The 55,698-nt window shown below is 73.9% G+C and carries 52 protein-coding genes (2 of these 52 running past the window's edge); 34 read left to right on the top strand and 18 right to left on the bottom strand.

Features of this window, described 5'->3' with window-relative positions:
* From ACGFMP_RS26615 to ACGFMP_RS26605, 3 genes are all read left to right on the top strand, one after another.
* Positions 1–841, top strand: the 3' portion of a protein-coding gene (locus tag ACGFMP_RS26615; protein WP_393675516.1) for a ricin-type beta-trefoil lectin domain protein. Its footprint begins 281 nt before the window's first position; 841 of the gene's 1,122 nt are visible here — the last part of the coding sequence; its start codon lies off the left edge, out of view; its stop codon occupies positions 839–841.
* Between the two features lie 306 nt (positions 842–1,147).
* The gene (locus ACGFMP_RS26610; RefSeq protein ID WP_393675515.1) at positions 1,148–1,651 is read left to right on the top strand and encodes a hypothetical protein; all 504 of its coding nucleotides are present in this window, start codon (positions 1,148–1,150) and stop codon (positions 1,649–1,651) included.
* A 338-nt stretch (positions 1,652–1,989) separates the two neighbouring features.
* Positions 1,990–4,695: a tetratricopeptide repeat protein gene (locus tag ACGFMP_RS26605; protein WP_393675514.1), complete on the top strand. Its 2,706-nt coding sequence runs from the start codon at positions 1,990–1,992 to the stop codon at positions 4,693–4,695.
* Between the two features lie 99 nt (positions 4,696–4,794).
* On the opposite strand, the gene ACGFMP_RS26600 is transcribed toward ACGFMP_RS26605, so the two are convergent.
* Positions 4,795–5,373: a TetR family transcriptional regulator gene (locus ACGFMP_RS26600; RefSeq protein ID WP_393675513.1), complete on the bottom strand. Its 579-nt coding sequence runs from the start codon at positions 5,371–5,373 to the stop codon at positions 4,795–4,797.
* 113 nt (positions 5,374–5,486) lie between these two features.
* Between ACGFMP_RS26600 and ACGFMP_RS26595 the strand changes: the two genes are divergently transcribed.
* The 3 genes from ACGFMP_RS26595 (at position 5,487) to ACGFMP_RS26585 (ending at position 8,193) form a co-directional block, all read left to right on the top strand.
* A complete protein-coding gene (locus ACGFMP_RS26595) occupies positions 5,487–6,365 on the top strand; it encodes an SDR family NAD(P)-dependent oxidoreductase (RefSeq protein WP_393675512.1) in 879 nt (292 codons plus the stop codon).
* A gap of 164 nt (positions 6,366–6,529) precedes the next feature.
* Positions 6,530–7,405 (top strand): RimK family alpha-L-glutamate ligase, encoded by an 876-nt coding sequence (locus ACGFMP_RS26590; protein WP_393675511.1) that lies wholly within the window; start codon positions 6,530–6,532, stop codon positions 7,403–7,405.
* A complete protein-coding gene (locus tag ACGFMP_RS26585; protein WP_393675510.1) occupies positions 7,402–8,193 on the top strand; it encodes a RimK family alpha-L-glutamate ligase in 792 nt (263 codons plus the stop codon). Before ACGFMP_RS26590 ends, ACGFMP_RS26585 begins: the two co-directional genes overlap by 4 nt.
* Before the next feature lie 41 nt (positions 8,194–8,234).
* Here the strand turns inward: ACGFMP_RS26585 and ACGFMP_RS26580 are convergent, their stop codons facing one another.
* The gene (locus tag ACGFMP_RS26580; protein WP_393675509.1) at positions 8,235–10,664 is read right to left on the bottom strand and encodes an SCO7613 C-terminal domain-containing membrane protein; all 2,430 of its coding nucleotides are present in this window, start codon (positions 10,662–10,664) and stop codon (positions 8,235–8,237) included.
* Positions 10,665–10,973: 309 nt separating this feature from the next.
* Here ACGFMP_RS26580 and ACGFMP_RS26575 point away from each other — a divergent pair, with 309 nt between their 5' ends.
* The gene (locus ACGFMP_RS26575; protein ID WP_393675508.1) at positions 10,974–11,426 is read left to right on the top strand and encodes an SPW repeat protein; all 453 of its coding nucleotides are present in this window, start codon (positions 10,974–10,976) and stop codon (positions 11,424–11,426) included.
* A gap of 100 nt (positions 11,427–11,526) precedes the next feature.
* On the opposite strand, the gene ACGFMP_RS26570 is transcribed toward ACGFMP_RS26575, so the two are convergent.
* The gene (locus ACGFMP_RS26570) at positions 11,527–11,793 is read right to left on the bottom strand and encodes a DUF6295 family protein (RefSeq protein WP_393675507.1); all 267 of its coding nucleotides are present in this window, start codon (positions 11,791–11,793) and stop codon (positions 11,527–11,529) included.
* 3 nt (positions 11,794–11,796) lie between these two features.
* Positions 11,797–12,564, bottom strand: a complete 768-nt coding sequence (locus ACGFMP_RS26565; RefSeq protein ID WP_393675506.1) for a dienelactone hydrolase family protein — start codon at positions 12,562–12,564, stop codon at positions 11,797–11,799.
* Positions 12,565–12,613: 49 nt separating this feature from the next.
* Here ACGFMP_RS26565 and ACGFMP_RS26560 point away from each other — a divergent pair, with 49 nt between their 5' ends.
* The 6 genes from ACGFMP_RS26560 (at position 12,614) to ACGFMP_RS26535 (ending at position 18,119) form a co-directional block, all read left to right on the top strand.
* Entirely contained in the window at positions 12,614–13,096 is a 483-nt protein-coding gene (locus ACGFMP_RS26560) for a MarR family winged helix-turn-helix transcriptional regulator (RefSeq protein ID WP_393675505.1), read from the top strand.
* The gene (locus ACGFMP_RS26555) at positions 13,089–14,813 is read left to right on the top strand and encodes an MFS transporter (RefSeq protein ID WP_393675504.1); all 1,725 of its coding nucleotides are present in this window, start codon (positions 13,089–13,091) and stop codon (positions 14,811–14,813) included. The genes ACGFMP_RS26560 and ACGFMP_RS26555 overlap by 8 nt, the downstream gene beginning before the upstream one ends.
* 118 nt (positions 14,814–14,931) lie before the next feature.
* Positions 14,932–15,441: a SigE family RNA polymerase sigma factor gene (locus tag ACGFMP_RS26550; protein ID WP_393675503.1), complete on the top strand. Its 510-nt coding sequence runs from the start codon at positions 14,932–14,934 to the stop codon at positions 15,439–15,441.
* Positions 15,442–15,511: 70 nt separating this feature from the next.
* Positions 15,512–16,387 (top strand): hypothetical protein, encoded by an 876-nt coding sequence (locus ACGFMP_RS26545; protein WP_393675502.1) that lies wholly within the window; start codon positions 15,512–15,514, stop codon positions 16,385–16,387.
* Positions 16,388–16,552: 165 nt separating this feature from the next.
* Positions 16,553–16,837: a Sec-independent protein translocase subunit TatA gene (gene tatA / locus ACGFMP_RS26540; RefSeq protein ID WP_393675501.1), complete on the top strand. Its 285-nt coding sequence runs from the start codon at positions 16,553–16,555 to the stop codon at positions 16,835–16,837.
* Between the two features lie 151 nt (positions 16,838–16,988).
* The gene (locus ACGFMP_RS26535; RefSeq protein ID WP_393675600.1) at positions 16,989–18,119 is read left to right on the top strand and encodes a PucR family transcriptional regulator; all 1,131 of its coding nucleotides are present in this window, start codon (positions 16,989–16,991) and stop codon (positions 18,117–18,119) included.
* Between the two features lie 22 nt (positions 18,120–18,141).
* Here the strand turns inward: ACGFMP_RS26535 and ACGFMP_RS26530 are convergent, their stop codons facing one another.
* Positions 18,142–18,663, bottom strand: a complete 522-nt coding sequence (locus tag ACGFMP_RS26530; RefSeq protein ID WP_393675500.1) for a MarR family winged helix-turn-helix transcriptional regulator — start codon at positions 18,661–18,663, stop codon at positions 18,142–18,144.
* Between the two features lie 104 nt (positions 18,664–18,767).
* Between ACGFMP_RS26530 and ACGFMP_RS26525 the strand changes: the two genes are divergently transcribed.
* The 5 genes from ACGFMP_RS26525 (at position 18,768) to ACGFMP_RS26505 (ending at position 28,078) form a co-directional block, all read left to right on the top strand.
* Positions 18,768–19,319: a YceI family protein gene (locus ACGFMP_RS26525; RefSeq protein WP_393675499.1), complete on the top strand. Its 552-nt coding sequence runs from the start codon at positions 18,768–18,770 to the stop codon at positions 19,317–19,319.
* 236 nt (positions 19,320–19,555) lie between these two features.
* Positions 19,556–20,266 (top strand): hypothetical protein, encoded by a 711-nt coding sequence (locus ACGFMP_RS26520; RefSeq protein WP_393675498.1) that lies wholly within the window; start codon positions 19,556–19,558, stop codon positions 20,264–20,266.
* A 9-nt stretch (positions 20,267–20,275) separates the two neighbouring features.
* The gene (locus ACGFMP_RS26515; RefSeq protein ID WP_393675497.1) at positions 20,276–22,318 is read left to right on the top strand and encodes an SPFH domain-containing protein; all 2,043 of its coding nucleotides are present in this window, start codon (positions 20,276–20,278) and stop codon (positions 22,316–22,318) included.
* Between the two features lie 14 nt (positions 22,319–22,332).
* Positions 22,333–27,069, top strand: a complete 4,737-nt coding sequence (locus ACGFMP_RS26510; RefSeq protein ID WP_393675496.1) for a DNA repair ATPase — start codon at positions 22,333–22,335, stop codon at positions 27,067–27,069.
* 133 nt (positions 27,070–27,202) lie between these two features.
* Positions 27,203–28,078, top strand: a complete 876-nt coding sequence (locus tag ACGFMP_RS26505) for a hypothetical protein (RefSeq protein WP_393675495.1) — start codon at positions 27,203–27,205, stop codon at positions 28,076–28,078.
* Here ACGFMP_RS26505 and ACGFMP_RS26500 read toward each other — a convergent pair.
* Together ACGFMP_RS26500 and ACGFMP_RS26495 are read right to left on the bottom strand one after the other, a co-directional pair.
* A complete protein-coding gene (locus ACGFMP_RS26500; RefSeq protein ID WP_393675494.1) occupies positions 28,059–28,694 on the bottom strand; it encodes a phosphatase PAP2 family protein in 636 nt (211 codons plus the stop codon). The genes ACGFMP_RS26505 and ACGFMP_RS26500 overlap by 20 nt on opposite strands.
* Positions 28,691–29,356, bottom strand: coding sequence for a DedA family protein (locus ACGFMP_RS26495; protein WP_393675493.1), 666 nt, complete (start codon positions 29,354–29,356; stop codon positions 28,691–28,693). Before ACGFMP_RS26495 ends, ACGFMP_RS26500 begins: the two co-directional genes overlap by 4 nt.
* A gap of 113 nt (positions 29,357–29,469) precedes the next feature.
* Here ACGFMP_RS26495 and ACGFMP_RS26490 point away from each other — a divergent pair, with 113 nt between their 5' ends.
* From ACGFMP_RS26490 to ACGFMP_RS26465, 6 genes are all read left to right on the top strand, one after another.
* Positions 29,470–29,931, top strand: coding sequence for a BlaI/MecI/CopY family transcriptional regulator (locus ACGFMP_RS26490; protein WP_393675492.1), 462 nt, complete (start codon positions 29,470–29,472; stop codon positions 29,929–29,931).
* Between the two features lie 130 nt (positions 29,932–30,061).
* Positions 30,062–30,979 carry a M56 family metallopeptidase gene (locus tag ACGFMP_RS26485; protein WP_393675491.1) on the top strand — a complete coding sequence of 306 codons (918 nt, stop codon included), beginning with the start codon at positions 30,062–30,064 and terminating at the stop codon, positions 30,977–30,979.
* A 116-nt stretch (positions 30,980–31,095) separates the two neighbouring features.
* The gene (locus ACGFMP_RS26480; RefSeq protein ID WP_393675599.1) at positions 31,096–31,503 is read left to right on the top strand and encodes a YciI family protein; all 408 of its coding nucleotides are present in this window, start codon (positions 31,096–31,098) and stop codon (positions 31,501–31,503) included.
* A 68-nt stretch (positions 31,504–31,571) separates the two neighbouring features.
* Positions 31,572–32,717, top strand: a complete 1,146-nt coding sequence (locus ACGFMP_RS26475; protein ID WP_393675598.1) for an RNA polymerase sigma factor — start codon at positions 31,572–31,574, stop codon at positions 32,715–32,717.
* A gap of 185 nt (positions 32,718–32,902) precedes the next feature.
* Complete coding sequence (locus tag ACGFMP_RS26470) at positions 32,903–33,916, top strand: DUF2786 domain-containing protein (RefSeq protein ID WP_393675490.1); 1,014 nt, start codon at positions 32,903–32,905, stop codon at positions 33,914–33,916.
* Between the two features lie 158 nt (positions 33,917–34,074).
* A complete protein-coding gene (locus ACGFMP_RS26465; protein ID WP_393675489.1) occupies positions 34,075–34,338 on the top strand; it encodes a hypothetical protein in 264 nt (87 codons plus the stop codon).
* A 46-nt stretch (positions 34,339–34,384) separates the two neighbouring features.
* On the opposite strand, the gene ACGFMP_RS26460 is transcribed toward ACGFMP_RS26465, so the two are convergent.
* Positions 34,385–34,807: an ATP-binding protein gene (locus ACGFMP_RS26460; protein WP_393675488.1), complete on the bottom strand. Its 423-nt coding sequence runs from the start codon at positions 34,805–34,807 to the stop codon at positions 34,385–34,387.
* A 224-nt stretch (positions 34,808–35,031) separates the two neighbouring features.
* Between ACGFMP_RS26460 and ACGFMP_RS26455 the strand changes: the two genes are divergently transcribed.
* The 4 genes from ACGFMP_RS26455 to ACGFMP_RS26440 all read left to right on the top strand — a co-directional run bounded on the left by ACGFMP_RS26455 (position 35,032) and on the right by ACGFMP_RS26440 (position 37,588).
* Positions 35,032–35,871, top strand: a complete 840-nt coding sequence (locus ACGFMP_RS26455; protein ID WP_393675487.1) for a helix-turn-helix domain-containing protein — start codon at positions 35,032–35,034, stop codon at positions 35,869–35,871.
* Positions 35,847–36,065: a DUF397 domain-containing protein gene (locus ACGFMP_RS26450; protein ID WP_393675486.1), complete on the top strand. Its 219-nt coding sequence runs from the start codon at positions 35,847–35,849 to the stop codon at positions 36,063–36,065. Before ACGFMP_RS26455 ends, ACGFMP_RS26450 begins: the two co-directional genes overlap by 25 nt.
* A 99-nt stretch (positions 36,066–36,164) precedes the next feature.
* The gene (locus ACGFMP_RS26445; protein WP_393675485.1) at positions 36,165–36,368 is read left to right on the top strand and encodes a hypothetical protein; all 204 of its coding nucleotides are present in this window, start codon (positions 36,165–36,167) and stop codon (positions 36,366–36,368) included.
* Positions 36,369–36,526: 158 nt separating this feature from the next.
* Complete coding sequence (locus ACGFMP_RS26440; RefSeq protein ID WP_393675484.1) at positions 36,527–37,588, top strand: DUF3533 domain-containing protein; 1,062 nt, start codon at positions 36,527–36,529, stop codon at positions 37,586–37,588.
* 22 nt (positions 37,589–37,610) lie between these two features.
* Here the strand turns inward: ACGFMP_RS26440 and ACGFMP_RS26435 are convergent, their stop codons facing one another.
* From ACGFMP_RS26435 to ACGFMP_RS26420, 4 genes are all read right to left on the bottom strand, one after another.
* A complete protein-coding gene (locus ACGFMP_RS26435; RefSeq protein ID WP_393675483.1) occupies positions 37,611–38,879 on the bottom strand; it encodes an APC family permease in 1,269 nt (422 codons plus the stop codon).
* 141 nt (positions 38,880–39,020) lie between these two features.
* A complete protein-coding gene (locus tag ACGFMP_RS26430) occupies positions 39,021–40,067 on the bottom strand; it encodes a rod shape-determining protein (protein ID WP_393675482.1) in 1,047 nt (348 codons plus the stop codon).
* Complete coding sequence (locus ACGFMP_RS26425) at positions 40,064–40,534, bottom strand: hypothetical protein (RefSeq protein WP_393675481.1); 471 nt, start codon at positions 40,532–40,534, stop codon at positions 40,064–40,066. The genes ACGFMP_RS26430 and ACGFMP_RS26425 overlap by 4 nt, the downstream gene beginning before the upstream one ends.
* Before the next feature lie 286 nt (positions 40,535–40,820).
* Positions 40,821–41,036 (bottom strand): dodecin, encoded by a 216-nt coding sequence (locus ACGFMP_RS26420; protein WP_393675480.1) that lies wholly within the window; start codon positions 41,034–41,036, stop codon positions 40,821–40,823.
* 98 nt (positions 41,037–41,134) lie between these two features.
* On the opposite strand from ACGFMP_RS26420, the gene ACGFMP_RS26415 reads away from it, so the two are divergent.
* A complete protein-coding gene (locus ACGFMP_RS26415; RefSeq protein WP_393675479.1) occupies positions 41,135–42,223 on the top strand; it encodes a PP2C family protein-serine/threonine phosphatase in 1,089 nt (362 codons plus the stop codon).
* 14 nt (positions 42,224–42,237) lie between these two features.
* On the opposite strand, the gene ACGFMP_RS26410 is transcribed toward ACGFMP_RS26415, so the two are convergent.
* The 5 genes from ACGFMP_RS26410 to ACGFMP_RS26390 form a co-directional block, all read right to left on the bottom strand.
* Positions 42,238–43,638, bottom strand: coding sequence for a glutamate decarboxylase (locus ACGFMP_RS26410; protein WP_393675478.1), 1,401 nt, complete (start codon positions 43,636–43,638; stop codon positions 42,238–42,240).
* A gap of 66 nt (positions 43,639–43,704) precedes the next feature.
* Complete coding sequence (locus ACGFMP_RS26405; protein WP_393675477.1) at positions 43,705–45,963, bottom strand: polysaccharide pyruvyl transferase family protein; 2,259 nt, start codon at positions 45,961–45,963, stop codon at positions 43,705–43,707.
* Positions 45,960–47,240, bottom strand: coding sequence for a hypothetical protein (locus ACGFMP_RS26400; RefSeq protein ID WP_393675476.1), 1,281 nt, complete (start codon positions 47,238–47,240; stop codon positions 45,960–45,962). The genes ACGFMP_RS26405 and ACGFMP_RS26400 overlap by 4 nt, the downstream gene beginning before the upstream one ends.
* Positions 47,241–47,579: 339 nt before the next feature.
* Positions 47,580–47,945 carry a YbjQ family protein gene (locus tag ACGFMP_RS26395; protein WP_393675475.1) on the bottom strand — a complete coding sequence of 122 codons (366 nt, stop codon included), beginning with the start codon at positions 47,943–47,945 and terminating at the stop codon, positions 47,580–47,582.
* Between the two features lie 42 nt (positions 47,946–47,987).
* Complete coding sequence (locus ACGFMP_RS26390) at positions 47,988–49,382, bottom strand: ABC transporter ATP-binding protein (protein ID WP_393675474.1); 1,395 nt, start codon at positions 49,380–49,382, stop codon at positions 47,988–47,990.
* A gap of 161 nt (positions 49,383–49,543) precedes the next feature.
* Here ACGFMP_RS26390 and ACGFMP_RS26385 point away from each other — a divergent pair, with 161 nt between their 5' ends.
* Positions 49,544–50,275, top strand: a complete 732-nt coding sequence (locus tag ACGFMP_RS26385) for a DedA family protein (RefSeq protein ID WP_393675597.1) — start codon at positions 49,544–49,546, stop codon at positions 50,273–50,275.
* Between the two features lie 9 nt (positions 50,276–50,284).
* Positions 50,285–51,823: a threonine/serine exporter ThrE family protein gene (locus ACGFMP_RS26380; RefSeq protein WP_393675473.1), complete on the top strand. Its 1,539-nt coding sequence runs from the start codon at positions 50,285–50,287 to the stop codon at positions 51,821–51,823.
* 66 nt (positions 51,824–51,889) lie between these two features.
* Here ACGFMP_RS26380 and dacB read toward each other — a convergent pair whose 3' ends face one another.
* Positions 51,890–53,242, bottom strand: a complete 1,353-nt coding sequence (dacB, locus tag ACGFMP_RS26375) for a D-alanyl-D-alanine carboxypeptidase/D-alanyl-D-alanine-endopeptidase (protein WP_393675472.1) — start codon at positions 53,240–53,242, stop codon at positions 51,890–51,892.
* A 114-nt stretch (positions 53,243–53,356) separates the two neighbouring features.
* On the opposite strand from dacB, the gene ACGFMP_RS26370 reads away from it, so the two are divergent.
* The 3 genes from ACGFMP_RS26370 to tilS form a co-directional block, all read left to right on the top strand.
* Positions 53,357–53,851, top strand: coding sequence for an inorganic diphosphatase (locus ACGFMP_RS26370; protein ID WP_033173553.1), 495 nt, complete (start codon positions 53,357–53,359; stop codon positions 53,849–53,851).
* 114 nt (positions 53,852–53,965) lie between these two features.
* Complete coding sequence (locus ACGFMP_RS26365; RefSeq protein WP_393675471.1) at positions 53,966–55,177, top strand: zinc-dependent metalloprotease; 1,212 nt, start codon at positions 53,966–53,968, stop codon at positions 55,175–55,177.
* A 252-nt stretch (positions 55,178–55,429) separates the two neighbouring features.
* A protein-coding gene (gene tilS / locus ACGFMP_RS26360; RefSeq protein WP_393675470.1) for a tRNA lysidine(34) synthetase TilS crosses the window boundary here: on the top strand, positions 55,430–55,698 show its 5' portion. It continues 727 nt past the right edge of the window; 269 of the gene's 996 nt are visible here — the first part of the coding sequence; it begins with the start codon at positions 55,430–55,432; its stop codon lies beyond the right edge, outside the window.

The following is a 55,698-nucleotide window of genomic DNA, read 5'->3' as shown; positions in this document are numbered from 1 at the left end:
CTCCGGCTGGCGCATCGACCAGATCGCCGGCATCACCGACGCCACCATCGCCCGCTACCGGCCCAACGTGATCACCCTGGAGATCGGCACCAACGACCTCAACCAGAACTACCAGGTGCCGACCGCGACGGACCGGCTGAAGGCGCTGGTCGACCAGCTCACCGCCGACGCCCCGGACGCGACGGTGCTGGTCGCCTCGCTGATCATCTCCACCAACTCCACGGAGGAGCCCAACCGCCCCGCCTTCAACCGGGCGGTCCCCGGCATCGTCCAGGCCGAGCAGGCGGCGGGCAAGCACGTCGGATACGTCGACATGGGCGCGCTGACCGCCTCCGACCTCTCCGACGCGCTGCACCCCAACGACGGCGGCTACGTCAAGATGGCCACCGCCTTCGACTCCGCGGTCCATGCGGCGGACGCGGCGGGCTGGATCCACCCGCCCGTGCCGCTCACCAGCGGCGTCGTCCACTCCGGAATCGCCGGCAAGTGCCTGGACGACAACAGCAGTTCGACCACCAACGGCAACAAGGTCCAGCTGTGGACCTGCAACGGCAGCAACGCCCAGGTGTGGAGCGCGCCCGGCGACGGGACGCTGCGCGTGCTGGGCAAGTGCCTGGACGCCGCGGCGGCAGGCACCGCCAACGGCACCAGGATCCAGGTCTGGGACTGCAACGGGACCACCGCCCAGCAGTGGCAGCCGTACAACGGCGGCTACCGCAACCCGTCCGCCGGCCGCTGCCTGGACGACCCCGCGTCCTCGACCGCCGACGGCACCCAGCTCCAGCTCTACGACTGCAACGGCACCAACGCCCAGAAGTGGACGGCCCTCCAGACCTCCTGACCGCGCTCCCGACCGGGAACCGCCCCCCGGGGCACGACCCCTGGGCACTGCCCTGCCGGACCCCTCTCCGGCAGGGCAGCGCCAGGTCCTGGGCCGGTCCGTGGACGTACCGCAGCGATCAACTCAAGGGCTTCGTCCACGCGCGGGCCGACAGTTGCAGCGAGTGGGAGCGGGCCGGCGGCCCAGGCGCGGCGGCACCCCGCCGACAGCCCCCGCCCCATGGGGCCGCGGGTGCGCGATGGGCCGGACAGCGCCCGCCGGTACGGGCTAACGTCTCCTCAACGGCCTTCGCGTACAGGGGTGTACATGCTGGATGAAGCAGTCGTCGCAACCGCGGCCTCGGCGGGTGGGGCCGTCGTCGCGGCAGCCGGCACCGATGCCTGGACGGGCCTGCGCGGCCGGCTGGCCGCCTGGCTCGGCCACGGCAACGCCCGCCGCGAGAGCGCGATGCTGGCGCATCTGGACCGGACGGCCGTCAGACTCGCCACCGCGGAGCCCGCGCGGCTGGAGGAGGTGAGGGCGACCTGCCGCACGGCCTGGCAGACCCGCATCGAGGACCTGCTGGAGGATCTGGACGGTGTGCCGCGCGCCCTTGCCGTGGCCTCCCTGCGCGAGGTGCTGGCCGAACATGCCACCGCCCAGCGGCAGGTGAGCGCGGACGGTGGCGCCCTCGCCGTCGGCGGCGACCTCCACATCCGGGCCGAGGGTGAGCGTTCGGTGGCAGCGGGCATCGTGCGGGGCGATGTGAACATCGGCCGGAGCGAGGGGAGTCCAGACCGCCCTTCGGCGCCGGACGCTTTCCAGGGCTGAGCGATCCGGCGTCCCACAGCCCAGCGGTTCGAGGGGAGTCGCAGGCGATGCCGCGGCCGGCGGCGGCAGGCTTGACGGCGAGCCAGGCGTCGGCCATGGCGGCGGCGGGCCGCACGCCCGAGACCCCGGAACCCCCGGCACCCGTGCCTTTCCCGGAGCCCGGGACACCCGTGGCCCCGGTGCCCGCCGGGCCCGTACAGGCGGCCCCCGCGGCCCACACGGCTCCGGCGGCCTGGGCGCCACCCCCGGCCCCCGTGCCGTACCCCGGGCCTGCGACGCCCGTGGCGCAGGCGGCGCGCCAGGGCGGTGACATCCGGATCGAGAGCCGGAACGGCGGCGTGTCCATCGGCCAGGCCCACACCTTCAACCACTACCAGGGTGTCGTACCCCTGACCCCCGTGCCGCTGCCGCACCGCATCGGCCGCGTTCCCGTCCTGGCGCCGCACTTCCAGCGGCGCGACCTGCCGGAGCTGCCGCCGTCCGCCCACGGCGGCCCGCCGATGATCCTGGCCGGCACCGCGGGCACGGGAAAGAGCCAGCTCGCCGCGCAGCACGCGGAGGAGGCCTGGGAACGCGGGGACCTGCAACTGCTGCTGTGGATCGCCGACGCCACCCGCGAGTCCGTCCTGGCCGGATACACGCAGGCCGCACAGGACCTGCTCGGCCGCGCCTTCTTCGATCCGGCCGAGGGCGCCCAGGCGTTCCTCAACTGGCTGCGCCCGGCGGGCGGTACGACACCGCGCCCCTGGCTGATCGTGCTGGACGGGGTCACCGACCCCGCCGAGCTGGGCGACGAGCTGTGGCCCCCGGCCAGCCCGGCGGGCCAGGTGCTGGTCACCAGCCGGCGGCGGGACTTCCCGCAGGCCGTGAACCCGGTGATCGTCCCGGTGCGGTCGTACACCCGCAAGGAGGCCGTCGCCTACCTGCAACGCGCGCTGGACCTCGGGGAGGCGGCCGGCGTCGCCGACCGCGGTCCTGCGGCGCTTGTCGACCGGGTGGGTCCGCTGCCGGAGTCACTGGCCCAGGCGGTCCGGCACATCGACGCCGAAGGCATCGACGTCCTCACCTATGTCGGCCGGCTCGACGACCGCACCACCGACGTCTCCCACCGCGACGCCCCGTGGTGGCTGTCGATCGAGGCGGCCAACGGGATCGACCCGGTGGGCGTCGCCTACCCGGTGCTGCTGCTCGCCTGCACGCTGGCCGCCCAGGGTGTACCGCAGCAGGTGCTGTCCAGCGCACCCGCGCTGGAACTGCTCCAAGAGCTCAGGGAGGGCCATCCGGCGGCCCCCCGCACCGGGTGGCTCCTCACGGCCGCCGAGGTCGGGCGCGCGGTACGCGTGCTGCACGACCTGAGCCTGCTCGACATCCACCAGCAGGCCGGCCATGCGGTGGTGCGGGTGGAGCCGCCGGTCCGTGCGACGGTCAGGCCGCGGCGGGACGAGGTCTTCAGGGCGCGGCTCGGCGTGGAATCCCTGCCGGATCCAGAAGGCAGGCTCGCCCTCGGCGCCGCGGAGGCGCTTCAGGCCGCGTGGCCCGAGGTCGAGGCGGACGCGGTACTCGCCGGGCTGCTGCTGGAGAGCGCCAGGGCACTGTCCCGGGGCGCCGGCCTGGCCATGCTCGGCCACGACGGCATCCACGAGGTGGGCTTCAGGGCAGGGCGCAGCGCGGGCGAGTGGGGCCGCTACGAGGAGGCCGAGCTCTTCCTCCGCGAGCTGGCGGAGGACGCGGCCGCCGATTTCGGCGATCCCGAGAACTACGACGTGCTGCAAGTCCGCAGCTGCGCGGCCGGCTGGCACGGCGCCGCGGGCGACGACGAGGGCGCGGCCGCGGAGCTGGCCGAACTGTACGAAGCCCAGACCCGGTTGTTCGGGCCCTCCGACCGGTCGTCGCTCAGCACCCGGCACCGTCTCGCCTGGCTGCGGCTGTCGGCCAGGGACTGGAGCGCACCGGGACCGCGGGCCGACCTCGCCGCCGTGCTCCGCGAGCGGACCCGGGTCCTGGGCCCCGACGCCCCCGACACGGTGGCCACCCTCTTCGCCGTGGTCGAGGCACTGGTCGTCCAGGAGGCCGGCACCGTCGACGGACCCGACGTGGAGGCGGCGCTCGATCGGCTCTTCGGCTCGGGGCACGACGAGTCGGTCGACTGGGTCAGCCTCACCACGGCGCTGGTCGCCGAGATGGCCCGGGTGCTGGGACCCGAGCATCCCGACACGCTCCGAGCCACCCGGTTGCTCGCCACCACCCAGATGTTCGCCCGCGACAGTGAGGCGGCGCTGGACACCGTGACGACCGCCGTCGCGGCCGCGCGCCGGGCGCTCGGCCCCGACCACCCGGTGACACTCGGCCTCAGGCAGCAGACGGCGCTCGTCCAGGACGACAGGGGCTTGTCGGACGTGGCCGTGGCGGGGCTCACCAGCCTCCTCGCCGACCAGGAGAGGCTGCTGGGGCCCGACCATCCCGACACGCTCGACACCCGTTGCCGGCTGCTGGCCATCCGGCCGGATCCGACGGACACCGCCAAGGCCGACCAGGTGATCCAGGACTACGACATCCTGCTCGCCGACACGCGGCGGGTCTTCGGCCCCGACCACCGCCGCTCCCTCGCCCTCCTCGACGCGCTGGCCCGCTGCCAGGCCGAGGCCGGGCGGAAGGTGGCCGCCGTCGTGACGCTCGCCGAGCTGGCCGCCAGGTGCGCCCGGGTCCTCGGCGCCGACCACCCCAAGACCCTCGTCGCCCGCGGCATGCTGGCCTGGCGGCAGGGCGAGGCGGGCGACCCGGTCGGCGCGGTCGTCGCCCTCGCCTCGGTCCTCACCGAGCAGACCCGGGTGGTGGGCCCGGAGCACGCGGACACCTTCTTCACCCGGCACAACCTCGCCTGGTACCGGGCGGAGGCCGGTGACCTGGCCGGCGCGCTCGCCGACTTCCGCCGCCTGCTCCCCGACCGCGAGCGGGCCGCGGGCGCCGCCGACGACGACATCGAGGTCACCCGTATCGCGCTCGCCTACTGGGAGCGGAAGGCGGGGAGGCCCAAGCCGGGCTGAGCAGGCGCCGCGGTCCGCCGCCGCGCCCGGGCCGCCCGGGGGCGGTCCGGTGCGGGCGGCGGCCGCACCGCGGCGGGCCGGTGCGGGCACGCCCCGGGGTCATGCCAGGAGTGCCGCGACCGCCGCGACGACGACCTCGCGGCGGTGCGCGGCGGTCCCGCCGGTGGCGACCGCGTCGTATTCCGGCACGTTGGCGGTCCAGAAGCCCGAGATGTGGAGCACCAGGCCGAGGAGTTCCGCGGCGGCGAAGCGGGTGGGCACCCGGCCGGCCTCCTGGGCGGCCTCGATCGCCCGCACCTTGGCCGCGTTGCTGTCGAGCACGACCTGGAGCAGCTCGCCGCTGCCGGCCCGTTCCAGGCGGTACCAGGTCGCGAGGCGCTGCACCCAGGGGCGTCGGGCGTAGGAGTCGTGCAGCCGGCCGGCGTACTCGGGCAGGTCGTACGGGTCGATGGGGACGGCGTCGAGCGTCTCCCGGCACATCGCGTCGAAGGCGGCGTCGAAGAGGCCGTCCTTGCTGCCGAAGTAGTGGTAGATCTGCGCCTTGTTGCTGCGGGCCTCGGCGGCGATGCGGTCGACCCGGCTGCCGGCGATGCCGTAGGCCGCGAATTCGAGGGTCGCCGCCTCCAGCAGGCGGCGCCGGGTGGCTTCCGCGTCCCGGCCGATGACGTCCCTGTTCATGACACTCAGCGTATCAACTAACCAGACAGTTGACATCGGTCCCGTCGAGGAGTTCCATGGAGAGCGTTACTAATCAACCGGTTAGTAAGTAGCTGCGACACCGAGGAGCCCCCATGGCCTCCACCACCCCGTCCGTCTTCCTGGTCAGCGGCGCCTCCCGCGGCCTCGGCCGGGAGATCGTCCGGGCCGCGCTCGACGCCGGCCACCATGTGGTCGCCGGCGCGCGCAGCACCGGCGCGCTGGACGACCTGGCCGCCCGGTACGGCGACCGGCTCGCCGTCGTCCCGCTCGACGTGACCGACGACGACGCCGCCCGGGCGGCGGTCCGCACCGCCGTCGAGGTCTTCGGGCGGCTCGACGTGCTGGTCAACAACGCCGGATACGCCAACGTCAGCTCGGTCGAGGACGTCGACTTCGACGACTTCCGCGCCCAGGTCGACGCCAACCTCTTCGGTGTGGTCCGGCTCACCCGGGCCGCCCTGCCGGTGATGCGCGAGCAGCGCTCGGGACACGTGGTGCAGGTGTCCTCGGTCGGCGGGCGGATGGCCACGCCCGGCCTGTCGGCCTACCAGTCCGCGAAGTGGGCCGTCGGCGGCTTCTCCTCGGTGCTGGCCCGCGAGGTCGCGCCGCTCGGCATCAAGGTGACCGTGCTGGAGCCGGGCGGCATGCGCACCGAGTGGGCCGGGGCCTCGATGCGGATCGACAAGATCCGCCCGGAGTACGAGGAGACCGTCGGCGCGATGGCGGCGATGCACAATCCCGAGTCGACCGCCGCCAGCGACCCGGTGAAGGTCGCCCGGCTGGTGCTCGAGGTCGCCGCGCTCGACGAGCCGCCGCTGCGGCTGCTCGTCGGACCCGACGCCTATGCCTACGCCACCGCCGCCGGCCGCGCGCTGCTCGCCGAGGACGAGCGGTGGCAGGAGCTCAGCCGGTCGACCACCGCGGACGACGCCACGCCCGAGCAGATCGACCCGCTGGGGCACGCGGGTTGAGGCTTCCGTGAGGCCCGGAGCGCCGCTTCCCGCGGCCGGATCACCCCGGCCCTGCGGCGGTCGGGACCAGCGTCCGATCTCCGGGACACGCGTGGCATCCTGTGACCTTCACGCCTCGCCGGCCGCATCCGGCGAGCGGTCAGGGGGGGTTGGGGGAAGGTCGCATGAAGCTGTGCTTTCTCGTGGAGGAGAACTACCGCCACGACGGGATGCCGATCGAGGTGATCCGGCGACTCGACGCCTGGGGACACCATGTGGATGTGCTGCGGCCGGGGGGATCACTGCTGCGCATGACCGAGGTCGTCAGCGCGGGCTCCCATGACGCCTGGGTGCTCAAGACGGTGTCCGGCGGCCCCGGGCTCACCCTGCTGGAGGCGGCCGCCTCCGCCGGGATGACGACCGTCAACGACGCCCGCTCGATCCGCGGCGTCCGCGACAAGGCGCTGGCCGCGGCGATCGGGCGCAGCCGCGGGCTGCCCATGCCGACGACCTACGCGGCCGCCCGGCCCGAACTCCTCGCCGAGATACCCGAGTCGGACTACCCGCTGGTCGTCAAGCCCGCCGACGGGAGCTCCGGACGGGCGGTGCACCTGCTCGCGTCGCCTGACCGGCTGGCCGCGCTGGAGCCGGTGCTGCGCGGCGAGGGCCTGCTCATCGCGCAGCCGTACGTGCGCAACCGGGGCGTCGACATCAAGGTCTACTGCGTCGGCGACGACTTCTACGCGACCGAGCGCCGCTCCCCGCTGCACCCCGACCGCCCGCACCGCGAGCGCCGGGTGGCGCTGTCCCGTGAGGTCGCCGCGATAGCCGCGCAGGTCGGGGCGGTCTACGGGCTCGACCTCTACGGTCTGGACGTGCTCCTCGGCCCCGACGGGCCGGTCGTGGTCGACGTGAACGACTTCCCCAGCTTCCGGCAGGTCCCCGACGCGGCGTCCCGCGTCGCCAGCGCCGTACTCGAACTCGCCCGCGGCGGCAGGCCGGGCGAGCCTCCGCCGCTCGCCACCGTGCCGGTGCCGGTCGCGGCCGGCGACACCCTGTGAGGATCGGCCTCATCACGCCCGACCCCGGCCACCCGCTGCTGGCCGCGGCCACCGCCCTGCTCACCGCCGCCGGCGGCCACGAGGTCGAGGTGCTCGACCCTGACACCGCCCCGGTGCCCGGCGACCCCGCGGACGTCTACCTCCTCAAGGCCCGCACGCCCCGCGCGCTCGCCCTGGCCAGGGCCCTCGAAGCGGGCGGCGCCCGGGTGGTCAACTCGGCTGCCGCGACCGGGCGGTGCCAGGACCGTACGGCCATGGCGGCGGACGCGCTGCGCGCCGGGCTGCCCTTCGCACCGACCCGCACCTACGCCTCCGGCGCGCACATCGCCCTCGGGGAGGCGGAGCCGGCCGGGCCCTTGGTCGTCAAGAGCCGGCACAGCCGCAAGGGGGACGTGGTGGTGCGGCTCGAAGGGGAGGCGCAGTTGCGGGACTTCGCGGCCGGCGCCCCTGATGAGCCGTTCGTCGTCCAGGACTTCGTGCCCAATCCCGGCTGGGACCACAAGCTCTGGGCGATCGGCCCGCACGTCTTCGCGGCCCTGCGCCGCTCGGAACTGTCTCCCTCCGCCCCCGGCGGCGGCCCCGTCCCCCTCGCGGAACTGCCCGCGGGCTGGACCGGCCTCGTCCGCCGGGTCGGCGAGGTCTTCGCCCTCGACGTCTACGGCGTCGACGTCATCGACACCGGCGCCGGCCGCCCCCTCATCGTCGACGTCAACGCCTTCCCCGGCATCAGGAACCAGCCGGGCGCCCCGGAGGCCCTGGCCGCCCTGGCCCTCGACCCCCCGCCCTGAGCCCGGCCCGCGGTGGGCGGCGACAGGCCCGGGGGCGGGGGTCAGTGGAGGGTGCGCAGGTTGCTGCGGAGGCGGCGGGCGGCGCGCAGGCGGCGTTCGTACGTGGCGCCGAGGTAGAGCAGCAGGATGCCGGCGGCGGCGACCGGGGCCCAGCGGGGGAGCTGGCCGATCGACTGGGCCACGGCCGGGGCGAGTTCGTGGAATGCGTCGGCGGCCAGGACCGTGCCGCCGAGGGCCAGCGGGGCGCGCAGCCGGAGCCGGGCGCCCAGCAGGGTGAGCGCGAGGGCGGTGAGGCCCAGCAGCAGGGGCCGCAGCCAGTGCGGGTCGCCCCACGCGGCCACCAGGCTCGGCAGCAGCGAGGAGGCGAGGCCCGAGCCGTAGGCGGTCCAGGAGCCGAGCCCCGGGTCGCGGCGCCGGCGCAGGTGGCCGAGGACCAGCAGGACCAGGGACATGCTGACGGTGTAGGGCTCGGGCGCCGCCACCCCCGCGAGGGCCAGCCGGACCCACGAGGACCATGCCAGCAGCGCGGCGGCGCCGATCGCACCGGCGGTTCGCCGGTCGGCCCGCAGCGCGAGCCCCGCACCCGCGGCGCCGGCGGCGGCCAGCGCGACGCTCAGCGCGTCGGGGTGCCCGGCGGTCGCGAGCACCGCGACGGCGCCGACGGCGTACCCGCAGAATTCGACGGTGAGCGCGACGCGCCCGCTGAGCGCCGCGGCCACCGGCACCGTCGCCGCCGCGACGCCCAGTGCCGCGAACGCGGCCAGGTGCGGCGGGAGTCCGGCCGCGGCGGCCGCGCGGGCCGCCTCGTAGCCGGCCGCGAAGACCGCGAACGCCGTCGCGGGGACGGCGAACCGCCCGTCGGCCGCGAGGCGGGCGGCGAGTACGGCCGCCGCGCCCCAGACGGTGAGCGCGGCGGCGTCGTGCGGCAGCGACCAGACCAGGGCGACCGCCGCGGGCGCAAGCAGCGCGCACAGCCGGGGCGCCAGGGCGCCTTCGGGCCGCCGCAGCAGGTGGGCCGCCGCAGCCACCGCGGGCAGCCCCGCGGTGGCGAGTGCGACCGGGTAGGGCAGCCCGGCGGCGTCCGGCGCCGTCACGACCGCGGCCGCCGCGGTGAGCACGGCCCCGCACCCCATTGCCGTCCCGGCCCGTCCGAACCGTACGGCGGCGCCCGCGAGCAGCGCCGCGAGGATCGCGGCCACCACCGGCACCACTCCGTCGGCGGCCTCCCGCCCGAGCGCCCGCAGGAGGAGCGGCAGTAGGCGCAGTGCCACCGGCGCCAGTACGAGGGCGCCCGCGACCGCCAGACCGGCCCACAGCGGCTCGTGCGGCCGTCGCACCGGTCCGACCGGTGGCACGGTCGGCGACCGCAGCAGCGCCACCCCCGCCAGCAGCGCCGCGGGCACCGCGGCGGCCAGCGGCGCCCAGGCGCCGGGCAGCGCGAGCCGGGGGGCGACGGCGGCGGCCCCGACCAAGGCGAGGCCGCCGAGCACGGCACCGCCCACCCGGGTCGCGGCGGGCAGCCGCGGCGACCTGGCCGCGGCCAGCGCCAGGGCCGCGGCCAGGACCAGCGGCAGGCAGCCGCGCAGCGCGGGGCCGTAACTGTCCGAGCGGTACGCGGCTGCCGCCGCAAGGGCGCCCGCCACCACGGTCCATCCGCCCGCCGCGCGGAGGGCCGCCGGCATGCGCGTCGCCACCACGAGGTTCAGCACGGCGCTGACGAGCAGCGCGTAGGCCAGGCCTGTGGTGTGCGCGTGCAGTGCCACCGCGGCCAGCGGTGCGGTGCCTTGGAGCAGCAGCAGCGCCGCGTACGGCATCAAGGCCGACCGGGTGAGGCGCCCGTAGGCCGCCGCGCCCAGTGCCACGAGGCCGGTGACGGCCGACCAGTAGGCGGTGCCGTGCACGTCCCGCAGTCCCGCGAGGCCGGTGGCCCTGGCCGCGTGGGAGTCGAGCAGCACCAGCGCGACGCCGATCGCGGACATGGTCTCCGCGGTCGCGTCGAGACTGCGGCGGCGCAGCGCGAGCGGCGCCGCCAGCGCCAGCACGGTCAGGGCGGTGAGCACGGCGGCACGGCCGCCGATGCCGAAGCGGCTCCAGTTCACCAGCGTGAACACCAGCCCCGCGACGACGATCAGCAGCCCGCCGAGGGTCAGCAGCACGGTCTGCGCCGACTGCGGCGCCGCTTCCCCCGTCGAAGCCTTCGCGGCGGGCGCTCCCGCACGCGGCGCACCGCGGGCCGGCCCGGCCGCCACTGCGGCCCGCCGGGCACGCAACGCCCGCACCAGTGCGGCCCGTCGCCGGTGCAGTGCCGCCCGCCGTGCCTCGACGGCACCCAACTCGACGTCGATGCCGCGCAGTTCCACCATCTCCTGCGCGTCGAGCGGCAGCCGGCACCGCGGGCACGCCGCCGGTCCGCCGTCGGCGGGGGCGGGGCCGGTGTACGAGCCGCAGTCGGGGCAGCGGTATGCGTCCATGAGGCGAGTGTGCGAAGGGCTGCCGCAGGCCCGCATGAGTACGGGTACTCACCGCGCATCCCGGTACATACCGGCTTTCCGGACCAGGGCTTCCCGCCCGGCCCGCGGCCCCGGCCCGGGGCGCTGGACCCTCGTTGCGACGAGTGCGGACAAAACGTCACAAAGTTAAGGCCCGTATAAGTGGCCTCGGGGCTGCATGCGGATCTACGCTGAGTAAGGATGCGGGCGAACCGGGCGGGAGGCCCGGAGGACATCCGCTGGCAGAAGAACCGCACTGCACACCGCAATACTGCGAAGGAGGTGGCTGGAATGGCCACCGATTCGACTCACGCGAGGTCGCAGATCGACACCCATCCGGATCTGATGGCACTCCGCGGCCGGTACGCGGAGGCGTCGGCGAAGCCGATCTCAGGGCTGATCGAGGGCCTTTGCCTGCTGACCGGCCTGTACCTGGCGATCTCGCCCTGGGTGGTGGGATTCACGAACTTCACCGGGCTGCGCGTCAGCAACCTGATCACCGGTATCGCACTGGCCGTGCTCGCCATGGGCTTCGGCTCGGTGCTGGAGCGCACCGTCGGCCTCGGCTGGGTGGCGATCGCGATCGGGGTCTGGACGATCATCGCTCCCTGGGCGATCGCGGGGCCCAACGCCGCGGTGACCCACACGATCGTGAACAACGCGATTGTGGGTGGCGTCGCTTGTGCGCTTGGGCTGGCCACGATGGGCCTCGGGCTCATGGGAGGCAAGGCGCGCTCGCGCTGACACAGGACGCGAGCCGTAGGACCCAGGCGGATGCACCACGGTGCGGACGGCAACCCCCGTTGCCGTCCGCACCGCATGTCCGCCGCCGGACGAGGGCGGGTCAGACCCGCATCTCGTCCGGCACCGCCGCGAGAGCGGACTGGATCGCGGCGACGAGCCGCTGCGCGGACTCGGCGGTGAGTTCCAGGGCCACGCGGGCCGCGGGCCCCCTGCTCGGGTCGGCGAAGTCGATGTTCAGCGTGTGTTCCGCCATCGCGTGCACGGGGTGGTCGAAGTAGACGGTCACGTCGGAGACGTGGAACCACGTCCCGCCGGGGCCTTTCGCACTGCCGTCGACGGTGTCCTTGACCGTCGTGTAGGTGCACATGCCTCAGCCCTCCGCGAGGTGCTTGGCGAAGAAGTCCGTGATCCGCTCCCAGCCGTCGTTGGCCGCGGCGACGCGGTAACCGGGCCGGTTGACGGCGAAGAAGCCGTGGCCGGCGTCCTCGTAGCTGTGGAATTCGAAGTCGTTGCCCTGCTCGGTGAGGATGCGGCCCAGCTCGGCGACCTGCTCGGGGCTGGGGTGCTGGTCCTCGGTGCCGAAGAGGCCGAGCAGCGGGGCGGACAGGTTCGGCAGGTCGGGGAGCAGGTTGGTGACCCGCAGGTCGAGCCCGGCGGGCACCTCGCCGACGACGAAGGCGCCGTAGCAGTCGACCGCGGCGTCCAGGTCGAGGCGGCAGGCGGCGAGCACGGCCTGGCGGCCGCCGGAGCAGTGGCCGATGACGCCGACCTTGCCGTTCGCGGCGGGCAGCGCGCGCAGGTAGGCGGCGGCGCCGGCGACGTCGCCGACCAGCCGGTCGTCCGGCACGCCGCCGTTCGCGCGGGCCACCGCGCTGGCGTCCGCGGGGTCGGCGCCGGGCGCCTCGCGGCTGTAGAGGTTCGGGCAGATCGCGTCGTAGCCGAGCTCCGCGAAGTGCCGCACCATCTCCTTGGTCTCCCGGTCGTAGCCGGGCATGTGGTGGATGACCACGACGCCGCCGCGGCTGCCGTCGCCCGCGGGACGGGCGAGGTACGCCTCGATCTGGTCGCCGTCGTGCCCGGCGATGGCCGTCGTCGTCGCGAAGAGGGAGCCGGGGGAGGTGTCCGGGTATTGAGTCATGGCGCCAGCTATACCATAAGGCTGAACTGATCAGTTTATACTGATGGTTATGGCGGCCAGCAGCACGGACTCGTACCCCACGCCGGCGGACGGACCACCCGAGGAGCAGGGCCCCGCCCGTATCGCGGCCGACCTGCGCGCGGCCCTGGGGCCGCTGGTCCGCCGGCTGCGCCGGTTCCGGCCGGACGACGAGCTGACCCTCTCGCAGACCTCGGTGCTGGTCAGGCTGGACCGGGAGGGCCCCGCGACATCCTCCGAGCTGGCCGCGGGCGAGGGGATACGCCCGCAGAGCATGTGCACGATCGTCAATGTGCTGCACGAGCGCGGCCTGGTCGCCCGCGAGCAGGACCCGGCCGACGGCAGGCGCATCGTGGTGTCGCTGTCGGCGGCCGGGCAGGAGGGGCTGCGCGGCGCCCGGCGGGAGAAGGCCAGGCGGCTGACCCGGGCCATCGCCGAGGAGCTGACGCCCGGGGAGCAGGCCACCCTGGCGGCCGCCCTCCCGCTGCTGGAGAGGATCACCCGACGTGTCTGAGCCCGTGGACGTACGCCTCTCCGCGGACGGCGGCGCCTCGGCGCCCGATCGTCCCGACCGCTACAAGTGGGTGGCGCTCTCGAACACCAGCCTGGGCATGTTCATGGCCACGGTGGACTCGTCCATCGTGATCATCTCCATGCCGGCGATCTTCCGCGGCATCCACCTGGACCCCTTCGCCCCCGGCAACATCAGCTACCTGCTGTGGATGATCATGGGGTATCTGCTGGTCACCGCGGTGCTGGTGGTCACCCTCGGGAGGCTCGGCGACATCGTGGGCCGGGTGCGGATGTACAACCTCGGCTTCGTCGTCTTCACCCTCGCCTCGGTCGCGCTGTCCTTCGACCCCTTCCTCGGCGGCTCCGGCGCGCTGTGGCTGATCGGCTGGCGGGTGGTGCAGGCGCTCGGCGGCTCCATGCTGATGGCGAACTCCGCCGCGATCATCACCGACGCCTTCCCCGCGCACCAGCGCGGCATGGCGCTCGGCATCAACCAGATCTCCGCGCTGAGCGGGCAGTTCATCGGCCTGGTGCTGGGCGGCCTGCTGTCCGCGTGGGACTGGCGGGCGGTCTTCTGGGTCAACCTGCCGGTCGGCATCCTCGGCACGATCTGGGCCTACCGCTCGCTGCGCGAGACCTCGGCCCGGCAGAAGTCCCGCATCGACTGGTGGGGCAACCTCACCTTCGCCCTCGGGCTCGGGGCGCTGCTGGTGTCCATCACCTACGGCATCCAGCCCTACGCGGACCACACCATGGGCTGGACCAGCCCCAAGGTGCTGGCAGGGCTGATCGGCGGCTCGGTGCTGCTGGCCGTCTTCTGCGTGATCGAGTCCCGGGTGGAGCAGCCGATGTTCCACCTGGCGCTCTTCCGCAACCGGGCCTTCGCGGCCGGGAACGCCGCCTCGCTGCTGGCCTCCGTCGCGCGCGGCGGGCTGCAGTTCATGCTGATCATCTGGCTGCAGGGCATCTGGCTGCCGCTGCACGGCTACGACTATGCCGACGCGCCGCTGTGGGCGGGCATCTTCCTGCTGCCGCTGACGGCCGGGTTCCTCGTCGCGGGCCCGCTGTGCGGCTGGCTGTCCGACCGCCACGGAGTGCGCTTCTTCACCACAGGCGGCCTGCTGCTGTTCTCTGCCAGCTTCGTCGGCCTGCTCCTGCTGCCGATCACCTTCCCCTACTGGGCCTTCGCGCTGCTGATCATGGCCAACGGGATGGGCTCGGGGATGTTCTCGGCGCCGAACACCTCGGCGATCATGAGCAGTGTCCCGGTCACCCACAGGGGAGCCGCCTCGGGCATGCGCTCCACCTTCCAGAACAGCGGGATGTCGCTGTCGATCGGCGTCTTCTTCTCGCTGCTGATCATCGGCCTGGCCGACCGGCTGCCCGCCGCGCTGTCCGCGGGCCTCCAGGCGCAGGGGGTGCCGGCCGCGACCGCCCGGCACGCGGCGTCCCTGCCCCCGGTCTCGACGGTCTTCTCCGCCTTCCTCGGCATCAACCCGGTGCAGACGCTGCTCGGGCCGAGCGGGGTGCTCGACACGCTGCCCGCGCACAACCGGGCGGTGCTGACCGGGAAGGAGTTCTTCCCTGACCTGATCTCCGCGCCCTTCCACCACGGCCTGCTGATCGTTTTCGCGACGGCGACGGCCATGGGCCTGCTCGCCGCCACCGCCTCGCTGCTGCGCGGCACCCCGGGCCTGACGCCCGAGCAGAGGGGCTGACCCCCGCCCCGCCGACCCGCCCGCCGGATTCCCCCGAGGGCGGCCGACGTCGTCTGTAACGCGAGCGCACCCCCGGCGCGTCTTGAAGAGGGAGGCCGACGGGAAGGGAGCCGCGAGCGTGCGAAAAGCACAGATCCAGGCCTATCTGGAGTTCGCCCGAATACGCACGGGTCCGCTGTACCGCTCGGCCTGCCTGCTCACCAGCGGCGACACGCACCTGGCCGAGGACCTGGTCCAGGAGACCCTGGGGCGGATGTACCTGGTGTGGAACCGCACGGCCAAGCTCGGGAATCCCGCCGCGTACGCCCAGACCGTCCTGGTACGGGCCTTCCTGACGCACCAGCGGCGCCGCAGCAGCACCGAGCGCCCCATCGCGGAACCTCCCGACCGCCCCGCGGGCGCCGGCGGCGACGCCACGTTACGCATCACCCTGCTCGAAGCACTCGACCGGCTGGCCCCCAAGGACAGGGCGGTCCTCGTCCTGCGGTACTGGGAGGACCGCAGCATCGAGGAGACGGCGGCGGCCATGGACGCGACACCCGGCGCGATCCGCACCCGCTGCGTACGCGCCCTGGGGCGGCTGCGGGACGAACTCGGCGGCGAGCTGGCCGACCTCATCGCCCACTGACCCCCCCCGCGGAACCTCCCGCACACCTCGAACACCCACCTGCGACACCACCGTGAGGACACCCATGCCCGTGGAATTCGAAGACGAGTTCGGCGACGCGCTGCGCCGCACCGCAGACACCTTCCGCCCCGACGACCCGCACGAGCTGGTCGACGCGGGCCACCTCGCAGGCCGCCGGATGCGCCGCCGGCGTACGGTCACCGTCGTGGCGGGCGCCGCCGCCCTCGCCGCGGTCGCGGTCGGCGGGGTGCTGGCGGGCGGGCTCGCCCAGAACGGCAGCCACAGCAGCGGTGTGGCCGCGGCCCCCGAGCAGCCCAAGCCCGCGCCGGGGCAGGCCAGGCCCGCCGCCAAGCCGGCGAAATCGCCCACGGTGACCGGCAAGCAGGTCGCCGCGATCTTCGCCAGGCTGCTGCCGCCGGGAAAGGTCAAGAACCTCGAAGGCCGCGGCCCGGGAGACTTCGACCCCTCCTTCGCGTCCGCGACCGCCGTCTTCGACGAGGGGAAGGGCCCCGCCGAGGTCACCGTCGCCCTGCAGAGCCAGGGCCAGGCCATCGAGGACTGCCCGCCGCCCGCCCGGAACCCGGGCACCTGGTGCTCCGTCACCCATGTGCACGGCGGCACCCTGCAGATCGTCAAGGGCTACGAGTACCCGGACCACCGCGCCGAGACCAAGGACTGGACGGCGACGTTCATCACAGCGGACGGCGCCATGGTCGAGCTGAGCCAGTGGAATTCCAGCGCCGAGAAGGACGCCCCCATCACGCGGAAGAACCCGCCGCTGGACGTCGCCCAGATGACCGCGATGGTCACCAGCAAGGACTGGAAGCCCGTGCTGGCCTCGCTCACCAAGCCCGAGCCGTTCACCAAGCCCGGTGCGGAGGCCGGTTCAGGGGACGGCAAGAAGGCCGGTTCCGACACGGCGAAGGCGCCCGCGACCAGCGGCTGACACATCGCGCCGGACGGCGCCAGAGCTGGGGGGTCTTCCCGTTCACGCGCTTTTTGCGCATGCTTTGAGTACCCGGGTGCCGCCAGCGGCGGCTTTCGGGTGACAATGCGAAGTCGAGGCGCAAGACGTACGAAGCAGTCGCCCCCTGAGTGAAGCGAGGATCCCATGTTGCGAAACGGGCTGGAGCCGTGGCACCTGATCGTGGTGGCGATCGTCGTCATCGTGCTGTTCGGTTCCAAGAAGCTCCCCGAGGCCGCCCGCGGTCTCGGCAAGTCGATGCGCATCCTGAAGTCCGAGGCCAAGGCGATGAAGAGCGACGACCCGGGTGCCACGGCCAGTGCCGCCCCGGCGTCCACGCCGACCCCGGCGCCTGAGGCCATCACCCCCAGTGACGTGGTGACCGCCAACGAGGCCGCCCCGACCGCACAGGCCGCTCCCACCGCGAAGTAGCGCGCGCCCCTCTCGTGACCACGGGCCCCGGACGGACACGTCCGGGGCCCGTGGTGTCGCGGGGGAGGCCGCTTCTTCCGGGATCCGGCAGCGTTGGTAGGTTCTCGGCGTCCGGGATACGGAAGCCGGACAGGCAGGGGTGGGGGCAGTGGTGACGGCGGGGGCCGGGACGAGCACGGGCACGACGGCGGCCGGGACCGCGGTGCCGAAGGAATTCCTCGCCGGGTTCGGCGAGACGCTGGCAGACGTCTCCCGCAGCTGCCGGGCCCTGACCCGAGCGGAGCGCGAGAGCCGCAGGACGCTCGGTGAGCAGGCCGCCGACGCCGGTGTCGGCCTGCGCGAGCTGACCGCCTCCCATCTGGCCGCGGCCCGCAGGGCCTGGCCCGCGCTGCCCGGGGTGGCCGGCGCCCACGACAGCGCGGAGCTGCGCAAGGTCGGCGGCGCCGTGCTGGCCGCCCTCGAAGCGGGGATCGGCGCGCTCGCCGAGGGCCACGCCCGTGCCCAGCGGCACGCGATCCGCCGGGCCGACGCGGCCCGCCGCGCCTTCGTCGACGACCTGCTCTACGGCCGCAGCGACCCGGGCCGGATCGCCGAGCAGGCCGAGGGGTTCGGGCTGCGGCTCGCCGACCGCCACATCGTCGCGGTCGCGGCGCCACCGCCGGGGGAGGTCTACGGCGAGGAGCATCCGCTGCTGCGCCGGGTCGAGCGCGAGCTGGCCGGCCGGTTCGGCGACCACGACGCGCTGATCGCCCCGAAGGACGGGCGGCTGGTGTGCGTCGTCCCGATCGGGCAGCGGCCGGTGCTCGACGCCCTGGTGAAGCTGGCTTCCGCGGCCGACGGCGCCCGGGTCGCGGTCAGCCGCCCGCACAGCGGCGCGGTGGGCGTGGTGCGCTCCTACGAGGAGGCGCTCAGCGCGCTCGACCTCGCGGAGCGGCTCGCCCTCCAAGGGCAGGTGCTCAGCGCGGCGGACCTGCTGGTCTTCCCTGTGCTGATGCGCGACAGGGCGGCGATGTCCGACCTGGTCCAGTCGGTGCTGGGGCCGCTGGCGACGGCGCGCGGCGGCCCTGGGCCGCTGCTGGAGACGATCTCGGCGTACGCCGCCGCCGGCTATGTCAACGCGGAGGCCGCGCGCCGGCTCGACCTGAGCGTGCGGGCCCTGTCCTACCGGCTGGAACGCATCGCGACGCTCACCGGCTTCGACCCGGACGATCCGCTCCAGCGCTACACCCTGGAGACCGCCGCCCTCGGCGCCCGCCTGCTGAACTGGCCCGCCGCACCCTGACCGGGGCGGTGGGCGGGCCCGGTCAGCAGGCCTCGGCTCCCGTGGCGCCGGCCTCGGCGCTGTCGTCCTCCGCCCGTGCGGCCTCGCACTGCGTGCGCAGGCCCGCGCTGATCGCCAGCCCGATCTCCCGCAGGGTGGCCAGCTGCTCGGGTGTGAGGACGTCGAAGACGTGCTCGCGCACGGTCGTGACGTGCCCGGGGGCGGCCGCGGCCAGGGCCGCGTATCCCTCGTCGGTGAGCGCGCAGACCCAGCCCCGCCGGTCGCAGTCCGCGGGGCGGCGCTCGACCCAGCCGTTGCGCTCGAGCGCGGTGACCGCGTGCGAGAGGCGGCTGCGGGAAGAGAGCGAGGCGTCGGCGAGTTCACTCATCCGGAGGCGCCGGTGCGGTGCCTCCGAGAGGCGGACCAGGATCTCGTAGTACGCCATGGGCATGCCGGAGTCCTGCCGCATCTGCCGGTCTATGTGCGCGGCGAACGCGACACTGGCGGAAAGGTAGGCACGCCAGATCTCCTGCTCGTCCTCGCTCAGCCAGCGCACATCGTCCATTTGTTCAGTGTACTGCTGGTTGAACTCTCAACACCAGCGGGATATGGTGACTGAGCTTTCAATCACCACCAACCATTGATGGTTCCGTCCAAGGAGTATCCGCCATGAGCTCGCAGACCGCAGTGATCGACGGCTATGTCGCCGGTACGTGGACGATCGACACCGTGCACTCCGACGTGTCCTTCTACGTTCGTCACCTCGGCGTCTCCAAGGTCCGCGGCCACTTCGCGACCTTCGAGGGCACCATCGTCACCGGTGAGGACCCGCTCGACTCCTCCGTGAACGCGGTGATAAAGACCGCGTCGGTGAGCACCAACAACGAGACCCGCGACGGCCACGTCCGCAGCGCGGACTTCCTCGACGTCGAGAACTTCCCCGAGATGACCTTCGTCTCGACCGCGATCCGCCCGCAGACCTCCGAGCTCTTCGCGGTCGAGGGCGAGCTCACACTGCACGGCGTGACCAAGACCGTCGTCCTCACCCTGGAGCTGAACGGCTTCGGCAAGGGCTTCGACGGCAACGCCGTGGCCGGCTTCTCGGCCGCCACCGAGATCAGCAGGGGTGACTTCGGTGTCACCGGCGGCGCCGCCGGTGCCGCGGTCAGCGACAAGATCAAGATCGCGCTGGAGATCGAGGCGGGCCTCGCCCAGGCCTGACCCGAGCCCCGTCCCCGGCACCCGCCGGGGAGGTGCCCGGCGACATCCACGCCCCGCAGCCATCGGCCGCCCTCCGCGTCAGCACGCGGACGGCGGCCGACGGCGTTTCGGTTCCGGCACGAACCGGACGCGATCGGCCCGTGAACTCTGCCGGGAAACGGCAATGCCCGGCCTGCCCCCGTACTGCCACGATCACTGCGGCGGTCGAAGAGCCGGCAGGGGGAGGCGAACGGGGAATGGGGCAGTTCACCGATGTCGTCCTGGGCTTTCCGACCGTGGTGTTCACCGGGGGACTGGTGTCCGTGGTGGCCTTCTGGACCATCGTGCTCGTCGGCGGCGCCGACGCCCACGGTCCGTGGCACCACGGCGCCACCGGGGGACACGGGGGGAACGGGGGAGTGGGGGGAGGCAGCGGTCATGGCGTTCTCGGGGGGCGCCATGACCCGCTGTCCGCCGACCGCCACGGCGCGGGCGCCGGGGCACTGGCCGCCGCAGGACTCGGCGGCGTGCCCGTCACCGTGGTCCTCTCGCTGCTCATCGCCCTGTCCTGGTTCCTGACCCTCGCCGGTTCCGCCGCCCTCCGCGGCGCGGGCGCGCCTGCCGGGCCGCTGCGCCTGCTGCTGCAGCTCGCCGTGGCAGGCGCCGCGCTGGTCGGCGCCTGGTCCGGGACCTGGCTGCTGGTCCGCCCGCTGCGCCGCCTCTTCCCCGACGTCAGGCCGCCCTCCCGGGAGGACTTCGTCGGCCGGCTGTGCGTGATCCGCACCGGCCGCGTCACCGCCGGATTCGGACAGGCCGAGGTCGCCGCGCCGGACGGTTCGAGCGCGGTGGTGCAGGTGCGGCAGACCGGCGAGGACACCTTCACCTCCGGCAGCTCCGCGCTGCTCTATGCCTACGACCCGGACGGCGAGTTCTTCTGGGTCGCACCTTTCGACACCTTCACCACCTGAGGATCCGCCATGGATGCCACTGCCATCGGGATCGGTGTGCTCGTCGCCGTTCTCGCGCTCATCGCACTCGGAGTGCTCTTCACCGTCAGCCGGCTCTTCCGGAAGGTCGAGCAGGGCCAGGCGCTGATCATCTCCCGCACCCGGCAGGTGGACGTCACCTTCACCGGGTCCGTCGTCCTGCCGGTGCTGCACAACGCCGAGCTGATGGACATCTCGGTCAAGACCATCGAGATCCAGCGGACCGGGCGCGAGGGTCTGATCTGTCAGGACAACATCCGAGCGGACATCCACCTCACCTTCTTCGTCCGTGTCAACAAGACCAAGGAGGACGTGGTGAAGGTCGCGCAGGCGATCGGCACCGAGCGGGCCAGCCACCAGGCCACGCTTCAGGCGCTGTTCAGCGCCAAGTTCTCCGAAGCGCTCAAGACCGTGGGCAAGCAGCTGGACTTCGTCGACCTCTACACCCACCGCGAGCACTTCCGCGACCAGATCATCCAGGTCATCGGTACCGACCTCAACGGCTACCACCTGGAGGACTGCGCGATCGACTTCCTGGAACAGACCCCGCTCACCCAGCTGGACCCGGCCAACATCCTCGACGCGCAGGGCATCAGGAAGATCACCGAGCTGACCGCGATCGAGCATGTGCGGACCAACGAGTTCCAGCGCACCGAGCAGAAGGAGATCACCCGGCAGAACGTCGACGCCCGGGAGACCATCCTGGAACTCGAACGCCGGCAGGCCGAGGCCGAGATCAAGCAGCGCCGCGAGGTCGAGACGCTGCGGGCCAAGGAGGAGGCGGTGACCGCCCGGGTCCAGGAGGAGGAGCGGCTCGGCGCCCAGGGCGCGTTCCTGCGCACCGAGGAGCACCTCGGGGTGCAGCGCGAGAACCAGGCGCGGGAGATCGCGGTGGCCCAGAAGAACCGCGAGCGGGTCATCGCGGTGGAGAACGAGCGCATCGAGAAGGACCGGGTGCTCGAAGTCATCGCCAGGGAGCGGGAGACGGAGCTGGCCAGGATCTCCAAGGAGAAGGAGGTCGAGGGCGAGCGCCGGGAGGTCGCCGACGTCGTACGCGAGCGCATCGCGGTGGACCGCACGGTCGCCGAGCAGGAGGAGTCCATCAAGGCCCTGCGAATGGTGCAGGAGGCCGAGCGGGAGCGGCAGGCACTCATCATCACCGCGGAGGCGCAGGCGCAGGAACAGCTGGTCAAGGACATCAAGGCGGCCGAGGCGGCCGAGCAGGCGGCGCAGCACAAGGCCCGCGAGGCGCTGACCATGGCCGAGGCGCGCAAGGCCGCCTCCGAGCTGGACGCGGCGGCCAAGATCCGGCTGGCCGAGGGCGTGCGGGCCGAGGCGGCCGCGGCCGGGCTGGCCGAGGTCGAGGTGCACGAGCGCAGCGCCGAGGCGATCAGCAAGGTCGGCCTGGCGGAGGCCGAAGCGACCACCGCCAGGCTCAGGGCCGAGGCGGAGGGCGTCAGGGCCAAGGCGCTCGCGCAGGCCGAGGGCACCACCGCGCAGGCCGCCGCCGAGTCCGCGCTGATCGGCGGCCGGCTCAAGGCGGAGGCGGCGGGCCTGACCGAGAAGGCGGCGGCGATGGCGGCACTGGACGACGCCTCGCGCGGCCACGAGGAGTACCGGCTGCGGCTGGCGGCCGAGAAGGACGTACGCCTCGCGGGACTGGAGACGCAGCGGCAGATCGCCGAGGCGCAGGCGACCGTGCTCGCCACCGGTCTCGAGAAGGCCGACATCCAGATCGTCGGCGGCGACACCGTCTTCTTCGACCGGCTGCTCGGCGCGGTCGCGGCGGGCCGCAGCGTGGACTCCTTCGTCGGCAGCTCGCAGACCGTCCAGGCGCTGGGCGCCGACTGGCTGGACGGGTCGGGGCGCTTCACCGAGGACGCCACCAAGGTGCTCAGCGCCCTGGCCGCGGGCAACGGCGGCGCCGGCGGCAACGGCAACGCGGCGACCGTACTGGCCGCGCTGCTCGGGCAGATCCAGGACCGGAAAGCCCCGCTGGCCGCCGCACCGGCCAACGGCCACGCCAAGAAGTGAGCGGGCGGCACACGATGAACGACCCGGAGGGGCAGGGCGGGGACCGGCTCGACGCCGATGCCTACGACGTGCTGCGGGACCGGCTCGCCGGCGCGGCCCGGGAGCTGGCCGAGCGCGCCGAGGAGCTGAACACCGCCAGGCAGGAGGTCTTCGGCGGCGGCGAGCTGCGGCTCGCGGGCACCGAGCGGCTGGGCACCGAGCGGCCCTCGCTGCCCGCGGACGTCGCACCCGCCGCCGGGCGGCTGCTCTTCGCGGCGAACCCGGCCCGCGTCGCCGACGTCGGCGACGTCTTCCGGCTGCGAGACGGCGACGAGCCGGTGCCGGGCCTGCTGGACGACCCGCAATTCGTGCGGGACTTCCGGGAGCTCCACCGCTACTACCGGCAGACCCGGCTGCTGCGGCTGCGGGCGCTTGAAGGGCGGCTGCTCGCGGTCTTCCGCACCGGGCCCTCGGCCGCCGACGTCAAGGCGCTCGGCTGGCGCGTCGAGGCCGACGGCGGCCACGTCTACCAGGGCACCGCCCGGGACACCGCGGAGGCGGACGGCGGCGCCTACGCCGTGCAGTGGGCGCCCGCGGGACGCGAGGCCCACGTCCCCGGGCGCCGCCCGCATCTGGCGCTCGGCGGCGTCACCGTCGACCCCACCGGCGGCACCCTGACGATCACCGTCGGCGGCACCGTCCACGAGGAGCCGGTCGACGACGCCCTCCAGTCGCTCGCCGACGCCGAGGTCGAACACGCCTCGGTGGAACCGCTGCTGCTGCTCCGCGTCCGCCCCTACCACGAGGACGCCGACCGCTACTTCGCCGTCAACACCCGCACCGAGCAGGTCGAACGGCTCGACGCCATCGGCCAGGCGTGCCTGCGGCTGCCCGACGAGCAGGGCGTGATCTTTCCCGGCGGCTACGCGCTGGCCACCGGCGGCACCCGCACCTTCGACCTCGGGACCGGCGGTGTGCGGCTGGACTTCGAACGCCTCGTCCGGTCCGCCAACGGCGAGGACGTGCTCTACGTCTTCCACGCCGAGGGCCGCAGGCTGCTGCTGCCGTACAACCTGATCCGCAAGGAGGTCGCGGCCCCGCTGACCGTCCAGGGCTGCGCGCTCTACGACGACGGCACGCTGCTCACGCTGCGCCCGGCCGACGGCGGGGAACCGGCCAGGGTGCACACCCTCCAGCGCTGGCGGACCCCCTTCGTCTCCGACACCTGGGCCGCGAGCCGGGCCGCGGGGGACGGGCCGCTGGCCAGGATCGGCAACGCCGACCTGGTGCGGGCCGTCTCCGACGCGCTGTCGGTGGCACGCGCCGCCCTGGAGACCGCACCCGGCGCCGCCGTCTACGAGGCGCTGGCCGCCTCCTGCGACCGGGTGCTCGACCGCCACCACTGGCTCACCGAGACCGGCGGCCTGGCCGCGCCGCTCACCCGGGTCCGCGACACCGCCCGCGACGTGCTCACCGAATACGCCCGGGTGCGCGAGGCCACCGCCCGCGCCACGCGGGCCGTGGACGAGACCGCGGCCCGCGTCGCCGCCCTCGTCCGCCGGGTCCGCGGCGAGGCGGCGGCGGGCGCGGCGGAGTGGGTCACCCGGCTCACAGAACTGCGCGGGGCGCAGGGCCGGCTGGCCACCCTGCGCGAGATGCGCTACGCCGACCTCGACCGGCTCGACACCCTCGGTGACGCCCTGGCCGGCGACCTGGCGGACGCCGCCGCCAGGGCCGCCGGCTGCTTCGCCGACGAGCACGCCTTCGACGGCTTCCGCGAGCGGGCCGCGGAGCTCGCCGCGGCCGCCGCCGCGCTGGAGACCGCCGCGGGCGGCGACGCGGTCACCGCGGACCTCGACGACCTGGCCGCGGGCCTCGGCACCGTCACCGAGACCGCCGCCACCCTGGAGATCGCCGACGCGACTGTACGCACCCGCATCCTGGCCTCGGCCGCGGACGTGCTCGGCGCGGTCAACCGGGCCCGTGCCCTGCTCGACGCGCGCCGTCGCGAACTGCTCGGCGCCGAGTCCGCCGCCGAATTCGCCGCCGAGAGCGCCCTGCTGGCGCAGAGCGTCAGCGGGGCGCTGGCCGCCGCGGACACCCCGGAGGCGTGCGACCTGCACCTGGGCCGGCTGCTCGTCCAGGTGGAGAACCTGACCACCCGCTTCGCCGCCGACGGCGAGCGCCTTGCCGCGCTGGCCGAGCGCCGCGACGAGATCCAGCAGACACTGACCGCCCGCAAGCAGGCGCTCGCCGACGAACGCGCCCGGCGCGCGGGCAGGTTGGCCGCCTCGGCGGACCGCATCCTCGACGTCGTCCGCCGCAGGGCCGCGGAGCTGTCGTCCGCCGACGACGTCAGCACCTACTTCGCCGCCGACCCGATGGCCGCGGAACACCGCCGTATCGCCGCCGAGTTGCACACCCTGGGCGACCCGGCCCGCGCGGCGGAAGCGGCCGCGGCGCTGGCCGCCGCCCGGCAGGACACCGCCCGCGCCCTGCGCGACCGCCAGGACCTCTACGAGGACGGCGGCGCCGCGATCCGGCTGGGCCGGCACCGCTTCGCCGTCAACACCCAGCCCTTCGACCTGGCTCTCGTACCGCAGGGCGACGGACTCGCCTTCACCATCACCGGCACGGACTACCTCGCGCCGGTGGCCGATCCGGCCTTCGCCGCGACCCGCGCCTTCTGGACCCGCCCCCTGGTGTCGGAGACCCCGGGGCTCTACCGCTCGGAGTACCTGGCGGCGACCCTCCTGCTCGACGCGCTGCCCGTCCCCGATACCGCCGCGGCCGCGCTGCCGGGGACCGCGGCCACCGGCGCATCCGGTGACCGCGCCTCAGGGGCGGCCCTGGTGCCCGGCTCCCTGTGGAGCCTCGCCGACCCGGCCGCCCTCGTGCGGCAGGCCGCGGAGCTGCGGGTCGACGAGGGCTACCAGCGGGGTGTGCACGACCACGACGCCGCGCTGCTGCTCACCGCGCTCGCCTCGATCGCGCCCGGCGCCGGGCTGCTGCGGTATCCGCCGGCGGTCAGGGCGGCCGCGCAGCTCTTCTGGGCGCACGGCACCGCTCCGGCGGCCCGCGCGTCCTGGACGACCAGGGCGCGCTCCCTGACCCGCGCCGCCGCCTTCGCCGCCACGGCCCCTGGCGCGGCCCCGGCCAGCGGTGGAGTGCCGGGAGGGCGGGCGGCGTTGGGCGCCCTCGGGGAGGAGATCGGGGTGGCAGCGGGGGACTTCATCGGGGCCGCCGGGCTCGAGGGGATGGACGTCGACCGCGGGCTCGTCGGCGAGTACCTGGTGGCGGAACTCGCCGACGAGCGGCCCGGGTTCGTCGCGGGGCAGGCCGCGGACGACATCGGGCGGCGGTTCGCCGCGGCGCTCGGCGGCACCGACGGGGTGCCGTACAAGGAGGTGGCCGGCGAACTCGACGCGCTCGGCGGCGACCTGGCCGCCCGCTGGCAGCTCGCCCTCGGCTGGCTCGGGCCGTTCGCCGGGGAGCACGGTGACCAGCTGGAGACGGCCACCGCGCTGGTGTGCGGACCGGACGCCGTACGGTACGCGGCCGGCGGCCCCGCCGAGGCCACGGTGGACGGCCTGCTCGGCGCCCACCCGCGGGTGGTGCGGGGGCGGTTGTCCCTGCGGCTCGACGAACTCCTCACCCGGGTGCGGCGGTTCCGTACGGAGGAGGTGCCCGCCTACCGCGCCTACCAGCGCCACCGCACCTCCGTGGTCGCCGCCGAGCGCGACCGGCTCGGGCTGGCCGCCTACTGCCCGCGCCCGCTCACCGGCTTCGTCCGCAACCGGCTGATCGACGAGGTCTACCTGCCGCTCGTCGGCGACAGCCTCGCCAAGCAGTTCGGCACCGCGGGCGGCCTGCTGATGCTGCTGTCGCCACCCGGATACGGCAAGACGACCCTGGTCGAATACGTCGCCGCCCGCCTCGGCCTCGCCCTGGTCACCGTCTCGGGACCGGCGCTCGGCACCGGCACGACCTCGCTCGACCCGGGCCGGGCGCCCGACGCCACCGCACGCCGCGAGGTCGAGAAGCTCGGGTTCGCGCTGGACCTCGGCTCCAACGTCCTGCTCCACCTGGACGACATCCAGCACACCTCGCCCGAACTCCTCCAGAAATTCATCCCGTTGTGCGACGCGCAGCGACGCATCGAGGGCGCGGGCGGCACCTACTCGCTGCGCGGGAAGCGGTTCGCCGTCTGCATGTCGGGCAACCCCTACACCGAGTCGGGCCGGCTCTTCCGGGTGCCCGACATGCTCGCCAACCGGGCCGATGTCTGGAATCTCGGCGATGTCCTGACCGGCCGCGAGGACGTCTTCGCGCTCAGCTACGTGGAGAACGCGCTCACCGCCAATCCGGTGCTCGCGCCGCTCGCCGGGCGCGAGCGGTCGGAGCTGGAGCTGCTGCTCCGGCTCGCCGCCGCCGACCCGACCGCCCGCGCGGACGCGCTCACCCACCCCTACCAGGGGGACGAACTGGCCTCGATCACCGCGGTGCTGCGGCACGCGCTGCACGTACGGCGGGTGCTGCTCGCCGTCAACGCCGCCTACATCGCCTCCGCTGTGGAAGGCGGTGAGCCCTTCCAGCTCCAGGGCTCCTACCGGGACATGGGGCGGCTCACCGGGCGCCTGCACCCCTCTTTGACGTCGGCGGACGTCGATGCGCTCATCACGGACCACTACCGGGCGGAGGCGCACACGCTGGCCGCCCGCGGGGGTGCGGCGCTGCACCGCCTGGCCGCGATCCGCGCCGCCCTGGTGTGAGCGCCGGGTGCGGCGGCCGTACGCCCTCCGGCGGGGCCCGGTACGGGAGAGGGCACCCTGAGCACCCCCGACGTTCACGCGGGGAACGCGCCCCGGCCACCCCCCGCTCACCCGCCGGCGGAACCGTTTTGGCATGGCCACTTCTTCTCCGGCCCGTCGCGCGCGCACCGCCGCCGCGGCCGGCCTCGCCGTCTCCTTCACCGTCTCACTCGCCGTCTTCGGCTCCACGACTCCGGCCTTCGCCGACTCGAACGCCAAGCCGACCTACGAGGTGAAGATCGATCTGACCACGTCCGCGCTGGACGCCTCGCACGCCCCGCTCGCGGCGGTCAAGGCGGCCTTCGGCATCAGTGGCTCCGCCAAGGCGCGCTCCTACGAGTACTTCGACACCGCCGCGCTGGGCCTGAACGCCCAGGGCTGGGACGTCCGGCTGCGTCACAAGTCGGGCTCGGACTTCGAGGAGACCTACAAGAAGCGCTACCCGATCACCGGCGGCGACATCGACGCGGCACTCGACCAGGCGAACGACGAGGGCTTCGACAGCAGCGACACCAACTACGGGGCCGAGGTGGACTGGGGCTACTCCAAGCAGACGCTGAGCTTCAGCAACGACAAGAGCCACAGCGGCAGCGGCTACTCCGGCACCTCGATGCCGTCCGCCGGTACGGGCAGGTCGTGGGTGGTCGGCGAGATCCCCGGCAAGCTGGAGGACTGGAACAGCAAGAACTGGGGCTCCGACACCCTGAAGGCCTCCGTCGCCCAGGGGCCGGTGACCTCGCAGGTCTGGTCGGGTGCGTGGGAGTCGTCCGACGACGCGAGTATCGAGGTGCTGCCGGTGAAGGCCGCGAGCGGGACCGGCACCGAGTACGTCGTCGAGGTGTCGTTCAAGGTCGACGACCACGACGACGCCGCGCAGCTGCACGCCGACGCGATCTCGGTGGCCGACGCGCACGGCTGGCTGTACCACGGCGACATCCTCAAGACCCAGCTCATCCTCGACCGCTACTGAGGTCCTGGGCCGGCTGCGGCCCGCCGCCGGCGCCGCTGCTCACCAGCGCCTTCCACCTCGTCTCGCGCAGGCGCACCACCACCGGTGCCGCCCGCCGCGAGGCGAGGGCCAGCGGCCAGGCCACCAGGCCGCCCAGCACCAGCGCGGCCAGCACGTCGTGGGGGTAGTGCACCCCGATCCACACCCGTGACAGCCCCATGAGCAGGGCGAGCGGCAGGGCGTAGCGCCCGATCCGCCGTGCGGACAGCAGCAGGGCGACCGCCGCTGCGGCGGCGATGGCGGAATGGTTGCTGGGGAAGGCGTAGTCACCGAGCGGCGGGCAGGTCTCCACCGTCACCGTGTGCAGCGTCCTGCACGGCCGCTGCTCGGCGAAGGCCGACTTCACCGCGTCGTTGACGAGGAAGACGGCGACGACGACGAGCGGCAGGCACAGCGCCGCGGCCATCCGGGCGGCGTCCGCGGGCCTGGCGCGCCACCACACCACGACCATCAGGGCGGCGAAGACGCCGAGCCCGTAGTCGCTGAAGAGGCGGACGGCGTCGTCGAGGGGATGCGGTGTGCGCTGGGCGAGGTCGGTGACCCACCGGTAGAGGCCCGCGTCGAATTGCGAGGTCACAGGCCCTCCGGTGAGTCGGCCGCGGAGTCGCGGCGGCGGCCGCGTACGACTTCGACGGCGAGCGGCGCCAGCGAGAGCACGACGATGACGGCCACGATCGGCAGCAGGTAGGTGTCGACGTGCGGGATCGACGAGCCGAGGCCGTAGCCGCCGAGGACGAGGCCGACGGTCCAGACGGCGCCGCCGAGCACCTGCCAGAGGGTGAAGGTGCGCGCGGGTACTCCGAGCGCGCCGGCCAGCGGGTTCAGCACGGTGCGGACCACGGGGACGAAGCGGGCCAGGACGACGGCCTTGGCGTGGCCGTAGCGTTCCAGCAGCTCGCGGGCGCGTTCCGTGCCCTGGTGGATCTTGCGGTTCCTGGTCCTCGCCAGCAGGGCGGGCCCGCCGCGCCGCCCGATGGCGTATCCGGTCTGCGCTCCGAGCAGCGCCCCGGCCAGGGCGGCGACGAGCACCTGCCACAGGGAGAGGTGCACCACATCGGACGCACCGGACACGCTGAGCAGGCCCGCGGTGAAGAGGAGGGAGTCACCGGGCAGGAAAAAACCGATGAGCAGCCCGGTTTCGGCGAACATGACGACGGCGATGCCGACGGCTCCGAAGGAGGACAGCAGCGACGTCGCGTCGAGGACGTTCACGGCCTGGTTCAGCGCGGGCAGGGGCATGGCGGTGGGGCCCTCCCATAATGGGTCCGGGGGCGCGGTGCGGCACCCCTTCCGACTACAGTTCTGTAGTCGGTCTACAGAACTGTAGACGAATGAGCGGGAAGGAGCGATCCATGACGGACGCCAGTGCGTCGGCCCGCCGACCTTCGGGCGAGCTGGAGGCGAGCGTGCTCGCTGCGCTGTGGGCGGCGAACGGCCGGGCGCTCACCCCCGCCGACGTGCAGCGGGACCTGGTCGCCGCCCTCGGTGCCGACCTCGCACGCACCACGGTCACCACCATCCTCGCCCGCCTCCACGACAAGGGATCCGTCAGCCGCACCCGGGCGGGCCGCGGCTACGCCTACCTCCCCGCCCAGGACCCGCCGGGCCTCGCCGCCCGCCGCATGCGCACCGAGCTGGACAAGTCGGACGAAGGCCTGCGCGGCACGGTCCTGGCCCGCTTCGTATCCGAGCTGGACCCGGACGACGAACGCCTGCTGCGGGAGCTGCTGGCGCAGGTGCCGCAGGACGAGCCCGCCGGCGGCTTCCCCACCCCTCCGGCCGACCCCCCGCACCCCGGGGGTCCGCACTCATGAACCCCGCGGACACGTTCCCCCCGGCAGCCCGGCCGACCCGGGCCGCCGGCCCGGCTGCCGCCGGCGTCGCTCGCGCCGGGCGCCCGGTCGGCGCCGGTGCAGGCCGCGCCCACCGCGGAGGTGGGGGCCGGTGAACTACGCGGTCTGGGTCCCCCTGCTGCTTCCCCTGCTGGCCGCGCCCGCCGCGAGGCGCCTGGCCGAGGCGCTGCCGCCGCGCACCGCGGCCTGGCTGCTCGCCGGCTCCGCTGTGGCGCTCGCCTCGTGCAGCACGGCCGCGCTCGCGCTGCTCGCCGGGGCCGGTGCGCTGCGGCTGCCGCCGGTGGCCGCACTCGGCCACCTCGTGCTGCCCGTCGTCGGCGACCAGGTGACGGTGCCGGCCGCCTGCGCCGCCGCGGTCCTGCTTGCCGCGGTCGGCGCCGCGCTGGTCCACGCCGCACGCCGGCACATCGTGCTGGCCGCCCGTGCCCGCCGGGCCGTGGCCGCGTCAGGTACGGCGGCCGGCGACCTCACCGTCCTGGACGAGGACGGCCCCGACGCGTACGCCCTCCCCGGGCGGCCCGGGCGGATCGTCGTCACCACGGGCATGCTCAGGGCGCTCGACCCCGCGGAACGCGAGGTGCTGCTCGCCCACGAGCGCGCCCACCTCACCGGCCGCCACCACCTCTTCCTCACCGCCCTCGCCCTGTCCTGCGCGGGCCACCCGGCGCTGCGGGTACTGCGCGGCCCCCTGTCCTACGCGCTCGAACGCTGGGCCGACGAGACCGCCGCCGCGGCGGTGGGCGACCGCCGGGTGGCCGCCCGCGCCATCGGCAGAGCGGCGCTTGCCACCCGCCCGGCGGGCCGCCGCCCCCTCGCGGCGCTGTCGGCGACGACGGGGCCCGTACCGCGCCGCGTCGCCGCCCTCCTCCGCCCGCACCCCTCCCGCGCCCCCCGCACGGTCGCGGCGGCCCTCGCCTGCTGCCTCGCCCTGTCGGCGGCCTGCGCCCTGGAGGCGGCCCACGACCTGCACGGGTCGATCGAGGTGGCCCAGGCCGAGCGCGCCGGCTGACCGTCGGGGAAATTTCCTCAGGGAAAGTTCGGCGGCCATGTCGAGAAGCCGTGCCCGGCTCCGTCCCAGAGGTGAAGGCGGCCACAATGGGCCGCACCGGCACCGAGGAGAACACCATGGCGAAGTACCTGCTGCTGAAGCACTACCGGGGCGCCCCGTCCGCGGTCAACGACATCCCCATGGACCGGTGGACGCAGGACGAGATCTCGGCGCACATCCAGTACATGCGCGACTTCGCGGCCCGGCTGGAGACGACCGGCGAGTACGTCGACGGCCAGGCGCTCAGCCCCGAGGGGACCTTCGTCCGCTACGACGGCGAGGGCCGCCCGCCGGTCACCGACGGACCGTTCGCCGAGACCAAGGACCTCATCGCCGGCTGGATGGTGATCGACGTCGACACCTACGAGCGCGCCGTCGAGCTGGCCGGGGAGCTGTCGGCCGCCCCCGGGGCGGGCGGGAGGCCCATCCACGAGTGGCTCGAGCTGCGCCCGTTCCTGACCGAGTCGCACACCACCGCGGAGTGATGGCCCCGGTGAGCGGGCGGCCCGCGGCGACCCCTTCCCCGGGGTCCGCCGCGGCCCCCGGGCCCGCGATGGACGAGGTCCTGCTGCGCAGCCTCACGCCGGGCGTGCTCGCCGTCCTCGTCCGCCGCGGAGCCGATTTCGCGGCGGCCGAGGACGCGGTGCAGGAGGCGCTGATCGAGGCCGTCCGCCTCTGGCCCGACGACATGCCGCGCGACCCCAAGGGCTGGCTGGTCACGGTGGCGTGGCGCCGCTTCCTCGACGCGACCCGGGCGGACACCGCGCGCCGACGGCGGGAGGACCGCGTCGAGGAGGAGCCGCCGCCGGGCCCCGCGCCCTCCGCCGACGACACGCTCCAGCTCTACTTCCTGTGCGCCCACCCGTCCCTGACGCCGTCGTCGGCGGTCGCGCTCACCCTGCGCGCCGTCGGCGGGCTGACCACCCGCCAGATCGCGGAGGCGTACCTCGTACCCGAGGCGACCATGGCGCAGCGCATCAGCCGCGCCAAGCGCACCGTCTCAGGGGTGCGGTTCGACCAGCCCGGCGACGTCGCCACCGTGCTGCGCGTCCTCTATCTGGTCTTCAACGAGGGCTACTCGGGCGACGTCGACCTCGCCGCCGAGTCCATCCGGCTCACCCGGCAGCTCGCCGCCGCGATCGACCACCCCGAGGTGGCGGGCCTGCTCGCCCTGATGCTGCTGCACCACGCCCGGCACACCACCAGGATCGCGCCCGACGGCAGCCTGGTACCGCTCGCCGAGCAGGACCGCCGCCGGTGGGACACCCGGATGATCGCCGAGGGCGTCGCGATCCTCCAGGCCGCTCTCGCCCGCGACCGGCTGGGCGAATTCCAGGCCCAGGCCGCCGTGGCGGCGCTCCACGCCGACGCGCTCACCGCGGAGGAGACCGACTGGGTGCAGATCGTCGAGTGGTACGACGAGCTGGTACGCCTCACCGACAGCCCGGTCGTCCGCCTCAACCGGGCGGTCGCCGTCGGCGAGGCGGACGGCCCGCGGGCCGGCCTCGCTGCGCTGGCCGCCCTGCACGACACCCTTCCCCGCCACACGGCGGTGGCGGCCTACCTCCACGAGCGCGACGGCGACCTCGCGACGGCGGCGCGCCTCTACGCGGAGGCGGCCCACCGGGCCCCCAACCTCGCCGAGCGCACCCACCTCACCCGCCAGGCCGCCCGACTCAACGCCGTCCTGCACCCCTGAAGGGCCGGTTGGCAGCCCCGGCGGCACCCCCGAGGGCGGTGCGCCCGGTTCACGGCCCGCCCGCGCGCCCGCGCGGTGCCGGGCCACCCCGCAGCACGGCGGGCACCCCCACCGCGGCCGGGCCGGACGGCGGCCACGGCGGCACCGCGACGGGGTGACCCGTCCCGGCCAGGGACAATGGGACGGTGGAAGACACCTTCGCCGCCGCCCTGGCCCGCGCCGTCCGCGGCGGCCCCGACGACATGGACGCCGCCGCGTCCGTGCTCGCCGCCGCCGCGGACTGGGACGCGGTGGCCCGGCGCGGCGCTGAGGACGTCGTACGGGACTGCGCCCGGCGCGGCTGGCAGCCGCAGGACCTGGTGCGGATGGCCGGGCGCGAGCTTGACCCTGCGCACCGGCGGCTGGCCGAGGCACTTCCCGGGCCGGGCCTTGCCGACTTCGCCAGGGCCGAACGCCTCGACCGCTTCTCCGCCGCGGCCGCCTGCGTCGAGCTGCTGTCCCTGTACGCCCGCCTCCCCGCGATCCCCGCCCTGACCAGCACGCCCCCGGAAGAGGCGGCGCCGCCGAAGATGCTCGCCCGGATCCGGGCCCTGCTGGCGAAGGCGGAGTCGACCGGCTACCCGGACGAGGCGGAAGCCCTGTCGGCCAAGGCCCAGCACCTGATGGCCCGGCACAGCATCGACGCCGCGCTGCTGGCCGCGTCGCACGAGGGCGGGGCCACCGCGGGAGCCCGCCGCATCGGCGTCGAGCGGCCGTACGAGGGTGCGAAGGCGCTGCTGCTGGACGCCGTCGCGGCGGCGAACCGCTGCCAGTCCGTCTGGTCCTCAGAACTCGGCTTCTCGACGGTCGTCGGCCACGCCCCCGACCTCGACGCGGTCGAACTCCTCTACACCTCCCTCCTGGTCCAGGCCGACCGCGCACTGACCCGCGGCCGTACGTCGCGCTCCCGCGACTTCCGCGAGTCCTTCCTGATCGCGTACGCCTCCCGCATCCGCAACCGCCTGCTCACGGCGACGGCGGAGGAGGAATCCGCGGCCCCGCCCCCCGATCTCCTCCCGGCCCTGGCCTCCCGCGCCCTGGCGGTCGAGGACACCACCCGCCGCCTCTTCCCCACCACGACGACCTCCCGGCTGAAGGCCCGGGACGCCGACGGCTGGCAGCACGGCGAGGACGCGGCCGACAGCGCGCGCCTTCGGTAGGCCTCCGCCCCTCCCGGCCCCCGGGACACGTGCATCGGCCGGGCCCGCTTCCCTCTCGCGGGTGAAGCTGGGCGTTCGTCGGCGGCACGGGGCGCGCGGCAGTGGAAGTCATGGAACGAGCGGCCACCGACGGCCGCCGTCCCGAGAGGAAACCCCCCATGCGCATGAGTGCCGTCCTGGCTGCCGCGGGCATCGTTGCCGCCGCCACGCTTACCGCCGCCGTCCCCGCGTCGGCCGACCCGATCGGGAACCAGCTCGGAGCCATTCCGCTCATCAGCCAGAACAACGGCACGAACGCGGGGCCGATCAACAACCACGGCCTGAGCGACGCCGGCACCTTCGCCTCCGACCTCACCGGCCGGTCGGAGGGCGCCGCCGTCAACCAGCTGAAGGTGGTCGACGTCCCTGACGTGACCAGCTGACACCGCGTCATGGGCCGTTGCGCCGCGGCCGGTCCAGGCGTGCGGACTACGCAGGCAGGCCGGTGCAGACGGCCCAGACCACCTTGCCGGGGCCGTCGCGGTGCGTGACGCCCCACCGCTGGGCGGTCAGGGCGTCCACGAGCGCCAGTCCGCGGCCCCGCTCGGCGTCCGAGGGCGCCGGGCGAAGGGTCGGCGCACCCTCCGCCAGGGGTACGGAATCATGCACCTCGATCCGTACCCCGCCGGGTACGGGGAGGATGCTCACGCCGGTGCGGCGGCCCGGCGCGGTGGCGTGCCGGTAGGCGTTGGTCATCAGCTCGGTGAGGACGAGACCCGCGACGGGGGCCAGGTCGGCGAGCTCCCACCGGGCGAGTCGGCGTTCCAGGGAGTGGCGGGCCTGGTGGACGCCGCGCGGTGTGGCGGGCCACAGGATCTGTGCCGGAAGGTGGGGACGGGTCGGGGTCGCCATCGGAGGAAGCCGCCTCTGCGTGATCGGATTCTGACGTTCTGTACGTAAGACTGCTGGCCGCGACCTACGATCGACAGAGCTGGGGCATTGCCCCCTCCAACCGGCACATCGCCGTGCCGCCTGCCCGTGCCGGTCACGCTCCGCACGCAGGTGGCCGGGCCGACTGCCGGGTCGACCGGGCGCTTGCCCGGACGCGAGGCAAGGGAAGCGGGTGCGTACTTCGCATGATCGGCAACGGGGATGAGAGTCTGTCGGCTCGCGCGACCTTTCGTGGCGAGCTACTACGGCAACGGGTACACAACGGGTGGACCCTCGCCGAGCTGTCCGAGCGGACCAGATACGACGGCTCTTACCTGCAACGGCTGGAGACGGGTGGACGCTTGGGGTCGATCGACGCCGCCCGCGTGCTCGACCGCACGTATGGCACCGGTGAACTCCTCCACAATCTATGGCGGCTGGCCAAGCGGGAGGCGGGTGCGAGCCGCTTCGCCGGGTTCGGCGAGGCCGAGGCCGAGGCCACCGGCATCCACGAGTTCAGCGTGAGTACGGTGCCGGGGCTGTTGCAGACGCCCGGGTACGCGGAGGCCCTGCTGCGCATGGAGGGACCGGCGAGTGAGCAGGTGCTGGCGCAGCAGGTCCAGGCCCGGATAGCCCGGCAGGACCGGCTCACCGGTTCCGGGGCCCTGCAATACCGGGGGCTGCTCGACGAGTCGGCGATCCGGCGCCCGGTCGCCGACCGGCAGGTGTGGGCCGATCAGCTGGCGCGGCTGATCCAGGCCGCCAGGGAGCCCAACATTTCCTTGCAGATCGTGCCGTTCGGGATCGGCCCGCATCCCCTGGTCATGAGCTCGGTGCAGCTTCTGTGGCTTCCCAGTGGGAGAACCGTCGCCTATATCGAGGGCAGTTGGAGTGGCCAACTGGTGCAGGAAATCGAGGACGTGGAGCGGCTTCGCCTGTCCTACGATCTGCTGAGGGACTCCGCACTCTCGACCGCTGACTCCCTCGCACTGTTGGCGACCATGCTGGAGGACCACACGTCATGCCCGACTCCGCATCAGACCTGAGCATCGCCTCGTGGCGTAAGTCGTCCTACAGCGGGGGTACGAACCCCGACAGCTGCATCGAGGTCGCCGACGGCTTCCCCGGTGTGGTCCCGGTGCGCGACTCCAAGGACCCCGGGGGCCCCGCACTCGTCTTCCCCGCAGCCAGCTGGGCCGCGTTCGTCGCCGATGTGAAGGCGGCACGCTTCCCGGGCTGACCGGCTTCCGGTGACAATGGTGGGCTCGCCGCGCCCGTCCGGGGCGCGGACGGCGCGGGGCGGGCTGTCCGCGTGCGGGCCGGACCAAGGGGGGACGCCATGGCGAAGGTGACGATCAGCCTGGACAGTGATCTGGCGATCGAGGTCATGCTGCTGGCCGGCACGAGGAGTCCGCAGGACGCGGTCGAGCTGATCGTCCGGGACTACCTGGCGCGTGGCCACCGCACCGAGGCGCGTACCGGCGACACCGCCGACGGGCATCGCGTCGCCGACCGGCGCTCGGCGCCGGAAGAAGGCCGATGAGCGCGGCGGAAGGCACCCAGCGGTTCGCACCCGCGCGGGGCCACCTCGTCTGAAGTGCTCCGATCGGGCGTGAGCCCTTGCGGGTGGCGGCCTCGCCTGGACGTCGGCAAGTGCTTGTATGGTCACTCAGCGCTGTCGATCAACCGCGTGGAGTCGCCATGGCCTCGCCGTCGTCACCCTCGGAATTCCGGCCGTCCAAGGGATTCCGGCAGGAGGTGAAGGACGCGGTGACCCCGCGGGCCTCGCTCCTGCTGCTCGGGGTGCTGATTCTCGAACTGGCCTTCGTCGTCTCCTACATCGGCGCCTTCCACTCGCCGAAGCCGGACGGTGTCCGGGTGGCCGTGGTGGCCCCCGGCCAGACGGTGGCGGGGGTGGTCGGGAAGCTCAACGCCCTGCCCGGCAGACCCCTGTCGGCACGGGCGGTGGCCACCGCGGCCCAGGCGCGGACCCAGGTGCTCGAACGCAACGTGGAGGCGGCGCTCCTGGTCGGGCCGACTCCGGGGACCGACCGGCTGCTGGTGGCCTCCGCCGCTGGGCCCGCGGCGGTGCAGTCGTTGCAGGTGGTCTTCCGGAAGGTGGAGGGGCCGCGCCGCACCGTGACGATCACCGACCTGCGGCCGCCCAACCCCGCGGACGGGCGGGGCCTGAGCAGCTTCTACCTGGTCGTGGGCGTGATCGTCGGCGGGTATCTCGGATCCGCCGCGCTGGCCATGTCGTTCGGCGCGCGGCCGGCGAACCCGCACCGTACGGCCATCCGGCTGGGGGCGCTGGCCGTGCTCTCCGTACTGTCCGGGCTCGGCGGCGCGATCATCGCCGACACCGTCTTCGACGCGCTGCCCGGGCACTTCGTGGCGCTGTGGTGGATCTCGACCCTGATCACCTTCGCGACGGCGGCGGGCGGAATGGCTTTCCAGGTGCTTCTGGGGCCGGCCGGGATCGCCCTGTCGGTGCTGATCTTCGTGGTGCTGGGTAATCCGAGCGCGGGCGGGGTGTTCCCGGCGTCGCTGCTGCCGCCTTTCTGGCGGGACCTCGGGCCCGCGCTCCCGAACGGCGCCGGGGTGACACTCGTGCGCAACTACTCCTACTTCGGCGGGAACAGCACGGCCACCGCCTGGTGGGTGCTGTCCCTGTGGGTGGTCGGCGGCGTGCTGGTCAGCTTCGTGGGCCGCCCGGCGCTGCTGGCGAGGCAACGGGCGGCCCGGGACGCCGAAGCGGCGTGACGGCGGGCCGGGGCACGCGGGCTCAGACCCGGCCTCCTGCCCACCTCCGTACCGCGTACAGCCCCGCCCCCACCGCCGTCACCGCGAGGCCGGCCAGCACGGACGCGGCCGGCAGGCTCGCGCCGAGCGCCGCGCAGCCCAGGACGCCGACCACCGGGACCACGAGGGGCGGGCGGTGCTCCGCGGGGGCCAGGCGCAGGGCGCTTGCGTTGGCGATGGCGTAGTAGAGCAGCACGCCGAAGGAGGAGAAGCCGATGGCGCCCCGCAGGTCGGTGGTCGCGGCCAGCACGGTGGCGGCGGCGCCGACGGCGAGTTCGGCGCGGACCGGGGCGCCCGCGCTGAGGGTGGCCAGCGGGTGCGGGAGGTGGCGGTCGCGCGACATGGCCAGGGTCGTACGCGACACGCCGAGCAGCAGCGCGAGCAGCGACCCCAGCGCGGCGACGGCGGCGCCCGCACGGGCCACGGGCGCGAGGCCGGGCACGCCCGCGGCGCGCACGGCGTCGGCCAGCGGGGCGGGGGAGTGGGCGAGGACGGTGGGGCCGAGGACCGCGAGCAGGGTCACGGCGACGGCCGCGTAGACCGCGAGCGTGATGCCCAGCGCCAGCGGGATGGCGCGGGGGATCGTACGGGCCGGGTCCCGCACCTCCTCGCCGAGGGTCGCGATGCGGGCGTAACCGGCGAACGCGAAGAAGAGCAGGCCCGCCGCCTGGAGGAGGCCGTGCGCGGAGCTGCCGGTGCCGGTCGCGGTGAGGCGGTCCGCGGCGGCGTGGCCACTGGTGAGCCCCGCGGCCACGCAGGCGGCCAGCACGGCGAGGGTCAGCGCGACGATCAGCCGGGTCAGCCAGGCGGATTTGCGCACGCCGAGGCAGTTCACCGCGGTCAGGCCCACGACGGCGGCGACGGCGAGGGCGCGGGCGTGGCCCGGCCAGGCGTAGTGGCCGACGGTCAGTGCCATCGCCGCGCAGGAGGCCGTCTTGCCCGCGACGAAGCTCCAGCCGGCCAGGTAGCCCCAGAAGGGGCCGAGGCGTTCGCGCCCGTAGACGTAGGTGCCGCCGGATTCGGGGTGGCGGGCGGCCAGCCGGGCGGAGGAGGTGGCGTTGCAGTACGCCACCACCGCCGCGAGGCCGAGCGCCCCGAGCAGGGCGCCGCCGGCCCCCGCGGCGCCGGCGGCCGGGCCGAACGCCCCGAAGACGCCCGCGCCGATCATCGCGCCGAGCCCGACCACGACGGCGTCGCCGACGCCCAGCCCGCGGACCATCCCGCCCGCTTCCGTACCTGTCACGGGCGGCATGGTGCCATGCCCAGGTGACGCCGAGGTGCCAGCCGCCCGCCGCCCCCCCGGACCGCCGCCCCCGAGCACCCGCCCACCCGGGCTGGCGCGGCGGCAGGCCGAGGGGGCCCCGGCGGGTGCCGGGGCCCCCTCGGTGGTGGGTCAGACGGTCAGCGGGTCCAGGAGGAGGGGGCGGACGCGGCCCTCGATCATCGCGCCCAGGCCCTGGACGGCGACGACGTCCGGGCGCTCGGCGACGTGGACGGGCATGCCGGTGGCCTGGCGGAGCATCAGGTCGAGGCCCGGCATGAGGGCCGAGCCGCCGGCCAGCATGATGCCGCGGTCGCCGAGGTCGGCGACCAGGTCGGGCGGGCAGCTCCGCAGTACCGCGGTGATCGCGTCCACCACGGCGGTCAGCGGGGTGCGCATCGCGTGGCGCACCCCCTCGGTCTCGACCAGCACGGAGCGGGCCATCCCGCTGGCCACGTCCCTGCCGTGCACCTCGGTGGTGGGGGTGCCGCCGGTCGCGGGGGCGCCGAGCATCTGGTGCAGGGGGCGTACGGACTGGCTGGGCAGCATCAGCTCGTGCGCGTTGCGCAGGTGCTGCACAACCGCCCGGTCGATGGCGTCGCCGCCGACCGGCACGGTCTCCGCCGACACGATCGAGCCGAGGGACAGGACGGCCACCTGGGTGGTGCCCGCCCCGCACACCACGATCATGGTGGCCTCTGGGTGCTCCACGGGCAGCCCGCAGCCCACCGCGGCGGCGATCAGCGTGTCCACCAGCTCGACCCGGCGCGCGCCGAGCCCGTACATCGTCTCGACGGCGGCCCTGCGGGCGATCGGCTCGCTGCCGTGCGGGGTGCACACCGCGGCCCGCAGCATCGGCATCCGCAGCCTGCGGCGGCCGAGCTTGTCGCCGAGTACGTGCCGCAGCATCCGCTGGGCCATCGCGATGTCCACGACGGCACCGCCGGCGACCGGCCGGGCGACCCTGATGTGCTCGGGGGTGCGGCCCGCCATCTGCTCGGCGTGCGCGCCGACCGCGATGAGCGCGCCGGTGCGGATGTCGACCGCGACCACGCTGGGCTCGTCGGCGACCAGGCCGCTGCCGCGCAGGAAGACCCGGGTGCGCGCGGCGCCCAGGTCGACGGCGACCGTGCAGCGGCGCAGCTGGTCGAGCGTGGGGTTCGAGGGTGCGCCGATCACAGCGTGCCTCCCGACTGGTGGCTGTGGCGCGGGTGGTAGGTGGCCAGCGACCAGATCACGAAGGTGTCGATCCCGATCATGATCAGCGACCAGACGGGCTGGTAGGGCAGGAACATGAAGTTCGCGATCATGCTGAGCGAGGCGATGCCGATGCCCGCGTACCGCGCCCAGCCCGCGCCCCGGAGCAGGCCCGCGCCGATGAGCACCGCGATGACGCCGAGGACGAGGTGGATCCAGCCCCACGCGGTCACGTTGAAGTTGTAGGCGTAGCCGCCCCTGGTGACGATGTAGACCGAGTCCCTGGCGATGCCGACGATGCCTTCGAGGACCGCCAGGACGCCGCTGACCAGCAGCAGGATCCCCGCGAAGATCGTGCCGCTCGCCGCCCAGGCGTTGCGGCCGTCGTCGTGCCGGGAGGGCCCTGGCCTCCCTGTCGGAGGCTGCGGGGAGGGTGTGGATTGACTCATGGCGGCTCCCGGGGTCCTGGTCGGACGGCGGGAAGGGTGCGAACCCCGACAAAACCCGCCTTGAGGACAACATGATCTGACGACAAGTCGGACAATGCGAGCAGGACTGGGCCGTATGGCGTGCGCCATGCGAGGGTTTCGAGCCGCGAGGCGGCCATACGGGCCGTGCCGGCGGGGCCGCCGGCGCGGCGCTGCGGGCCGCCGGTGGGGGTCGGCGGTGTCGGCCGCCGGTGCGGGCCGGCGGTGTGCTCTTCGGTGCCGCGGGGTGACCGCGGCCGGTGCCGGACTACTCCGCGGGCTCCAGGCGGAAGCCGACCTTGAGACCCACCTGGTAGTGCTTGATCTCGCCGTCCTCGATGTGCCCGCGCACCTGCGTCACCTCGAACCAGTCGAGCTCGCGCAGCGTCTGCGACGCACGCCTGATGCCGTTGCGGACGGCGGCGTCGAAGCCTTCCTGCGAGGTGCCGACGATCTCCGTCACCCGGTAGGTGTGCTCGGCCATGGCGGACTGCCCTTCACTTGGGGTCGGGGTGCTCCTCCACGGTGCCGCAGACCGGCCGGGGCCGCATGGCGACCTACTCCGGTGCATACCGTCATAAAATGGTCACCGTGACGTCCGGCTGGCCCACTGCCCTCGTGGGGTGGATCCCGGGTGGGATGATCGCGGGCGCAGTGGCCTTCGATCTGGCTACCCCCGCCCCGTACTCCGGCGACCCGCTGCTCGCCGGGGCGTGCGTGCTGTCCGGGGCCACCCAGACCGCCCGCGCCACGGTGATCACCATCGTCGCCGCCCTGCTGGCCATGTTCGCCTTGTCCATGGAGGACGACCAGGTCATCCAGGCCCGCGGCCTCGCCGACCTCGGCAGCGTCGCCCTGGCGGGTGTCATCGCGCTGGCCGTGAACCGGGTCCGGCAGCGCCACGGGCAGCGGCTCGCCACCGTGCAAGGCGTCGCGGAGGCCGCCCAGCGCGCCCTGCTGCCCGACCCGCCATCCCGCATCGGGCCGCTCGGCATCGCCGCCCGCTACGACGCCGCCGCGTCCGAGGCCAACATCGGCGGCGACATCTACGCCGCCCAGGCGACTCCTTACGGCATCCGGCTGGTGATCGGCGACGTCCGCGGCAAGGGCCTGGGGGCGATCGGCGCCGTCGGGGTGCTGCTCGGGGCCTTCCGCGAGGCCGCGGACGCCGAGCCCGACCTGCCGCGGCTCGCCGAGCGGCTGGACCGGGCGCTGGAGCGCCACGCGGGCGAGCGGGAGGAGGAGGTCGGGCTCGAAGGCTTCACCACCGGGCTGCTCGCCGAGTTCAGCCCGGACGGCGGCACCCTGCGGCTGGTCAACCGCGGCCACCCGCCGCCGTACCTCCTGACCGCGGACGGCTCCGTACGCCCCCTGGAGCCGTCGGCGCCCGACCTGCCGTTCGGCATGCACGGGCTCGGCGGGGTCCGCGCGGCTCCCGACGAGCTGGCGGTGCCGCACGGGGCAACGCTGCTGCTGGTCACCGACGGGGTGACCGAGTCCCGCGACGTGGCGGGCGACTTCTACGACCCGCAGGAGCGGCTGCCCGCGCTGTGCCCGCAGGCGGACCCGCAGCGGCTCGTCGACGCGTTGCGCCGCGACCTGGACGACTGGACCGCGGGCCGGGCCCCCGGCATCGACGACCGTGCGGTGCTCGCGGTCCGCCGGGACTGAGGGCTTTCCCGAGGTCAGTGGTGGAAGGCGGTCGCCACCGAGTGCGGGCGGTTCAGCGGATGTGCCTGGCTGTGCAGCTCGGGGAGCAGCCGGCCCAGGTCGTCCATCAGCAGGTCCGCCAGGTCCTCGGAGAAGCCGTTGCGGCACACCACGCGCAGCACCGCCAGATCCTCGCGGTCGGCGGGGAAGGTGTAGGCGGGGACCAGCCAGCCGCGCTCGCGCAACCGCCTTGACACGTCGAAGACGTCGAAGGACGTGACGTCGGGGGCGGTGGTCACGGCGAAGACCGGCAGCTGGTCCCCGTGGGTGATCAGCCGGAATTCCTCCAGCTCCGCGAACCGGTCCGCCACCACTCCCGCCACGTCCCTGCTGGTCTGCTGGACGGCCCGGTAGCCGCTGCGGCCGAGCCGCAGGAAGGTGTAGTACTGCGCGACGACCTGCGCGCCCGGTCGGGAGAAGTTCAGCGCGAAGGTCGGCATGTCGCCGCCGAGGTAGTTCACCCGGAAGACCAGTTCCTCGGGCAGCGCGTCGGTGTTCCGCCACAGCGCCCAGCCCACGCCCGGGTAGACCAGCCCGTACTTGTGGCCTGAGGTGTTGATCGAGGCGACCCTCGGCAGCCGGAAGTCCCACTCCAGGTCCTCGTCGAGGAAGGGCGCGATCATGCCGCCCGAGGCCCCGTCGACGTGTACGGGGATGTGCGTCCCGGTGCGCTCCTCGTACGCGTCCAGGGCCGCGCAGATCTCCGCGACCGGCTCGTAGGACCCGTCGAAGGTCGAGCCGAGGATCGCGACCACCCCGATGGTGTTCTCGTCGCACAGCGCGAGCGCGGAGTCCGCGTCGAGGTGCAGCCGGTCGCCGCTCATCGGCGCGAGGCGCGCCTCGACCTCCCAGAAGGTGCAGAACTTCTCCCAGCACACCTGCACGTTCGCGCCCATCACCAGGTTGGGCCTGGCCGTCGCCGGGTAGCCCTTGGTGCGCTTCATCCAGCGGCGCTTGAGTGCCATCCCGGCGAGCATGCACGCCTCGGAGGAGCCGGTGGTCGAACAGCCGACGACCGCGTCCGGGTCGGGGGCGTTCCACAGGTCGGCCAAAATCGCCACGCACCGCCGCTCGAGCTCCGCGGTCCGGGGGTACTCGTCCTTGTCGATCATGTTCTTGTCGCGGCACTCGGCCATCAGGACGTCGGCCTGCGGCTCCATCCAGGTCGTCACGAAGGTCGCCAGGTTCAGCCGCGAGTTGCCGTCGAGCATCAGCTCGTCGTGCACGAGCTGGTAGGCGGCGTGCGGCGTCATCGGGCCGTCCGGCAGCTGGTGCTTGGGCAGCTTGGTGACCATGCCGCCGACCGGGTCGGCCTCGCCGAAGAAGGGGTTCACCGTGATCGCCCGCGGACTGCCGGACCCTTTGTGCAGTGACATGCCGTCACGATACGTCCGCTTTCGCACCCCTGCCCGGTATCGCACCGGCACGGGCGAGGGGACGGCTCAGTCGACGGCGCCGCCCACGATCGCCCGCAGATCGGCCGCGTTGGCCTGGGTCACCTTCCACAGCTCCTGCTGCCTGCCGTGCACATCGGTCACCGCGGCCTGGTGGTCGTCGAGCACCGCGAGCGCCTTCTCGGTGAGCAGCGCCCCGAGCCGCCGGTCGTGCACGGACACGCCCCACTCGGGCCGCTCGATGTCGGCGAGGAAGTACGCCATCTTCGGGTGCGAGATCAGGCTGATGACCGGGGTCCCGCAGCCGAAAGGGATCATGCCCGCGTGGCCGCGCATCCCGATCACCAGTTTGGTGCGGGCGTAGGCGTCGAGGATCCGCGGGTTGTCGAAGTCGTACATCGGGACCACCGGCAGCGAGATGCCGTGCTCGCGCCGCAGGTCGAAGACGAACCGCTCGTCGTCCTGCGCGTGCGCGACACACCTGACCTCGGCCCGGTCGCCGATCGCCCGCACCGCGGCGGCCATCTCGGCGAGGAAATGGCCGTAGTCGTGCCCGAAGCGCAATCCCGCGCGGTCGTAGGCGGCGTTGATCAGCACGGTGTCCTCGCGGGCCACCGGGTCCGCCCAGCCGCCGACCAGCTGCCGCATCACGGTGGTGGGGCACGGCTGGAAGCGCACCCGGTCGTGCAGATGCGCCGGGAGCAGGGCGCGGACCCTCTCGATCGACCCGTGGTTGCGCAGCCCGAAGAAGGCCGACTTCTCCACCAGGGTCCGCAGGGCGCCGGCGAAGCGCCGCTGCCGGTAGGACTGGCCGTCGAAGGCGTTGAAGCCGACCGCGTAGACGATCACCGGCACCTCGACGCGGCGCAGCACCTCGTCGCCGACATTCCACTGCCAGGCGCTGTTGCCGTTCGGCGCGGTGTCGGGGATGAACAGTCCGCCGCCGCCGACCACCAGGGCGCGGCGGGTGTTCGCGGCGGCGAGCGCCGCCTCGTCGAAGAGGCGGTGCGCGTGCACGGAGTGCCAGCGGCGCGCTCCGGTCTCGGAGCCGAAGGCCAGCCGCACCGACTCCGGCAGCAGCTTGTCGCCCGCGTTGCCCTGGTGGGGCATGTAGAAGGCGACATGGGTGAGCTGCTGGTGCGCCGCCCCCTCCCTGCCGGGCTTCGCGCCCCCCTGGGCGGGAGCGGTCTGCACCCGGAGCTGCCGGCTCGGCCCGTGGCCGGGGTCCGCGTCGAGACCCGCCAGGGCGTAACGCTGCGCCTTCTCGTCGTCGCCGAGCACCCATTCGAGCTGGGCGAGCCGTGCGAAGGCCGTCGCCGCGTGTTCGGGCGCGGCCGTCGCGGCCAGCAGGTGGGTGCGGGCCTCGCCGTAGCGGGACACGCTCATCAGCGCGTGCCCGTGGACCTCGTGCGCCCGGGCGGCGTCCAGCGGCAGCCGGACGGCGGCCAGCAGGTCGACCGCCTCCTGGTAGCGCCCCGCGGCGATGTGCGCCGCCGCGACCCGGCGGGCGGTCTCCACGTCGCCGGTGCGCTCGACCTGCGGGGTGCCGAAGTGCACCAGCAGGTCCGGGTGGGTGAAGCCGCGGGCCCGCAGGTAGGCGGCCTGCATGTCGGCGTCCGACTCGCCCGGGGCGTCCGGCGCCGGCGCGAGTGCCGCGCCGTCCAGCTCGGCCAAGCCGGCGCCGAGGCCCGAGCGCAGGGCGGCCAGCGCCGCCGCGTCGGGGTGCGGTGCGCCGCCCTCCGGCGCACCGCCCTCCGGGGTGTCGCCGCCGGGTACGTCGCCGTCCACCGCGGCGGCCAGCCGGTCGTGGAAGGCGTCGGTCAGCAGGTCGCGCTGCACGACGAGCGCGCCCGGCGCAGCGGTCGCGGCCGCCCCGGTGCGCAGCGTCAGCAGCTCGCCGAGCGGGCCCGCCACCACGGTGTCGGCGCAGAAGGCGACGACGGTGTCGTAGTCCCGGATGCCCAGGACGGCCGCCAGCGGCGCGCGGCCGGGCTCGGCGGGCCGCAGGTGCACGCGCGGGTGCAGTGCGCGGATGCGGTCGACCGAGGCGGCGGTCAGGGCGTCGCCGTGCAGCACGACGAAGTCCTCGCACACCCCGGGGTTGGTCAGGGCGAGGCTGCGCAGCAGCGCCAGCAGGCCGGGCAGCCGCCGCTCGTCGGCATACGCGGCGAAGGCGAGCCGGCGCTTGCCGGTCAGCGCGGCGGCGGAGTGCACGTCGGACGGGTGCGCGTCGGAGGCGTGCACATCGGACGGGTGCGCGTCGGAGGCGTGCGGGCCGGCCTTGCGGGGGGAGGGGGCGGTGCTCATCGGAGTGCGATCACCGGGCCCGTGACGTGCTGGGCGCGTTCCATGACCCACGCTTTCTCGCTGGAGTAGTCGGACGGCCCGGCGATGCGCGCCGCCTCGGCGAGGCGGTGGTGGCCGGTCGCGAAGAAGTCGAAGCCGATCAGGTCGAGGCGCGGGCTGACGTCGAGGAAGTCCAGCAGCCACACCATCTCGAAGCCGCAGGTCAGCGGCGCCGGCCAGCGCTCCGGGGTGAGGCCGCCCACGGTGCGCAGCGGGCGGCGCAGCGAGTCGTCGCCGGTGAAGCGCTGGGCGCCGGGCACCAGGCGGGTGCGCAGCGCCTGCCGCCAGTCCTCCGGCCGGTCGGAGAAGACCAGCCGGGTGGTGACCCGCCGGTCCCAGTTGAGGGCGCCGCGGTGCCCGGTGACGTGGATGTCGGTGCGCTCGCCGGTCGCGGCCGGGTCGATACGGAAGGAGGTGAAGCGGACCACCAGGTCGTACGCGTCGATGTCGGCGCCCAGGGCGCCGCCGCCTACGGTCTGCGAGTTGGCGACCAGGCAGACCGAGCGGCCCGCGACGAGGTTGCGGAATTCGCCGATCCGCAGCCGTCCCGTGCCGCCCTGGAGCGGGTCGGCGAGCGGCGGGAGCAGCTGGTGCCTGCGGCGTTCCGCGTGCAGTCCGACGACGCGCGCAAGACCGGCCGCCTCCTCGGGGCCCGCGGCGGCCAGCCGGTCGTCCAGGTGGCGTCCGAGGGCCGCCTCGAAGGCGGGCAGCGGGCCCGCCGCGAGGGCGCCCACGCCGGGCGCGGTGCCGTCCAGCGCCCCCACCACGTCCTGCCGCCAGCTGTGGGCCTCCCGCAGCACGGCGATCCTCGCCGTCACCTCCGCCGCCCCGGCGGAGGCGGCGTCGGTGCGCTCCAGGTAGCCCTCGAAGGCCTCGACGGCCCCCGCCAGGTCGCCCGCGACTTCCAGTGCCCGCCCGCGCAGGTGCCAGGCGGCCCGGGAGCCCTTGCGCCGGGTCAGCACCGCGTCGGCCGCGGCGAGCGCGAGCGGCGGCAGGTCCCGCGCGAGTGCCGCGCCGCCGAGCGCGAGCAGCGCGTCGGTCATGCCGGGGTCGGCGGCGGGCAGCTGCCGTACGGCCGCGGCGGCCTCGGCCAGTTCCGCGTCCACGGGGCCGGCCGCGGCGGCGTCGTCGTAGAGCCGCAGGCAGTCGGCCGCGGTCGTCGCGCCTCCCGGGTTACGGGCGGCCGACCTGCCGGAAGAGCCGAATCCGAACAGGCGGCGACCCAGGGTCTTCGTCATGGTGCTCCAAGCGTCCACAGCCGCGGATGCCCGTGGTTGAGCCTGAAACACTAGGAGAGCCCGACGGAAAGGCCGATGGTCCTGAAGTGAACAACTGGCGACCGGAAGTGGAACGTATCCACCTGACTGACCGTCGAACAGAGGTGCCGGGCCCGGTGGGGCACCCCGGTCCGCGGTGCCGGCCACCGTGCGGGTGGATCGAGCGCCATGGCCTGATGCCGCCGCGGCGTCTGACGGTGGGCGCCGCGGGAGCGGGCTGAGCGGCTGGGCGCCGGCGAACCGGTAGGCAGGCCCTTCGGGAGCCCGGCCGGGCCGCGAGGAAGCCCCCCGGGGGGGCCGCTACTCCCGGGCCAGGACCACCGCGGAGCCGTACGCGCAGACCTCGGTGCCGACGTCGGCGGCCTCGCTGACGTCGAAGCGCATCGCCAGGACCGCGTTGGCCCCGCGGACCCGCGCCTGGTCGACCAGCCGCTCCATGGCCTGGTTGCGGGTCTCGACCAGCGTCTTGGTGAGGCCCTTGAGCTCGCCGCCCACCATCGACTTCAGGCCCGCGCCGATCTGGCTGCCCACGTGCCGGGAGCGCACGGTCAGTCCGAAGACCTCGCCGATCACGCGTTCCACCCGGAAGCCGGGGGCGTCGTTGGTGGTGACCACGAGGATGTCGGAGCCCTGTGCCTGCCCACCGCCGAATTCTTCGATTCCCATGGGATGAAGCATCGCCCGGCGGTGGGCGGCACGCAGCCGCGGCTACTCCAGGCGCGGCTGCCGCGCGGGGGCGGGGCAGATGCGCTGGCCCTCGTGGTCGAAGACGTAGAGGTGCGCGAGGTCCACCAGGAGGGGCACGCGGTCGCCGCGGCGGACCCGGATGTCGGGCCCGGTGCGTACGACGAGGTCACCGGTCTGCGTCTCGGGCGTCGTGGGCCGGTCCATGACCGACACCGGCGCCTGCTGCGGCCTGGCCGGCTGGCCGTTCGCCGCGGAGGCCCCCGTGGAGCCGTCGCGCTCCATGACGCTGGCCTGGAGGCGCCGGGCGGCCTTCTGCGCGAGCTTGCCGAGCCCGACGCCGCTGCTCGACCCCCGGCGGGAGCCGTTCTTCGCGGTCGCGGCGGGGCGCGGCGCCTCCAGCTCGGGCACCACGGCCGGACGCGACCCGGTGTTGAGGTGCACCAGCGACTCGTGGCCCTGGTATTCGATGTGCTCGACGATCCCGCTGAGCACGACCTCGCCGCTGTGCGCCTGGCTGGGCTGGGCGATGCGCACCGCCTCGGAGCGCAGCCCGACGATGATCCGCCGGCCCTGCTGGATCCGCAGCATCTGGTGGTCGTAGTTCAGCGGCTCTGGCAGTCCGAGCCGCTGCCGGCCGAAGTCGATCCACATGCCGCCGGTGAGCGGGGCGATGACGGTGGCCTGGAGCAGGTTGATCCGCGGGGTGCCGACGAAGGCGGCGACGAAGACGTTCTCCGGCAGGTGGTAGGCCTCACGCGGGGTGCTGATCTGCTGGAGCACGCCGCTGCGCATGATCGCGACCCGGTCGCCCAGCGACATGGCCTCGGCCTGGTCGTGGGTGACGTAGACGGTCGTGACGCCCATGCCGTGGGTGAGGCGGGCGATCTCGGCCCGCAGGTGGGCGCGCAGCTTCGCGTCGAGGTTCGACAGCGGCTCGTCCATCAGGAAGACCGAGGGGTGCCGGGAGATGGCCCGCCCCATGGCGACACGCTGGCGCTCGCCACCGGAGAGCTGCCCCGGGTAGCGGTCGAGGATCTCCTCGATGCCGAGGATGCGGGCGGTCTCGTCGACCCGCGGCCCGTGCTCCTCGCCCGGCATCTCGAACCGCAGGGGGAAACCGATGTTCTCCCTGCTGGTCATGCTCGGGTAGAGGGCGAAGTTCTGGAAGACCATCGCCATCCGGCGGTCGCCGGGCGCGAGGTCGTTGGAGTACTCACCGTCGAGCAGCAGCTCCCCCGTGGTGATGTCCTCGAGTCCCGCGATCATCCGCAGGACGGTCGACTTTCCGCAGCCGGAAGGGCCGAGCAGCACCAGGAACTCGCCTGGCGCGATGTCCAGCGAGAACCGGTCCACGGCAGGCGACGGCTGCTTCGGGTAGTACTTGGAAACTTCGTGCAGGGTGATGGCGCGAGTCATAACGGGAGCCGCCAGGTGGTTCGGACGCAGTGACGGGGCACGTGGGGGGATGACTTTCCGGACATGCGGTGGTGCACGGATGACGCTGCGGAGAACGTAGTCCACTACTCGCAGGTTGCGGAACGTTTGTATCAACACTGCATTGATACTTTTGGATCGTGATGAACCTCGCGCTCGGTCCGAGCTGGCTCTCTCCCGACCACCTGATCAACACATACGGCCTGTGGGGCGTGCTGCTGATCGTGTTCGCGGAGTCGGGGCTGCTGATCGGATTCTTCCTGCCCGGCGACTCGCTGCTGTTCACGACGGGTCTGCTGGTCGCCGGCGGCACCCTTGACCGGCCGCTGTGGCTGGTGGCCCCGCTGATCGCGCTCGCCTCGGTGGCGGGGCAGCAGGTCGGATACCTGTTCGGCCGCAAGGTCGGACCCTCGCTCTTCAGCAGGCCGGACTCGCGCTTGTTCAAGATGGAGAACATCGAGAAGGCCCACGGGTTTTTCGAGCAGCACGGCTCGAAAGCCATCGTGATGGCCTGCTTCGTGCCGATCATCAGAACGTTCACCCCGATCGTCGCAGGCGTCAGCCGAATGAACTACCGCACCTTTGCCACCTTCAATGTCATCGGCGGCACCCTGTGGGGCGCCGGTGTCACCCTGCTGGGCTACTGGCTCGGCCAGATCACCTTCGTCAAGGACAACATCGAGGCGATCCTCGTCCTGGTGGTGCTGGTGTCCGTGGTGCCGCTGGGCATCGAGTACCTGCGCTCGCGCGGCAAGGCGAAGGCCAGGACCGCGGCGGGCGGCGGCCAGGGGGCCGCGCCGACGGCCGACGACGTGGACGACCCCGAGATCATCGCCGCGCCGCGCGGCGGCCGGCACCGCGCGCAGAAGAACTGAGGACGGCCGGTGACGGACGGCCCAGGACCGGGGGAGGAGCGCGAACCGGACCTCGAACCGTGGGCGTACGGCCCCAGCGTGCCGCACGGCTCATACGCGCAGGGCTCGGCCTTCACCCCGCCCGAGGGCTTCCCCGTCGTCGCGCTGCCGCCGGACGACGCCCGCTGGCAGGACCGGATGCGGTCCTTCGTACGGCTGTCGGTCACCGAGCGGCCGGGGCCCGACGTCGCCTTCGACCGGCAGGAGCCGGGACACACCCTGTCGGTGCCGCGGGTGCTCGACCTCACCCTGCGCATCGGCGAGCTGCTGCTGGCAGGCGGCGAGGGCGCGGAGGACGTCGAGGCGGCCATGCTCGGCGTGGCCTACGCCTACGGGCTCGCCCGGGTGGAGCCCAACGTCACCTTCACCCTGCTGGGCATCTCCCACCAGCCCTCGCTGACCGACACGCCGCTCACCATGAGCCGCACGGTCCGCAGGCGCGGCACCGACTACACCCGGCTGGCCGCGGTCTACCACCTGGTCGACGACGTCTCCGCGGGCGAGGTCACGCTGGAGGACGCCTACCGGCGGCTCGCCGACATCCGGCGCAACCGGCACCCGTACAGCAGCTGGCTGCTCACCGGGGCCGCCGGGCTGCTCGCGGGCGCGGCCAGCCTGCTGGTCGGCGGCAATCTGATCATCTTCCTGGCCGCCGGGCTCGGCGCGATGCTCGGCGACCGGCTGGCGTGGGTGCTGGCCGGGCGCGGGATCCCGGAGTTCTACCAGTTCGCGGTGGCCGCGATGCCCGCCGCCGCGATGGGGGTGGTGGTGGACCGCGCCCACTGGATCCCGGGCGCCGCCGGCGTCCAGTCCTCGGCCGTGATCACCGGCGGGCTCTTCGCGCTGCTGCCCGGCCGCGCGCTGGTCGCCGCCGTACAGGACGGCCTGACCGGCTTCTACATCACCGCGTCGGCCCGGCTGCTCGAAGTGGTCTACCTCGTGGTCGGCATCGTCATCGGCGTCACGCTGATCCTCTACGCGGGCGTCAAGTTCGGCGCCGACCTCAACCCCGACCAGGCGATCCGCGCCTACGACCACCCGTGGGTGCAGCTGGTCGCCGCGATGGTGCTGACCCTGGCCTTCGCGGTGCTGCTCCAGTGCGAGCGGGCGGTGCTCCTCCTCGCCACGCTCAACGGCGGTGTCGCCTGGACGGTCTACGGCGTCCTCCACCAGCAGGCCGGCGGCAACCAGGTCGCCGCCACCGCCGCCGCGTCGGGCCTCGTCGGGCTCTTCGGGCAGCTCATGGCCCGCTACCGCTACGTGTCCGTCCTCCCCTACGTGACCGCGGCCATCGGGCCGCTGCTGCCCGGCTCCGCCACCTACTTCGGGCTGCTGGCCTTCACCCAGAACCACACGGACCAGGGCTTCACCCAGCTCACCCGGGCGGCGGCCATCGCGCTGGCGCTGGCCATCGGCGTCAACCTGGGCAACGAGATCGCCCGCCTCGCGCTGCCCACCCCGGGCCCGACCCGCCCCCGCCGCGCGGCCAAGCGCACCCGCGGCTTCTGACGGCTCCGCGCGTCCTGCCGGGGCCCAGGAACCCGCCGCCTTCCCCCGGGGCCCGGAGCCCCGCCGTCAGCTGCCCGAGACGGCCGAGCCGAGGGCGTCGAGGGCGGACTGGGCCGCGGTGGCCGAAGGGGCGCCCTGCGTCATGAAGGAGAAGGCCAGCACCCGGCCCTTCGGGGTGACCGTCACCCCGGCGATCGTGTTCGTGCCGGTGAGCGTCCCCGTCTTCGCCCGGACCAGGCCCGCCCCCGCGTCGCCGTGGAAGCGGGCCGCCAGCGTCCCGCTGAAAGCCGCGATGGGCAGCCCGGTGATGACCGGCCGCAGCTCGGGGTGGGAGGGCGACGCGGCCAACGCCAGGATCCGGGTGAGGACCGCGGGCGACAGCGCGTCGACATGGTCGAGCCCGCTGCCGTCGGCGAAGACGGCGTTGCCCAGCGGCACCCCGTACTTCCGCAGGGCCGCCGGAATCGCCTTCGCGTCCCCGGCGAAGCTCGCCGGGCGGCCCGAGGCCAGCGCCACCTGCCGGGCCAGCGCCTCCGCGAGGTCGTTGTCCGAGTCGGTGAGCATCCGCTCGACCAGCTCGCTCAGCGGCGCCGACCGGTGCACGGCCAGCCGCGTGCCGCCCGCGCCGCTCGCCGGCGCCGGATCGCCGGTGACGGTGATGCCGTGGGAGGCCAGCAGGTCCGCGAAGGACTCGGCCGCGTCCTGGGCGGGATCGGCGGACCGGGAAGCGGGCCCGCTCGTGCTGCCGTCGAGGCGGCCCTCGCGCACCATCAGCGCGCTGACCGGCGCGAGGTTCTCGTTGGGGCCGATGGGGTGCAGCAGGGGGCCTGAGTACAGCGAGGTGTCGTAGCCGAGCCGTACGGACGTGGTGCCGCGTGCGTGCAGCGCGGCCGCGGTGTCCGCGGCGAGGTCGCCGAGTTCGAGGGTCGGGTCGCCGCCGCCGACCAGCACGACGCGCTTCGCGCCGACCGCGACGACGGCGGTCGTCAGGGTCCGTGAGCCGCCGAGGGTGCCCAGCGCGGCGACGGCGGTGGCGAGCTTGGTCGTGGACGCGGGGGTGGAGGCGGTGGCCGACTTGTGGTCGTAGAGCAGCTTCCCGCTCGCGACGTCGAGGACCGCCCCCGTGCGTATCGTCCCGAGGTCCTGCGAGGCCATCAGCGGCGCGAGCCTGGCCGCCAGCCCCGCGCTGTCGGGCCGGCCGCCGTCCGCGGCCGCGAGCACCGGCGCGGCCGATGCCGCGGGAGGCGCGGCGCGCGGCCGCGGCACTGCGGCGGCGGAGCGCGGTGCGGGAGCGGCGGTACGCCCGTCCCTGGCGGCGGCGAGCGACCGTTCGGCCCTACGCTGGCCGCCGTCCCACGGCCCCGCGGCGACCACCGCACCCGCGGCGACCAGCGCGCCTATCGCCGCGGATATCGCCACTACCTGCACTGTCCTGCCGTGCGGCACCCCCGACCAGCCCCTTTCGCGACCACCCACTTGCGTGGGAGACACTTAATCACCCGCAGTATGCGCTGATCATGGAGGAGTAGGGCCTTGGAGTTCGACGTCACGATCGAGATCCCGAAGGGTTCGCGGAACAAGTACGAGGTGGACCACGAGACCGGTCGTATCCGCCTGGACCGCAGGCTCTTCACCTCGACCAGCTATCCCGCCGACTACGGCTTCATCGAGAACAGCCTCGGCCAGGACGGCGACCCGCTGGACGCGCTGGTCATCCTGGACGAGCCGACCTTCCCTGGCTGCCTGATCACCTGCCGCGCGATCGGCATGTTCCGCATGACCGACGAGGCCGGCGGCGACGACAAGGTGCTGTGCGTGCCCGCGTCCGACCCGCGGGTGGAGCACCTTCGCGACATCCACCACGTGAGCGAGTTCGACCGGCTGGAGATCCAGCACTTCTTCGAGGTCTACAAGGACCTGGAGCCCGGCAAGTCCGTCGAGGGCGCCGACTGGGTGGGCCGCGCCGAGGCCGAGGCGGAGATCGAGGACTCCTTCCGCCGGCTCAAGGAGCACGGGCCGGGCCACTGAACGCGTTAGCGCGTCAGGAACCGCCGAGGGGCGGGCCGGGGGAATGTCCCCCGGCCCGCCCTTCCGCTTCTGCGGCATGCCCCAAAGCGCGGACCGGCAACGTACCGTGAAGACATGACGAGCATCGGTGGAAGCGAGATGGTCGACTGGAACCTCGCCGTGGCGACAGCCCAGAGGCTGACGCGGCCGGGGCCTGAGGTGAGCCGGGACGAGGCCCGGGCGATCGTGGCCGAGCTGCGCGCGCACGCGCAGGAGTCGGAGGCGCACGTCCGGGGATTCACCCGGATGTACGGCGACGGGGACGTACCGCCGCACGGCACCCCCGTGCTGATCGTGGACCGGGCCGGCTGGGTCAAGGCCAATGTGGCCGGCTTCCGCGAGGTCCTCAAGCCGCTGCTGGTCAAGATGCAGGCGCGGCGGCCCGGCGGTCCCGGCGGGGCGGTGCTCGGCACGGTCGGCGGCAAGGTCACCGGGGTCGAGGTCGGGATGCTGCTGAGCTTCCTGTCCTCGCGGGTGCTCGGGCAGTACGAGACCTTCGCGCCGCCCAGCCGCGAGATGCCGGCCGGACCGGTCAAGCCGGGGCCCGGCGAGTCGCGGGCCGGCCGGCTGCTGCTGGTGGCGCCCAACATCGTGCAGGTCGAGCGGGAGCTCGACGTGGACCCGCACGACTTCCGGCTGTGGGTGTGCCTGCACGAGGAGACCCACCGCACGCAGTTCTCCGCCGTGCCGTGGCTGCGGGACCACATCGAGGGCGAGATCCAGTCGTTCCTCGGCGAGACCGAGCTCGACGCCTCCACGGTGATCGAGCGGGTCAGGCAGGCCGTGCAGTCCTTCACCGGCGCCAACGGCAAGGAGGGCGCCAAGGACGCCGCGGGGGACGCAGGCGGGGCGGCGGGGGAGGCCGAGGGCACCGACGCGCCGGACGACGGCCGCAGCCTTGTCGACCTGGTCCAGACGCCCACCCAGCGGGAGATCCTGGCCCGGCTCACCGGCGTGATGTCGCTGCTCGAAGGACACGCCGACTACGTGATGGACGGCGTCGGGCCCGACGTGGTGCCGAGCGTCGCGGAGATCCGCGAGAAGTTCAGCCGCCGCCGCGCCAACGGCGCCGGGCGCCTCGACCAGGCGCTGCGCAGGCTGCTCGGCCTGGACGCCAAGCTGCGGCAGTACCGCGAGGGCGAGCGGTTCGTGCGGGCCGTGGTGGACGAGGTCGGCATGGACGGCTTCAACAAGGTGTGGACGTCGCCGAACACGCTGCCCACCAAGGCGGAGATCGGCAAACCCGCCGACTGGGTCGCGCGTGTGCACCGGCGTACCGACGGCTGACGAGCGAGCGCCCGTAGTGGCCGGCCGAGGGACGAGGTCGTCCGCGGAGGGCGGGAGGAGGAAGTCGGAGCGAAGGGAACTGTCGGCTGACGCTCTTTCACGCCCCCGGTTCACCCTTCCGAGGGACCGTAAACGCAGGGTAGGGCGTGCGATGCTCGGGTAATGCCCGGACTTCTGTCACCATCTCAATACCCTGCGTCATCTCCCCTCGTTTCAGCTCCCGCTCACAGCCTCCTCAGGAGGGAACCGGACATGGGACCCCACCCCACGGTCGCGGCGATACGCCTGGCGGTCCGCCGCGTCCTGCACGACGTCCTCAACTCGTCCGCCGACCCGCACCCGGTGGTCCTCGCCGCGTGCAGCGGCGGCGCCGACTCCATGGCGCTCGCCGCCGCGCTCGCCTTCGAGGCGCCGCGGCTCGGCGTACGCGCCGGCGCGGTCACCGTCGACCACGGCCTCCAGGCCGGCTCCGCCGTGCGCGCCGAGGAAGTGGCCGGGCGGCTGCGCGCGCTCGGCCTCGA

Origin of the sequence: Streptomyces sp. NPDC049040, assembly GCF_043197715.1 — a bacterium.
GTDB lineage: Bacteria > Actinomycetota > Actinomycetes > Streptomycetales > Streptomycetaceae > Actinacidiphila.
Note: the sequence above shows the minus strand (reverse complement) of the source record. Positions and strands in the feature narration are given on the sequence as shown.

Coding starts and splice junctions, on each gene's coding strand:
- ACGFMP_RS26440 (WP_393675484.1), top strand. CDS start 36,527: ATGGCCTCGCCGTCGTCACCCTCGGAATTCCGGCCGTCCAAGGGATTC.
- ACGFMP_RS26580 (WP_393675509.1), bottom strand. CDS start 10,664: ATGGACGCATACCGCTGCCCCGACTGCGGCTCGTACACCGGCCCCGCC.
- ACGFMP_RS26405 (WP_393675477.1), bottom strand. CDS start 45,963: ATGAGCACCGCCCCCTCCCCCCGCAAGGCCGGCCCGCACGCCTCCGAC.
- ACGFMP_RS26425 (WP_393675481.1), bottom strand. CDS start 40,534: ATGAGTCAATCCACACCCTCCCCGCAGCCTCCGACAGGGAGGCCAGGG.
- ACGFMP_RS26385 (WP_393675597.1), top strand. CDS start 49,544: ATGAACCTCGCGCTCGGTCCGAGCTGGCTCTCTCCCGACCACCTGATC.
- ACGFMP_RS26455 (WP_393675487.1), top strand. CDS start 35,032: ATGATCGGCAACGGGGATGAGAGTCTGTCGGCTCGCGCGACCTTTCGT.
- ACGFMP_RS26410 (WP_393675478.1), bottom strand. CDS start 43,638: ATGTCACTGCACAAAGGGTCCGGCAGTCCGCGGGCGATCACGGTGAAC.
- ACGFMP_RS26570 (WP_393675507.1), bottom strand. CDS start 11,793: ATGTGCACCTACACGACGGTCAAGGACACCGTCGACGGCAGTGCGAAA.
- ACGFMP_RS26400 (WP_393675476.1), bottom strand. CDS start 47,240: ATGACGAAGACCCTGGGTCGCCGCCTGTTCGGATTCGGCTCTTCCGGC.
- ACGFMP_RS26610 (WP_393675515.1), top strand. CDS start 1,148: ATGCTGGATGAAGCAGTCGTCGCAACCGCGGCCTCGGCGGGTGGGGCC.
- ACGFMP_RS26395 (WP_393675475.1), bottom strand. CDS start 47,945: ATGGGAATCGAAGAATTCGGCGGTGGGCAGGCACAGGGCTCCGACATC.
- ACGFMP_RS26450 (WP_393675486.1), top strand. CDS start 35,847: ATGCCCGACTCCGCATCAGACCTGAGCATCGCCTCGTGGCGTAAGTCG.
- ACGFMP_RS26445 (WP_393675485.1), top strand. CDS start 36,165: ATGGCGAAGGTGACGATCAGCCTGGACAGTGATCTGGCGATCGAGGTC.
- ACGFMP_RS26505 (WP_393675495.1), top strand. CDS start 27,203: ATGGCCACTTCTTCTCCGGCCCGTCGCGCGCGCACCGCCGCCGCGGCC.
- ACGFMP_RS26460 (WP_393675488.1), bottom strand. CDS start 34,807: ATGGCGACCCCGACCCGTCCCCACCTTCCGGCACAGATCCTGTGGCCC.
- ACGFMP_RS26510 (WP_393675496.1), top strand. CDS start 22,333: ATGAACGACCCGGAGGGGCAGGGCGGGGACCGGCTCGACGCCGATGCC.
- ACGFMP_RS26525 (WP_393675499.1), top strand. CDS start 18,768: ATGAGCTCGCAGACCGCAGTGATCGACGGCTATGTCGCCGGTACGTGG.
- ACGFMP_RS26565 (WP_393675506.1), bottom strand. CDS start 12,564: ATGACTCAATACCCGGACACCTCCCCCGGCTCCCTCTTCGCGACGACG.
- ACGFMP_RS26435 (WP_393675483.1), bottom strand. CDS start 38,879: ATGCCGCCCGTGACAGGTACGGAAGCGGGCGGGATGGTCCGCGGGCTG.
- ACGFMP_RS26560 (WP_393675505.1), top strand. CDS start 12,614: ATGGCGGCCAGCAGCACGGACTCGTACCCCACGCCGGCGGACGGACCA.
- ACGFMP_RS26495 (WP_393675493.1), bottom strand. CDS start 29,356: ATGCCCCTGCCCGCGCTGAACCAGGCCGTGAACGTCCTCGACGCGACG.
- tatA (WP_393675501.1), top strand. CDS start 16,553: ATGTTGCGAAACGGGCTGGAGCCGTGGCACCTGATCGTGGTGGCGATC.
- ACGFMP_RS26390 (WP_393675474.1), bottom strand. CDS start 49,382: ATGACTCGCGCCATCACCCTGCACGAAGTTTCCAAGTACTACCCGAAG.
- ACGFMP_RS26515 (WP_393675497.1), top strand. CDS start 20,276: ATGGATGCCACTGCCATCGGGATCGGTGTGCTCGTCGCCGTTCTCGCG.
- ACGFMP_RS26420 (WP_393675480.1), bottom strand. CDS start 41,036: ATGGCCGAGCACACCTACCGGGTGACGGAGATCGTCGGCACCTCGCAG.
- ACGFMP_RS26490 (WP_393675492.1), top strand. CDS start 29,470: ATGACGGACGCCAGTGCGTCGGCCCGCCGACCTTCGGGCGAGCTGGAG.
- ACGFMP_RS26475 (WP_393675598.1), top strand. CDS start 31,572: ATGGACGAGGTCCTGCTGCGCAGCCTCACGCCGGGCGTGCTCGCCGTC.
- ACGFMP_RS26365 (WP_393675471.1), top strand. CDS start 53,966: ATGACGAGCATCGGTGGAAGCGAGATGGTCGACTGGAACCTCGCCGTG.
- ACGFMP_RS26415 (WP_393675479.1), top strand. CDS start 41,135: ATGGTCACCGTGACGTCCGGCTGGCCCACTGCCCTCGTGGGGTGGATC.
- ACGFMP_RS26530 (WP_393675500.1), bottom strand. CDS start 18,663: ATGGACGATGTGCGCTGGCTGAGCGAGGACGAGCAGGAGATCTGGCGT.
- ACGFMP_RS26465 (WP_393675489.1), top strand. CDS start 34,075: ATGCGCATGAGTGCCGTCCTGGCTGCCGCGGGCATCGTTGCCGCCGCC.
- ACGFMP_RS26595 (WP_393675512.1), top strand. CDS start 5,487: ATGGCCTCCACCACCCCGTCCGTCTTCCTGGTCAGCGGCGCCTCCCGC.
- ACGFMP_RS26590 (WP_393675511.1), top strand. CDS start 6,530: ATGAAGCTGTGCTTTCTCGTGGAGGAGAACTACCGCCACGACGGGATG.
- ACGFMP_RS26600 (WP_393675513.1), bottom strand. CDS start 5,373: ATGAACAGGGACGTCATCGGCCGGGACGCGGAAGCCACCCGGCGCCGC.
- ACGFMP_RS26480 (WP_393675599.1), top strand. CDS start 31,096: ATGGCGAAGTACCTGCTGCTGAAGCACTACCGGGGCGCCCCGTCCGCG.
- ACGFMP_RS26575 (WP_393675508.1), top strand. CDS start 10,974: ATGGCCACCGATTCGACTCACGCGAGGTCGCAGATCGACACCCATCCG.
- ACGFMP_RS26520 (WP_393675498.1), top strand. CDS start 19,556: ATGGGGCAGTTCACCGATGTCGTCCTGGGCTTTCCGACCGTGGTGTTC.